Origin of the sequence: Inquilinus sp. YAF38, assembly GCF_052113205.1 — a bacterium.
Lineage (GTDB): Bacteria > Pseudomonadota > Alphaproteobacteria > DSM-16000 > Inquilinaceae > Inquilinus.
In genome coordinates, this window is the sequence record NZ_JBFRCU010000003.1 from 1 (window position 1) to 55,921 (window position 55,921).

Annotated in this window: 53 protein-coding genes (1 of these 53 cut by a window edge); 28 read left to right on the top strand and 25 right to left on the bottom strand. The window is 69.3% G+C overall.

The window, feature by feature from the left end:
* Window positions 1-289, bottom strand: a 289-nt coding sequence (locus AB4Z01_RS01745; protein ID WP_441689859.1) for a hypothetical protein, incomplete at its 3' end; no start/stop codon positions are given.
* Between the two features lie 195 nt (window positions 290-484).
* Between AB4Z01_RS01745 and AB4Z01_RS01750 the strand changes: the two genes are divergently transcribed.
* The gene (locus AB4Z01_RS01750) at window positions 485-1,123 is read left to right on the top strand and encodes a hypothetical protein (RefSeq protein WP_441689861.1); all 639 of its coding nucleotides are present in this window, start codon (window positions 485-487) and stop codon (window positions 1,121-1,123) included.
* A 348-nt stretch (window positions 1,124-1,471) separates the two neighbouring features.
* Here the strand turns inward: AB4Z01_RS01750 and gyrB are convergent, their stop codons facing one another.
* From gyrB to dnaA, 4 genes are all read right to left on the bottom strand, one after another.
* Window positions 1,472-3,931 carry a DNA topoisomerase (ATP-hydrolyzing) subunit B gene (gyrB, locus tag AB4Z01_RS01755; protein ID WP_441689862.1) on the bottom strand — a complete coding sequence of 820 codons (2,460 nt, stop codon included), beginning with the start codon at window positions 3,929-3,931 and terminating at the stop codon, window positions 1,472-1,474.
* A 5-nt stretch (window positions 3,932-3,936) separates the two neighbouring features.
* Entirely contained in the window at window positions 3,937-5,130 is a 1,194-nt protein-coding gene (gene recF / locus AB4Z01_RS01760) for a DNA replication/repair protein RecF (protein WP_441689864.1), read from the bottom strand.
* A 63-nt stretch (window positions 5,131-5,193) separates the two neighbouring features.
* The gene (gene dnaN, locus AB4Z01_RS01765) at window positions 5,194-6,327 is read right to left on the bottom strand and encodes a DNA polymerase III subunit beta (RefSeq protein WP_429227640.1); all 1,134 of its coding nucleotides are present in this window, start codon (window positions 6,325-6,327) and stop codon (window positions 5,194-5,196) included.
* A 186-nt stretch (window positions 6,328-6,513) separates the two neighbouring features.
* Window positions 6,514-7,908, bottom strand: a complete 1,395-nt coding sequence (gene dnaA / locus AB4Z01_RS01770; RefSeq protein ID WP_441689867.1) for a chromosomal replication initiator protein DnaA — start codon at window positions 7,906-7,908, stop codon at window positions 6,514-6,516.
* A gap of 157 nt (window positions 7,909-8,065) precedes the next feature.
* Here dnaA and AB4Z01_RS01775 point away from each other — a divergent pair, with 157 nt between their 5' ends.
* Entirely contained in the window at window positions 8,066-8,194 is a 129-nt protein-coding gene (locus AB4Z01_RS01775; RefSeq protein ID WP_441689869.1) for a hypothetical protein, read from the top strand.
* A gap of 224 nt (window positions 8,195-8,418) precedes the next feature.
* Here the strand turns inward: AB4Z01_RS01775 and rpsT are convergent, their stop codons facing one another.
* Complete coding sequence (gene rpsT / locus AB4Z01_RS01780; RefSeq protein WP_441689870.1) at window positions 8,419-8,679, bottom strand: 30S ribosomal protein S20; 261 nt, start codon at window positions 8,677-8,679, stop codon at window positions 8,419-8,421.
* 164 nt (window positions 8,680-8,843) lie between these two features.
* Here rpsT and AB4Z01_RS01785 point away from each other — a divergent pair, with 164 nt between their 5' ends.
* From AB4Z01_RS01785 to AB4Z01_RS01795, 3 genes are read left to right on the top strand one after another with little or no spacing between them, the layout of a single operon-like run.
* Window positions 8,844-9,953, top strand: a complete 1,110-nt coding sequence (locus AB4Z01_RS01785; RefSeq protein WP_441689873.1) for a PA0069 family radical SAM protein — start codon at window positions 8,844-8,846, stop codon at window positions 9,951-9,953.
* A gap of 50 nt (window positions 9,954-10,003) precedes the next feature.
* Window positions 10,004-10,624 (top strand): ribonuclease HII, encoded by a 621-nt coding sequence (locus AB4Z01_RS01790; RefSeq protein WP_441689876.1) that lies wholly within the window; start codon window positions 10,004-10,006, stop codon window positions 10,622-10,624.
* A 47-nt stretch (window positions 10,625-10,671) separates the two neighbouring features.
* Entirely contained in the window at window positions 10,672-11,790 is a 1,119-nt protein-coding gene (locus AB4Z01_RS01795) for a site-specific DNA-methyltransferase (protein WP_441689878.1), read from the top strand.
* 99 nt (window positions 11,791-11,889) lie between these two features.
* On the opposite strand, the gene AB4Z01_RS01800 is transcribed toward AB4Z01_RS01795, so the two are convergent.
* A complete protein-coding gene (locus AB4Z01_RS01800) occupies window positions 11,890-12,990 on the bottom strand; it encodes a DmpA family aminopeptidase (RefSeq protein ID WP_441689881.1) in 1,101 nt (366 codons plus the stop codon).
* 64 nt (window positions 12,991-13,054) lie between these two features.
* Entirely contained in the window at window positions 13,055-13,387 is a 333-nt protein-coding gene (locus tag AB4Z01_RS01805; RefSeq protein ID WP_441689884.1) for an MmcQ/YjbR family DNA-binding protein, read from the bottom strand.
* 168 nt (window positions 13,388-13,555) lie between these two features.
* On the opposite strand from AB4Z01_RS01805, the gene AB4Z01_RS01810 reads away from it, so the two are divergent.
* Complete coding sequence (locus AB4Z01_RS01810) at window positions 13,556-13,975, top strand: ATP-binding cassette domain-containing protein (RefSeq protein ID WP_441689886.1); 420 nt, start codon at window positions 13,556-13,558, stop codon at window positions 13,973-13,975.
* Window positions 13,894-15,147 carry an ATP-binding cassette domain-containing protein gene (locus AB4Z01_RS01815; RefSeq protein WP_441689889.1) on the top strand — a complete coding sequence of 418 codons (1,254 nt, stop codon included), beginning with the start codon at window positions 13,894-13,896 and terminating at the stop codon, window positions 15,145-15,147. Before AB4Z01_RS01810 ends, AB4Z01_RS01815 begins: the two co-directional genes overlap by 82 nt.
* Window positions 15,148-15,197: 50 nt before the next feature.
* Here AB4Z01_RS01815 and cysK read toward each other — a convergent pair whose 3' ends face one another.
* The 6 genes from cysK to AB4Z01_RS01845 all read right to left on the bottom strand — a co-directional run bounded on the left by cysK (window position 15,198) and on the right by AB4Z01_RS01845 (window position 19,518).
* Complete coding sequence (cysK, locus tag AB4Z01_RS01820; protein WP_441689891.1) at window positions 15,198-16,172, bottom strand: cysteine synthase A; 975 nt, start codon at window positions 16,170-16,172, stop codon at window positions 15,198-15,200.
* Between the two features lie 90 nt (window positions 16,173-16,262).
* Complete coding sequence (locus AB4Z01_RS01825) at window positions 16,263-16,721, bottom strand: RrF2 family transcriptional regulator (protein ID WP_429227651.1); 459 nt, start codon at window positions 16,719-16,721, stop codon at window positions 16,263-16,265.
* Between the two features lie 3 nt (window positions 16,722-16,724).
* On the bottom strand, window positions 16,725-17,183 hold the full coding sequence (gene dut / locus AB4Z01_RS01830) for a dUTP diphosphatase (protein ID WP_441689895.1): 459 nt from the start codon (window positions 17,181-17,183) through the stop codon (window positions 16,725-16,727).
* Between the two features lie 10 nt (window positions 17,184-17,193).
* The gene (coaBC, locus tag AB4Z01_RS01835; RefSeq protein ID WP_441689898.1) at window positions 17,194-18,423 is read right to left on the bottom strand and encodes a bifunctional phosphopantothenoylcysteine decarboxylase/phosphopantothenate--cysteine ligase CoaBC; all 1,230 of its coding nucleotides are present in this window, start codon (window positions 18,421-18,423) and stop codon (window positions 17,194-17,196) included.
* A 144-nt stretch (window positions 18,424-18,567) separates the two neighbouring features.
* Window positions 18,568-18,720, bottom strand: a complete 153-nt coding sequence (locus AB4Z01_RS01840) for a hypothetical protein (RefSeq protein ID WP_441689901.1) — start codon at window positions 18,718-18,720, stop codon at window positions 18,568-18,570.
* Window positions 18,721-18,741: 21 nt separating this feature from the next.
* Window positions 18,742-19,518, bottom strand: a complete 777-nt coding sequence (locus AB4Z01_RS01845; protein WP_441689904.1) for a class I SAM-dependent methyltransferase — start codon at window positions 19,516-19,518, stop codon at window positions 18,742-18,744.
* Between the two features lie 47 nt (window positions 19,519-19,565).
* On the opposite strand from AB4Z01_RS01845, the gene mutM reads away from it, so the two are divergent.
* Window positions 19,566-20,396: a bifunctional DNA-formamidopyrimidine glycosylase/DNA-(apurinic or apyrimidinic site) lyase gene (gene mutM, locus AB4Z01_RS01850; protein WP_441689907.1), complete on the top strand. Its 831-nt coding sequence runs from the start codon at window positions 19,566-19,568 to the stop codon at window positions 20,394-20,396.
* Window positions 20,397-20,435: 39 nt separating this feature from the next.
* On the top strand, window positions 20,436-21,215 hold the full coding sequence (locus AB4Z01_RS01855) for an enoyl-CoA hydratase (RefSeq protein ID WP_441689909.1): 780 nt from the start codon (window positions 20,436-20,438) through the stop codon (window positions 21,213-21,215).
* Window positions 21,216-21,275: 60 nt separating this feature from the next.
* On the opposite strand, the gene AB4Z01_RS01860 is transcribed toward AB4Z01_RS01855, so the two are convergent.
* The 5 genes from AB4Z01_RS01860 to AB4Z01_RS01880 all read right to left on the bottom strand — a co-directional run bounded on the left by AB4Z01_RS01860 (window position 21,276) and on the right by AB4Z01_RS01880 (window position 27,312).
* Entirely contained in the window at window positions 21,276-21,680 is a 405-nt protein-coding gene (locus AB4Z01_RS01860; RefSeq protein WP_441689910.1) for a DoxX family protein, read from the bottom strand.
* A 100-nt stretch (window positions 21,681-21,780) separates the two neighbouring features.
* Window positions 21,781-22,677 carry a myo-inosose-2 dehydratase gene (gene iolE / locus AB4Z01_RS01865; RefSeq protein ID WP_441689912.1) on the bottom strand — a complete coding sequence of 299 codons (897 nt, stop codon included), beginning with the start codon at window positions 22,675-22,677 and terminating at the stop codon, window positions 21,781-21,783.
* Between the two features lie 37 nt (window positions 22,678-22,714).
* Window positions 22,715-24,568 (bottom strand): 3D-(3,5/4)-trihydroxycyclohexane-1,2-dione acylhydrolase (decyclizing), encoded by a 1,854-nt coding sequence (gene iolD, locus AB4Z01_RS01870; protein ID WP_441689913.1) that lies wholly within the window; start codon window positions 24,566-24,568, stop codon window positions 22,715-22,717.
* A 13-nt stretch (window positions 24,569-24,581) separates the two neighbouring features.
* Window positions 24,582-26,501 carry a bifunctional 5-dehydro-2-deoxygluconokinase/5-dehydro-2-deoxyphosphogluconate aldolase gene (locus tag AB4Z01_RS01875; RefSeq protein ID WP_441689915.1) on the bottom strand — a complete coding sequence of 640 codons (1,920 nt, stop codon included), beginning with the start codon at window positions 26,499-26,501 and terminating at the stop codon, window positions 24,582-24,584.
* Window positions 26,494-27,312: a 5-deoxy-glucuronate isomerase gene (locus AB4Z01_RS01880; RefSeq protein WP_441689918.1), complete on the bottom strand. Its 819-nt coding sequence runs from the start codon at window positions 27,310-27,312 to the stop codon at window positions 26,494-26,496. The genes AB4Z01_RS01875 and AB4Z01_RS01880 overlap by 8 nt, the downstream gene beginning before the upstream one ends.
* A gap of 135 nt (window positions 27,313-27,447) precedes the next feature.
* Between AB4Z01_RS01880 and iolG the strand changes: the two genes are divergently transcribed.
* From iolG to betI, 3 genes are all read left to right on the top strand, one after another.
* Window positions 27,448-28,434, top strand: coding sequence for an inositol 2-dehydrogenase (gene iolG, locus AB4Z01_RS01885; RefSeq protein ID WP_441689921.1), 987 nt, complete (start codon window positions 27,448-27,450; stop codon window positions 28,432-28,434).
* Window positions 28,435-28,754: 320 nt separating this feature from the next.
* A complete protein-coding gene (locus AB4Z01_RS01890; protein WP_441689924.1) occupies window positions 28,755-29,405 on the top strand; it encodes a cold-shock protein in 651 nt (216 codons plus the stop codon).
* A 129-nt stretch (window positions 29,406-29,534) separates the two neighbouring features.
* The gene (gene betI, locus AB4Z01_RS01895; RefSeq protein WP_441689927.1) at window positions 29,535-30,131 is read left to right on the top strand and encodes a transcriptional regulator BetI; all 597 of its coding nucleotides are present in this window, start codon (window positions 29,535-29,537) and stop codon (window positions 30,129-30,131) included.
* On the opposite strand, the gene AB4Z01_RS01900 is transcribed toward betI, so the two are convergent.
* Window positions 30,128-30,982, bottom strand: coding sequence for a LysR family transcriptional regulator (locus AB4Z01_RS01900; RefSeq protein WP_441689929.1), 855 nt, complete (start codon window positions 30,980-30,982; stop codon window positions 30,128-30,130). The genes betI and AB4Z01_RS01900 overlap by 4 nt on opposite strands.
* Window positions 30,983-31,087: 105 nt before the next feature.
* Here AB4Z01_RS01900 and AB4Z01_RS01905 point away from each other — a divergent pair, with 105 nt between their 5' ends.
* From AB4Z01_RS01905 to AB4Z01_RS01960, 12 genes are all read left to right on the top strand, one after another.
* Window positions 31,088-32,122, top strand: coding sequence for an aldo/keto reductase (locus tag AB4Z01_RS01905; protein WP_441689932.1), 1,035 nt, complete (start codon window positions 31,088-31,090; stop codon window positions 32,120-32,122).
* Between the two features lie 99 nt (window positions 32,123-32,221).
* A complete protein-coding gene (locus tag AB4Z01_RS01910) occupies window positions 32,222-33,442 on the top strand; it encodes an aromatic ring-hydroxylating oxygenase subunit alpha (protein ID WP_441689934.1) in 1,221 nt (406 codons plus the stop codon).
* Window positions 33,443-33,473: 31 nt separating this feature from the next.
* Window positions 33,474-35,102 (top strand): phytoene desaturase family protein, encoded by a 1,629-nt coding sequence (locus AB4Z01_RS01915; RefSeq protein WP_441689937.1) that lies wholly within the window; start codon window positions 33,474-33,476, stop codon window positions 35,100-35,102.
* A gap of 34 nt (window positions 35,103-35,136) precedes the next feature.
* Window positions 35,137-36,177: a succinylglutamate desuccinylase/aspartoacylase family protein gene (locus tag AB4Z01_RS01920; protein ID WP_441689939.1), complete on the top strand. Its 1,041-nt coding sequence runs from the start codon at window positions 35,137-35,139 to the stop codon at window positions 36,175-36,177.
* A gap of 42 nt (window positions 36,178-36,219) precedes the next feature.
* A complete protein-coding gene (locus AB4Z01_RS01925; RefSeq protein ID WP_441689942.1) occupies window positions 36,220-36,996 on the top strand; it encodes a transporter substrate-binding domain-containing protein in 777 nt (258 codons plus the stop codon).
* 10 nt (window positions 36,997-37,006) lie between these two features.
* Window positions 37,007-37,720, top strand: coding sequence for an ABC transporter permease (locus AB4Z01_RS01930; RefSeq protein WP_441689945.1), 714 nt, complete (start codon window positions 37,007-37,009; stop codon window positions 37,718-37,720).
* A 3-nt stretch (window positions 37,721-37,723) separates the two neighbouring features.
* On the top strand, window positions 37,724-38,470 hold the full coding sequence (locus AB4Z01_RS01935) for an ABC transporter permease (RefSeq protein ID WP_441689948.1): 747 nt from the start codon (window positions 37,724-37,726) through the stop codon (window positions 38,468-38,470).
* Between the two features lie 100 nt (window positions 38,471-38,570).
* On the top strand, window positions 38,571-39,404 hold the full coding sequence (locus AB4Z01_RS01940) for a transporter substrate-binding domain-containing protein (RefSeq protein WP_441689951.1): 834 nt from the start codon (window positions 38,571-38,573) through the stop codon (window positions 39,402-39,404).
* 4 nt (window positions 39,405-39,408) lie between these two features.
* Complete coding sequence (locus AB4Z01_RS01945; RefSeq protein WP_441689953.1) at window positions 39,409-40,398, top strand: amino acid ABC transporter permease; 990 nt, start codon at window positions 39,409-39,411, stop codon at window positions 40,396-40,398.
* A gap of 175 nt (window positions 40,399-40,573) precedes the next feature.
* Window positions 40,574-41,869 (top strand): ABC transporter substrate-binding protein, encoded by a 1,296-nt coding sequence (locus AB4Z01_RS01950; RefSeq protein ID WP_441689956.1) that lies wholly within the window; start codon window positions 40,574-40,576, stop codon window positions 41,867-41,869.
* Window positions 41,870-41,934: 65 nt separating this feature from the next.
* Complete coding sequence (locus AB4Z01_RS01955) at window positions 41,935-42,576, top strand: ThuA domain-containing protein (protein WP_441689959.1); 642 nt, start codon at window positions 41,935-41,937, stop codon at window positions 42,574-42,576.
* Complete coding sequence (locus AB4Z01_RS01960; RefSeq protein ID WP_441689962.1) at window positions 42,573-44,471, top strand: DUF2264 domain-containing protein; 1,899 nt, start codon at window positions 42,573-42,575, stop codon at window positions 44,469-44,471. The genes AB4Z01_RS01955 and AB4Z01_RS01960 overlap by 4 nt, the downstream gene beginning before the upstream one ends.
* A 54-nt stretch (window positions 44,472-44,525) precedes the next feature.
* Here the strand turns inward: AB4Z01_RS01960 and mdoH are convergent, their stop codons facing one another.
* The 4 genes from mdoH to AB4Z01_RS01980 all read right to left on the bottom strand — a co-directional run bounded on the left by mdoH (window position 44,526) and on the right by AB4Z01_RS01980 (window position 50,666).
* Window positions 44,526-46,607, bottom strand: a complete 2,082-nt coding sequence (gene mdoH / locus AB4Z01_RS01965; RefSeq protein WP_441689965.1) for a glucans biosynthesis glucosyltransferase MdoH — start codon at window positions 46,605-46,607, stop codon at window positions 44,526-44,528.
* A gap of 22 nt (window positions 46,608-46,629) precedes the next feature.
* Window positions 46,630-47,118, bottom strand: a complete 489-nt coding sequence (locus tag AB4Z01_RS01970) for a hypothetical protein (RefSeq protein ID WP_429227687.1) — start codon at window positions 47,116-47,118, stop codon at window positions 46,630-46,632.
* A 20-nt stretch (window positions 47,119-47,138) separates the two neighbouring features.
* Window positions 47,139-48,671: a glucan biosynthesis protein gene (locus AB4Z01_RS01975; RefSeq protein ID WP_441689968.1), complete on the bottom strand. Its 1,533-nt coding sequence runs from the start codon at window positions 48,669-48,671 to the stop codon at window positions 47,139-47,141.
* Window positions 48,672-49,007: 336 nt separating this feature from the next.
* Window positions 49,008-50,666: a sulfatase-like hydrolase/transferase gene (locus tag AB4Z01_RS01980; RefSeq protein WP_441689971.1), complete on the bottom strand. Its 1,659-nt coding sequence runs from the start codon at window positions 50,664-50,666 to the stop codon at window positions 49,008-49,010.
* A gap of 117 nt (window positions 50,667-50,783) precedes the next feature.
* Between AB4Z01_RS01980 and AB4Z01_RS01985 the strand changes: the two genes are divergently transcribed.
* From AB4Z01_RS01985 to AB4Z01_RS01995, 3 genes are read left to right on the top strand one after another with little or no spacing between them, the layout of a single operon-like run.
* Window positions 50,784-51,935: a peptidase C39 family protein gene (locus tag AB4Z01_RS01985; RefSeq protein ID WP_441689974.1), complete on the top strand. Its 1,152-nt coding sequence runs from the start codon at window positions 50,784-50,786 to the stop codon at window positions 51,933-51,935.
* On the top strand, window positions 51,932-53,395 hold the full coding sequence (locus AB4Z01_RS01990; protein WP_441689977.1) for a RimK family protein: 1,464 nt from the start codon (window positions 51,932-51,934) through the stop codon (window positions 53,393-53,395). Before AB4Z01_RS01985 ends, AB4Z01_RS01990 begins: the two co-directional genes overlap by 4 nt.
* A 27-nt stretch (window positions 53,396-53,422) precedes the next feature.
* On the top strand, window positions 53,423-54,028 hold the full coding sequence (locus AB4Z01_RS01995) for a DUF4893 domain-containing protein (protein WP_441689978.1): 606 nt from the start codon (window positions 53,423-53,425) through the stop codon (window positions 54,026-54,028).
* Window positions 54,029-54,374: 346 nt separating this feature from the next.
* Here AB4Z01_RS01995 and AB4Z01_RS02000 read toward each other — a convergent pair whose 3' ends face one another.
* Window positions 54,375-55,253 carry a hypothetical protein gene (locus tag AB4Z01_RS02000; RefSeq protein WP_441689981.1) on the bottom strand — a complete coding sequence of 293 codons (879 nt, stop codon included), beginning with the start codon at window positions 55,251-55,253 and terminating at the stop codon, window positions 54,375-54,377.
* A 309-nt stretch (window positions 55,254-55,562) separates the two neighbouring features.
* On the opposite strand from AB4Z01_RS02000, the gene AB4Z01_RS02005 reads away from it, so the two are divergent.
* Window positions 55,563-55,921, top strand: partial view of a mechanosensitive ion channel domain-containing protein gene (locus tag AB4Z01_RS02005; RefSeq protein WP_441689984.1) — the start only. The gene runs 1,756 nt beyond the window's last position; the window shows 359 of its 2,115 coding nt (coding positions 1-359); its start codon is at window positions 55,563-55,565; its stop codon lies beyond the right edge, outside the window.

Genomic DNA, 55,921 nt, shown 5'->3' on the forward strand with positions numbered 1-55,921 from the left:
GCCTGGTCCAGGCCTGGTCCAGCCGCAGCCGGTCGGCCGCGGCGCGGCCGCCGGCCGGGGACAGCGGGGCCTTGGCCGCGTCGGTCAGCCGGCGCATCGGCCTCGCTCCGGGCTCGCGCCGCCGCCCGGCCGCCGCCTCCAGGCACAGGATCAGGGTGTCGGGCCGCTTCGGCATCGCACGGCGCCGCCCTCCGGCCTTGCCGCGATCGAAGCGGGCGAAGATCACTGCCCCGGCACCGCCGCGCAGCTTCCCGGCGAGGCCGATCCAGCCCCGTTTGCGTCGCCTCATCGTCTTCCGCATCTCGGCCTCGCATGAAAAAGCCCGCCGCGGCGGGGCCGGGCGGGCGCAACTCTTCGACTGTGCCTGAATGATGCGGTTCGGCGCGGCATCATGTCAAGAACAAAGAGCGAACATGGATCAGGCGAGCTCAGTAAACACATTGTGCAATTGTATTAATCGGCGACCTCGTTCATGCTATGTTCCATGGACAAGGCGCAGACCGATCGGATGTCGGAAGCCCCGGCCACTCCCCAGGAGGAGCGGGCGGCGCGGCATCTGCGCATGCTGGCCCGGGCGGCCGAGATCCAGATGGAGATCATGGAAGCCACCCGCACCGAGGCGGTCGAGGCACCGCAGCCCGGTGCCGATTATTGCAAGCGGATCGCCGTGGTCGCCAAGTCGCTGCGGCAGACCCTGCTGCTGGAGGACAAGTTCGCCAATCATCGCGACGAGCGGCGCAAGGCTGCGGCGAAGCGCGAATCGGCCCAGGAGGACTGGCACGACCTGCGGGTGAAGCTGGCGATGCTGGCGGCCGCCTACGAGGTGTCGGAGGACGACGAGGAGGTCGACCGCCGCGTCGCCGAGGTCTGCGAGCGGGTCGAGCGGCCGGAGGTGGCCGAGTTGATCGCAGCCAGCCGGCCGGAGGTCGCGGTGGCTGCGCTGTGCCGGCGCTGGGGCTTCCCGCCGCAGGTGGAGCGCTGGCTGGAGATGGCCGACGAGGCCATGGAGCATTACGGCTTCATCCCGCCGGAGGACGGCGACGACGATGATCCGGAAGATCCGCCCGAGCCTCGCCCCGCTGCTCCCGGACGCCGCAGGCCCAAGCCGCCGGATACGGGGTGACCGCCGGCGAACTCACCCGCTTCACCAACCTCCAGCACTCGCGCACGCAGCCTTCCACACTCCCCCTCCCCTCGCGGGAGGGGGTTAGGGGGAGGGGTCTGCGCGCGTCCGCGCGCCTGCTGCCTATAAAACCCTCGTCATCCCCGCGAAAGCGGGGATCTGGTCGCGCTTGGACCCGAGGGAGATTCCCGCTTTCGCGGGAATGACGGCCAGGAGAAACAGCGAGACACCCTCTCCCCCTGCTCCCTCCCGCGAGGGGAGGGGGAGAGTGGACGGGATGGATCGGTTCGAACGGCGGTATCCTGAAGAGGTGACCCGCGCATCCCACCGGATGGCCGGCCCGGACGCTCACACGTCCAGGTTCGTCACCTTCAGCGCGTTCTCCTGGATGAAGTCGCGGCGCGGCTCGACCACGTCGCCCATCAGGGTGGAGAACACCTCCTCGGCGTCGTCGGCGTGCTTGACCTCGACCCGCAGCAGCACCCGGGCGTTCGGGTCCAGCGTGGTCTCCCACAGCTGGTCCGGGTTCATCTCGCCCAGGCCCTTGTAGCGCTGCACCGCCAGGCCCTTGCGGCCCTGCTCCAGCACCCGGTCGATCAGGTCGATCGGGCCGGTGATGGGCCATTCCTGGGCGGCGCCCTTCGGGTTCATCCAGGTCAGCACGCCCGGCCGCTTGTACAGCGCCTGCAGCTCGCCGGCCAGGCGGTCGAGCTTGTGCGCCTCGACCGAGCGGATGATGTCGGAATCGATGATCCGGCCCTCGGTCACCCCGCGCAGGGTGCGGCGGAACACCAGCCCGCCGGGCTGATTGCCCTGCGGCGGCAGCTGCGACCCCTGCCAGCCGCGCTCGAACTCCGGCTCCAGCGCGTCGAGCCGGTTGGAGATGTAGGTCGCCGTCTCCGTGGCCAGCGTCGGGTCGTTGACGATGCGCGACGCCAGCGCGCCGGCGATCGCCACCTGCTCGACCACCATGCGGCTGCCGACCTTGCGGATCAGCGGGGTCAGCTGGTGCTTCACCTCCAGCGCCTGCACGATCCGGTCGCGCAGGTCGTTGCCGCCGACCTGGGCCCCGTCGAACGGGGTGAACACCAGGTCGCGCATGCCGCTGTCGATCAGATAGGCCTCGAGCGCGGAATCGTCCTTCAGATACACCGCCTCCTTGCCGCGGGCGGCGCGGTACAGCGGCGGCTGGGCGATGTAGAGGTAGCCGCGCTCGATCAGCTCCGGCATCTGCCGGTAGAAGAAGGTCAGCAGCAGGGTGCGGATATGGCTGCCGTCGACATCGGCGTCGGTCATGATGATGATGCGGTGGTAGCGCGCCTTGTCGGCGTTGAACTCGTCGCGGATGCTGGTGCCCAGCGCCGTGATCAGCGTGCCGATCTCGGCCGACCCCAGCATCTTGTCGATCCGCGCCCGCTCGACGTTCAGGATCTTGCCGCGCAGCGGCAGGATGGCCTGGAACTTGCGGTCGCGGCCCTGCTTGGCCGAGCCGCCGGCGCTGTCGCCCTCGACCAGGAAGATCTCTGATTCCGCCGGGTCGCGGTTCTGGCAGTCGGCCAGCTTGCCGGGCAGGGAGGCGAAGTCGAGCGCGCCCTTGCGCCGGGTCAGGTCGCGCGCCTTGCGCGCCGCCTCGCGGGCCGTGGCGGCCTCGACCGCCTTCTGGATCACCCGCTTGGCGTCGTTCGGATGCTCCTCGAACCAGGTCGCCAGCATCTCGCTGACCACCGACTCGACCACCGGCCGGACCTCGGAGGAGACCAGCTTGTCCTTGGTCTGGCTGGAGAATTTCGGGTCGGGCACCTTCACCGACAGGACGCAGCTCAAGCCCTCGCGGGCGTCGTCGCCGGTCAGCGCCACCTTCTCCTTCTTCAGGATGCCGCTTTCGGTGGCGTAGGCGTTGACCTGCCGCGTCAGCGCGCCGCGGAACCCGGCCAGATGCGAGCCGCCGTCACGCTGCGGGATGTTGTTGGTGAAGCACAGCATGGTCTCGTGGTAGCTGTCGTTCCACTGCATCGCCACTTCGACCGTGATGCCGTCGCGCTCCGTCGTCACCGTGATCGGCTCGCCATGCAGCGGCTGCTTGGCCTTGTCGAGATAGGCGACGAAGGCCTTCAGCCCGCCCTGGTAATGCATCTCGACGACCCGCGGCTCCGGCCCGCGCGCATCGGTCAGGGTCAGGGCGACGCCGGAGTTGAGGAAGGCCAGCTCGCGCAGCCGGTGCTCCAGCGTGCCGAAATCGAACTCGGTCTTGGTGAAGGTCTTGGTCGAGGGCAGGAAGGTGACGTGGGTGCCGCGGTTCTGGCCTTGCGGCCCGACGACGGCCAGCGGCGCCTCGCTCTCGCCGTCGTGGAAGCGCATGAACCATTCATGGCCGTCGCGGAAGATCCGCAGGTCCAGCGTCTCCGACAGCGCGTTGACCACCGAGACGCCGACGCCGTGCAGGCCGCCCGACACCTTGTAGGAGTTCTGGTTGAACTTGCCGCCGGCATGCAGCTGGGTCATCACCACCTCGGCGGCGCTGATGCCCTCCTCCTCATGGATCGCGACCGGGATGCCGCGGCCGTTGTCGGTCACCTGCACCGAGCCGTCCGCGTTCAGCGTCACCGTGACGGTGTCGCAATAGCCGGCCAGGGCCTCGTCGATGGCGTTGTCGACGACCTCGTACACCATGTGGTGCAGGCCCGACCCGTCATCGGTGTCGCCGATATACATGCCCGGCCGCTTGCGCACCGCTTCGAGGCCGCGCAGCACGGTGATGGAGCCGGCATCATAGGCGGCTTCGTTGTTCGGGATCGCAGAGTCCGACATACTTCTCATCCATTTCGTTCCGCCACCCGGGCGTCGTCGACGCCGAGGTGACGGGCCCGGTCCCCGAGCGGCGCGAACAGCGCCGGGTCGGTGCCGGTCATCCAGGCCTGGGCGCCGAGCGCCAGGATCTCCTCGTACAACGCTGCCCGACGGGCCTCGTCGAGATGCGCCGCCACCTCGTCGAGGAGGAGGAGGGGCGGGGCGCCGCGTTCCCCGGCGAGCAGGCGCGCATTGGCAAGGACGATGCCGATCAGGAGCGCCTTCTGCTCGCCGGTCGAGCACTGCGCCGCCGGCATCGCCTTGGTCCGGTGGTGGACGGACAGGTCGCTGCGGTGCGGACCTTCCGTCGCGGCCCCGGCCGCAGCGTCGATGCGGCGATTATCGCACAAAAGGTTACGAAAAGCCTCTTCCGCGTCGACCGCCGGCCGATCCTCAAGCCACGCCTCGATCCGGCCTTCGACGGCCAGATCGGCGCGGGGGAAGGGGCCTTCGATCATCAGCGACTCGGCGCCGCGCAGCCGCGCCACCAGCTCACGCCGGGCGGCGGCGACGGCGGTGCCGCTGGTCGCCATCGTGTCCTCCAGCGCCGACAGCCAGGCCGGGTCGGCGCGGGGCTCCTTCAGCAGCCGGTTGCGCTCGCGCATCGCCCGCTCATAGGCGCCGAGCTGCCCGGCATGGTCGGGGTGGAAGCCGAACACCAGCCGGTCCAGGAAGCGGCGGCGCTGGCTCGCGGCGTCGCCGAACAGCCGGTCCATCTGCGGCGTCAGCCAGACCATCGGCGCCCGGGCGCCGAACGCCGCCTGGCTCGGCGCCGGCCGGCCGTCGATCTGCACCGMGCGGCGGCCCTCGCCGGGCTCCAGCTGGGTGCCCAGCGCGATCTCGCCGGTCGGGGTCAGCAGTTTGGCCGCCACCGCCCAGCCGGCGCTGCCGGTGGCCTGGCGGCGCGTCACTTCCGGCAGCGGCGCGCGGCGCAGGCCGCGGCCCGGCGACAGGAAGGAGACGGCTTCCAGCAGGTTGGTCTTGCCAGCGCCGTTCGGTCCGGTCAGCACCACCGGGCGCGGGTCGAGGTCGATCCGCAGCTGGCCGTAGCAGCGGAACTCGGTCAGCGTCAGGCGCGTCACCGCGATCCGGGCCCCGGCTCCCGAGGGAGGGGTGCGCCCGGAGGCAGCCGCCTGCTCCGGCATGGGGTCCTGGGACATGTGGCTCAAGGCATCCGAAGCGGATGCTTCGCCCCACTCGCCCGCTGTCCTCGATTCAAGCCGTCACACCCGCATCGGCATCAGCACGTACAGCGCGCTGGAATCGGCGGTGTCGCGGACGATGGTCGGCGATCCGGCATCGGCCATGGCGAAGCGGGCGCCGTCGCCCTCGATCTGCTGGGTGATGTCCAGCAGGTAGCGGCTGTTGAAGCCGATCTCGATCTTCGCCGCCTCGTAGCTGACCTCGATCTCCTCGGTGGCGCTGCCCTGCTCGGCCGAATTGGCCGACAGCGTCAGCGAGCCGTTCTCGATCGTCAGCTTCACCGCCCGGCTCTTCTCGGTCGAGATGGTGGAGACGCGGTCGACCGCCTTGGCGAACTCCTTGGCGTCGACCTCGAGGATCTTGTCGTTGCCGCTCGGGATCACCCGCTCATATTCCGGGAAGGTGCCGTCGATCAGCTTCGAGGTCAGCACCACGCCGTCGCCCGCGCTGCCCGGCAGGGTGAAGCGGGTCTTGGTCTCGGACAGCTGCACCTCGACCGTCTCGCCGCTCTCGTCCAGCAGCTTGCGCAGCTCCATCACGGTCTTGCGCGGCACGATCACGCCGGGGATGCCGTCGGCGCCGTCCGGCAGCGGCATCTCGACCCGGGCCAGGCGGTGGCCGTCGGTGGCGACGGCGCGCAGCACCGGCACCGTGTCGGCCGTGGCGGCGTGCAGGTAGATGCCGTTCAGGTAGTACCGCGTCTCCTCGGTCGAGATCGCGAACTTGGTCCGGTCGATCATCACCCGCAGGTCGCCGGCGGCGATGGTGAAGCGGTGGCTCAGCTCGCCGCCCGCCATGCTCGGGAAATCCTCGACCGGCAGGCAGCCGAGCCGGAAGTTCGACCGGCCGGCGCGCAGCGTCAGCGTCCCGCCATCGGGGTTGGTCTCGATCTCGACCTGGCTGCCGTCCGGCAGCTTGCGGACGATGTCGTACAGGGTGTGGGCCGGGGCGGTGGTGCCGCCCGGGGCCTGGATCTCCGCCGGCACGGATTCGACGATCTCGAGATCCATGTCGGTGGCGGTCAGGCGCAGCGCGCCGCCCTCGGCCCGCAGCAGGATATTGGACAGGATCGGGATGGTGTTGCGCCGCTCGACGACGCTCTGCACATGGCTCAGGCCCTTGAGAAGGGCAGCGCGCTCGATGATCAGCTTCATCCCGATTCCACTTCGACGATGCCGGCCGCCGGACTGGGTCATCGGGGCGGGCCAGGGGCCCGGCCGACGCGGCGGGGGCGCACTATAGCCGAAAGCCTGCGGCGGTGGCGAGAGGCAGGCGCGGGGCCGGACACGGCTTCGGACAGATTTTCCGGCCGCCCGGTCCAGCCCCAGGTCGGGGCCGGCTCAGACCTGGAGCATGCGGCGCAGCAGCTCGACATCCTCGGCGAAGGAGCGGTCTTCGGTGCACAGCTCCTCGATCCGGCGCACGGCGTGCATCACCGTGGTGTGATCGCGGCCGCCGAACTTGCGGCCGATCTCCGGCAGCGAGCGGGGCGTGAGCTGCTTCGACAGGTACATCGCCACCTGGCGCGGCCGGGCCACGGTGCGGGCGCGGCGGGCCGAATGCATGTCGGCGACCTTGATGTTGTAGTGCTCGGCCACCCGCTTCTGGATCTCGTCGATGGTGACCCGGCGGTCGGAGGCGCGCAGCAGGTCGTGCAGCAGCTCCTGGGTCGATTCGAGCGTGATCGGCCGGTGCACCAGCTCGGCATGGGCGGTGATGCGGTTCAGCGCCCCCTCCAGCTCGCGCACGTTGGAGGTGATCTTGTGGGCCAGGAACTCCATGACCTTGGCCGGGATGTCGACCCGCGCCGTCTCCGCCTTGGCCTGCAGGATGCCCAGGCGCAGCTCATAGGTGGTGGGGTGGATGTCGGCGACCAGCCCCCAGCCGAGGCGGGAGCGCAGCCGCTCCTCCATCCCCTCGAGGTCGGAGGGCGACTTGTCGGCCGAGATCACCACTTGGCGGTTCTGGTCAACCAGGGCGTTGAAGGTGTGGAAGAACTCCTCCTGGGTGGAGTCCTTGCCGGAGATGAACTGCACGTCGTCGATCATCAGCACGTCGACCGACCGGAACATCTCCTTGAACGTCATCGTGTCCTTGAACCGCAGGGCACGGATGAACTGATACATGAACTTCTCGGCGGACATGTACAGCACCCGCCGCTCGGGGTGCTTCTGCCGGATGTGCCAGGCGATGGCATGCATCAGATGGGTCTTGCCCAGACCCACCCCGCCATAGAGGAACAGCGGGTTGAAGGTGACGCTGTTGGCCTCAGCCACCCGGCGGGCGGCGGCATGGGCCAACTCGTTCGGCTTGCCGACGACGAAATTGTCGAAGGTGAAGCGCTGGTCCAGCACGGCGCCGAACTCCGCCGCCGACTCGGGCGGGCGCTCCGATTTCGCCGCCGGCGACTCGGCGCGCGAGGCCGGCGCGGTCGCGGCGGGCGTGGCCGCGGCGACCGGCTTGGCGGCCAGACGGTCGGGCACCACGATCACGTCGACGCTGTGGATGTCCGGATTCTCTGAATGCCAGAGGTTGCGGATCCGGTCGGCGTAATGGGCGGCGACCCAGTCGCGCATGAAGCGGGTGGGGGCGGCGATGCGGACCTCACCGCCTTCGAGATCGACGACGACGACCGGGCGCAGCCAACTCTTGAAGGCGCCTTCGCCCACCTCGTCGCGCATGCGGCCGCAGACCCGGGCCCATTGCTGCTCGATCGATGCGATGACTCCCCCCATCGACGACATGCTGCCTTCCGACCCCTCTTTGACTCCGGCGGCCGCGACGCGCTGCCCATCCACGACCGGACTGTACCTGTTCCCACCACCAGTGGCACCCGATGCCCGATGCGCGGCTGCCATGCCCCAGAACTCGTGCTGTAATAATGACAGTACCATGACCGACGTGCAGGAACAATTCCTCGCAGCCACTTACGAAGCTAACGAAGATGCAAATAAAGGTCAGATAAATACCGCCGAGGTGCGCTCTTGGACTTCCGCCGGTCTTCGTGATGAAGGCTGGTAGTCGGGCAGGTTGTGTCCTGAGGCGATCTTCAACCTGTCGACAGCAGGCGAAAGGCGATCATATGCGGGGTGGGCGAGGGCTGGCAACGGAACAAATCCGGACCACCCCAAAACGCAAAAAACGGTCCCGGACCGCGGCAGGTTGTGCCGCATCCACCGTTCCCCCGGACATGAGAAAAGCCGTTCCGCGGCTGCCGCCGCGGAACGGCTCCTCCGTATTCTGGCTTAGAGGGCCTTGATGCGGCCGGACAGGCGCGACAGCTTGCGCGCGACCGTGTTCTTCTGCAGCACGCCCTTGGTGACGCCGCGATGCATCTCCGGCTGCGCCGCCTTCAGGGCCTCGGCCGCAGCGGCCTTGTCGCCGGACTCGATCGCCACCTCGACCTTCTTGACGAAGGTGCGGATGCGGCTGACGCGGTTGCGGTTGACGACCGTGCGACGCTCGGTCTGGCGGATGCGCTTCTCGGCGGACTTGTGGTTGGCCATTGTCGGTCCCAGTTCGGGCCAACGACGGCCCCAAGAAAATCGAGGGCGCTTGATAGTCCCTCCGCGCCCGGGCGTCAAGACGAGTCTCGGCGCATGATGCTTCTGAGGTGTGGGCCACCCGGTGGGGGTTGGCAAGCCGATCCAGATGTTCTATATTTGTTCTTATGCCGATAAAGCCCCCCGAACTCGACGAACTGCCGGACCAGCCGCGCAAGGGCCGCGGYGCGGTCAGCAACCATACCGGCCGCTTCGAGGCCGCGACCCGGCACCGGGTCGATGACGGCTGGGCGGGGCTGGCGCCGGAGGATGAGGAGGGGGAGCCGCCGCTGCGCACACAGCTGCATGTCGACACCGCGCGCACCATCATCACCCGCAACGACTCGCCGGACATCATGTTCGACCGCTCGATCAACCCCTATCGGGGCTGCGAGCATGGCTGCATCTACTGCTTCGCCCGGCCGACCCATGCCTGGCTGGGCCTGTCGCCCGGCCTCGATTTCGAGACCCAGCTGTTCTACAAGCCGGACGCGCCGGATCTGCTGGAGGCGGAGCTGCGGCGCCCCGGCTATGTCCCGGCGGTGATGGCGATGGGCACCAACACCGACCCGTACCAGCCGATCGAGCGCGAGCTGAAGCTGACCCGCCGGGTCATCGAGGTGCTGTCGCGCTTCAACCATCCGCTCGGCATCGTCACCAAATCGGCGTTGATCACCCGCGACATCGACCTGCTGGCGCCGATGGCGGCGAAGGGGCTGGCGGCGGTCTGCATCTCGCTGTCGACGCTGGACCGGGAGCTGGCGCGGACGCTGGAGCCGCGGGCGGCGACTCCGCCGCGGCGACTGGAGACGATGCGCCAGCTGACCCAGGCCGGCATCCCGGTGATCGTGCTGACCTCGCCGATGATCCCGGGCCTCAACGACCATTCTCTGGAGCAGGTGCTGGAGGCGGCGGTGAAGGCCGGCGCCACGGCCGCCGGCTGGACCCTGCTGCGGCTGCCGCTGGAGATTGCCGGCCTGTTCGAGGAATGGCTCAAGGCCCATGCGCCGGATCGCGCGGGCCGGGTGATGTCGCTGATCCGCCAGACCCGCGGCGGCCGGCTCTACAAATCCGGCTTCGGCGAGCGGCATCGCGGCGAGGGGCCGGTGGCCGACCTGATCCGCGCCCGCTTCAACCACGCCGTCCGCCGGCTCGGCCTCGACCGCAAGCGCTGGACCCTCGACACCACCCAGTTCTCCCCGCCGCCGCGTCCGGGGGATCAGATGAGTTTGTTCTGAGCTTGGCTCTTCGGTCCGCCGGCGCTATGCCCTCCGTGAGGAGGGTCGGCATGCCGGATTGGAGTCTCGAGATCGAGTGCGGCGCGCCGGTGCGGAGCGTCGCCGGGCTGGACGAGGTCGGCCGCGGCCCGCTGGCCGGCCCGGTGCTGGCCGCGGCCGTGGTGTTGACCCGGCCGCTCGACCCCGATCTCGCGGGTCTTATAGATGACAGCAAGGTGCTGACGGCGCAGCGGCGCGAGGCGCTGGTGCCGCGCATCCGGGCGGTGGCGCAGGTCGGCATCGGCTGGGCCTCGGTCGAGGAAATCGACCGAATCAACATCCTTCAAGCCAGCATGCTGGCGATGCGGCGGGCGCTGGACGCCCTGCCGGAGCGTCCCGATTTCGCCCTGATCGACGGCAACAAGGTGCCCGACGGGTTGCCCTGCGACGGCCGCGCGGTGGTCGGCGGCGATGCGCTGTCGCTGTCGATCGCGGCGGCCTCGATCCTTGCAAAAGTTGTGCGCGACCACGAGATGTTGCGTCTCTCCTCCCTCCATCATGGCTATGGGTGGGAACGCAACGCCGGTTACGGCACGCCCGAGCATATCGCCGCGCTCGACCGGATCGGGATCTGCGAGCATCACCGCCGATCGTTTGCCCCGGTGCTCCAGCGACTCGCCATAACCGGCTGATTCGAAGAGGTATTGACGCCGAGTCCTTCGCGACTCATCGTCGCCCTATGAGCGAATCACCCATCATCACCGAGCGCCTGCCGCCGGGCTGCCGGATCGTCCTCGGTGACTGCGTCTCGGCGATGCGGTCGCTGCCCGCCGGCTCGGTCGATTGCGTGTTCGCCGACCCACCCTACAATTTGCAGTTGGGTGGCGAGCTGCGCCGGCCGGATGAGAGCCGGGTCGACGGCGTCGATGCGGAGTGGGACAAGTTCAGCGACCTCGCCACCTACGACCGGTTCACCCGCGACTGGCTGACAGCGGCGCGCCACGCGCTGAAGGACGACGGCACGCTGTGGGTGATCGGCACCTACCACAACATCTTCCGGGTCGGCGCCATCCTGCAGGATCTCGGCTTCTGGATCCTGAACGACATCGTCTGGCGCAAGTCGAACCCGATGCCGAACTTCCGCGGCACCCGCTTCACCAACGCGCACGAGACGCTGATCTGGGCCGCCAAGTCCCCCGACAGCCGCTACACCTTCAACTACGACGCGATGAAGGCGCTGAACGAGGAACTGCAGATGCGCAGCGACTGGACGCTGCCGATCTGCAGCGGCGGCGAGCKGCTGAAGATCGACGGCCGCAAGGCGCATCCGACGCAGAAGCCCGAGGCGCTGCTGTGGCGCGTCCTCCTGTCTTCGACCCGGGCAGGGGAGACCATCCTCGACCCGTTCTTCGGCAGCGGCACCACCGGCGCGGTGGCCAAGCGCCTCGGCCGCAAATTCATCGGCGTCGAGCGCGAGGAGACCTATGCCCGCGTCGCCGCCCAGCGCATCGCCACGATCGAATCGCCGGCCGACCCAAGCATGCTCGACACCCTGTCGAAGCGACAGGCGCCGCGCGTGCCGTTCGGCTGGGTGCTGGAGCGCGGCATGCTGCGGCCGGGCGACCGGCTGTTCGACACCCAGCGCCGCTACGTCGCCAAGGTGCGGGCCGACGGCACGCTGATCGCCAGCAACAGCGAGGGCGACCATGCCGGATCGATCCATCGGGTCGGCGCGGCGCTGCAGGGCGCGCCCTCCTGCAACGGCTGGACCTTCTGGCACTACGAGGCGCAGCGCGACCGTCTGGCCCCGATCGACCTGCTGCGCCAGAAGATCCGGGCCGAGATGGCGGTTCACTGACGGCATCGTAGGTTGGGTTCGCATCGCGAACCCAACATCTTGCCACTCGAATCCATGTTGGGTTCGCAAGAGCGAACCCAACCTACATCTCACGTTAGTTCAGCTTGCCAACCGATTGTATTTCCTCAGGATCTCCCGCAGCCGTTCATGCGGGATCGCATGCAGCGTGTTGCCGTCGCGGCCGGTCATGGTCTCGGCCGCGACCAGGGCATTGACGATCGCCTCCTCGGTCGCCTGGGCCGCGGCCTCGATCAGCCCGTCCATCGCATCGTTCGGCAGCACCTGCACCAGCCGGCTGTCCCTGCGGCTGAAGGCGCCGGGATTGGCGGTTGAAAAGGCGAGGAAGATGTCGCCGCTGCCATTGGCGCCGTAACCGCCGGTGCGGGCGATGCCGATCGGCGCGCGCCGGGCCAGGCGCTTCAGCTGGTGCGGCAGCAGGGGCGCGTCGGTGGCGATGACGACGATGATCGAGCCGGTGTCGCGGTCCGAGGCCAGGTCGGGCAGTAGGTCCGGGATCTCGCGCCCGACCGGCACGCCGGCGATCATCAGGTTCTTGCGGCGGCCGAAATTGCCCTGCACCAGCACGCCGACGACGTGGCCGCCCTCTTCGGGTGAGAGCTTACGCGAGGCAGTGCCGGTACCGCCCTTGAATCCGAACAGCGACATGCCGGTGCCGCCGCCGACATTGCCCTCCGCCACCGGGCCCGGCCGGGCGCCGTCCAGAGCTTCGACCGCATGCTCCGCCGCGACGTGGAAGCCGTTGATGTCGTTCAGGGTCCCGTCATAGGTCTCGGCCACCACCGGCAGGCACCAGTAGATGTCGTGGGTCAGCGGCGCCACCAGCCCGTTTCGGCCCTGCCAGCCGATCACGGCGTCGCGCACCACGCCGACGCTATGGCTGTTGGTGATCATCAGCGGCCCTTCGAGGAAGCCGGATTCCTCGATCCAGATCGTCCCGGTCATCTCGCCATTGCCGTTCAGCACGGCGGTGCCGGCGAAGACCGGATCGAAGACGCGGCCACGCGGCAGGATGGCGGTGACGCCGGTGCGGGCCGGCCCGCGGCCGATCTCCAGCCTGCCGTCGCCGGAGATGATGGTGGCCGTGCCGACCTCGATCCCGGCGATGTCGGTGATGGCGTTGAGCCGCCCCGGCTCGCCGTCGAAGGGGATGCCCAGGTCCCGGGCTCGCGGCTTGGTCATCGTCGGCTCCTCGGCTGCGTCGTCCTTCCGAGCTAGCGTGGCGGCACGGGTCTGTCCATGCCGGTCAGCCCGGCCGCTGCCGCACCAGCCGCTTCGGCGCCACCTCGCGCCAGGCCTCCGTCACCAGCGCCGCTATCTGCTCGTCATCGACCGCGGGCAGCGTGACGAAGGTCCAGACCAGCCGGCCCCAGCGCGCCGGGGCGAAGGCCTCGGGACGAGCCGTGAACAGCATCTCCTGATGGTCGTGTGGCAGCTTCAGCACGGCCCGGCGCTCCGCCGGGCGCAGCACGGCGAAGATCCTGCCGCCGACCCGGAAGGACGGCCGCTCCCAATGCGCCTCCTCCGTCACCTCCGGCAGGGCCAGCGCGGCCCGCCGGACCGCCTCCTCATCCGCCATCTGAAGTCTCCCTCCCATCCCACGGCAAGGATGCGCGCCTGCGTCCTGGTTTGCCTGGAGAATTTTTGCGGTTATGCTGCCGGCCTCACACAGCAGGAGAGGCCCTGATGGATCGCAGCACGGAACGGCACTTCACCCGCCCCGTCACGCTGCCTCCGTCGAGCCGCCATGCCTCTCCTTGCCGCCGAGTCGCTGTCCCACCACACCCCTGACCACCGCCCGCTGTTCGAGGACCTGACGCTCGCCTTCGGGGCCGAGCGGACGGGCCTCGTCGGCCGCAACGGTGTCGGCAAGTCCACGCTGCTGCGCCTGCTGCTGGGCGAAATCCCGCCGCAATCCGGCCGGATCCTGCGCCAGGGCCGCATCGGCATGCTGCCCCAGACCGTCCGGGTCCTGCCCGGCATGACCGCCGCCGATGCGCTCGGCATCGCCCGGCCCTGGCCCGGCTCGACCGGCTGCTGCTGGGGGAGGGCGGTGAGGAGGATCTCGCCGCCGCCGACTGGACGGTGGAGGAGCGCGCGGCCGCGGCGCTGCCCAAGCTGGACCTGCCTGCCGATCTCGACCTGCGCCGGCCGCTCGGCACGTTGAGCGGCGGCGAGGCCACCCGCCTGGCCCTGGCCGGGCTGCTGGTCGACCCGCCGGACATGCTGGTGCTGGACGAGCCGACCAACAACCTCGATACCGATGGGCGCGACGCCATCTGCGCCCTGCTGGAAAGCTGGCGCGGCGGCGCCCTGGTGGTGAGCCACGACCGCGGGGTGCTGCGCCGGATGGACCGGATCGTCGAGCTCTCCGGCCTCGGCGTCCGCAGCTACGGCGGCAATTGGGACGACTACCGGGCCCGGCGCGAGGCCGATGCCGAGGCGGCGCAGCGCGGCCTGTCCCAGGCAGAGCAGGAGGTGACGCGGCTGGCGCGGGAGCGGCAGGCGGCCGTGGAGCGCAAGGCCAGGAGCGATTCCCGCGGCCGGAAATCCCGCGCAGGCGGCGGCCAGGCCAAGATCCTGCTCGACTTCAAGAAGGAGAAGGCCGGGCAGAGCCAGGGGCGTCAGATCGGCCTGCGCGACCGCCGGGAGGAGGGGGCCGAGGCGGCGCTGGCGGAGGCGCGTGCCACGGTCGAGCGGACCGAGACGCTGGCGGCGTCGCTGCCGTCGACCGGGCTGGCCGCCGGCACCTCAGTGCTCGCCTTCGAGCATGTCTCCTGGTCGCCGCCGAGCGCGGGCCGGCCGGTGCTGCGCGACCTGTCCTTCACCGTCACCGGGCCGGAGCGGCTGGCGGTGACCGGGCCGAACGGCGCCGGCAAGTCGACGCTGCTGCGCCTCGCGACCGGGGAACTGGAGCCGGCTGAGGGCCGGGTCCGCCGCTTCGGCGGCGGCATCGCCATGCTTGACCAGCGGGCCGGCGGGCTACGGCCGGAGCGCACCATCCTGGAGAATTTCCGGGCGATGCACCCGGATGCGACCGACAATGCCTGCCGGGCGGCGCTGGCGCGCTTCCTGTTCCGGGCCGATGCGGCGCTGCGCCTGGTCGGCGAACTCAGCGGCGGCGAGACGCTACGGGCGGCGCTGGCCTGCGTGCTGGGCGGGCCGCGGCCGCCGCGGCTGCTGGTCCTGGACGAGCCGACCAACCATCTCGACCTCGACTCGATCGCGGCGATCGAGCGGGCGGTGGCCGCCTATGACGGCGCCCTGCTGGTGGCCAGTCACGACCAGGACTTCCTCGCTGCGGTCGGCATCGGCCGGGTCATCGCCCTGAATAAATGAAAAGCGGGCCCGAAGGCCCGCTTCCCCCGCACGCACTGAGAAGGCGGAGCTTAATCCAGCCCTTCGAACAGCGCGGTCGACAGGTAGCGCTCGGCGATCGAGGGCACGATCACGACGATCTTCTTGCCCTCGTTCTCCGGCCGGGCGCCGACCTCGAGCGCCGCGGCCAGGGCGGCGCCGGAGGAGATGCCGGCCGGGATCCCCTCCAGCTTGGCGACCTGGCGGGCGATCTGGAAGGCGCGCTCGTTCGAGATCCGCACGACCTCGTCGATGACCTTGGTGTTCAGCACGCCGGGCACGAAGCCGGCGCCGATGCCTTGGATCTTATGCGGGCCGGGGTTGCCGCCGGACAGCACCGGGCTGTCCTCCGGCTCCACCGCGATCGCCTTGAAGCTCGGCTTGCGCGGCTTGATCACCTCGGCCACGCCGGTAATGGTGCCGCCGGTGCCGACGCCCGAGATCAGGATGTCGACGCCGCCCTGGGTGTCGTTCCAGATCTCTTCGGCTGTGGTGCGGCGGTGGATCTCCGGGTTGGCGGGGTTCTCGAACTGCTGCGGGATGATCGCGTTCGGGATGCTCTGGACCAGCTCCTCGGCCTTGGCGATGGCACCCTTCATGCCCTTCGGGCCCTCGGTCAGGTGCAACTCGGCGCCCAGCAGCTTCAGCATCTTGCGCCGTTCGACCGACATGGTCTCGGGCATGGTCAGGATCAGGCGGTAGCCCTTGGCCGCGGCGACGAAGGCCAGCGCGATGCCGGTGTTGCCCGAGGTCGGCTCGATCAGCGTGCTGACGCCCGGCTTGATCTTGCCCGCGGCTTCCAGCGTCTCGATCATCGCCAGGCCGATGCGGTCCTTCACGCTCGACAGCGGGTTGTAGAATTCCAGCTTGGCCAGGATGTCGGCCCTGGCGTCATGGGCCTCGGCCAGCTTCTTCACCCGCACCAGCGGGGTCGCGCCGATCGTGTCGAGGATCGAGTCGTAGATCTTGCCTCGGAACTCGGTCTTCCCGGCGGTGGAAGCGGACATATTACTCTCCAGGGGCGTAAATAGGTTGATCAACATTTATACGCGCCAGCCCTGGGGAAGGCCAGCCGCTCGGATCAACCCGGGCAGAGCTCAGATCGAGAAGTCGACGGGGGCAGCCCGCTCGCGCGGGATGCCCTTCTCGCGGGCCTGGTTGGCCAGATCCTCGATGCTCAGGGCGTCGAGCCTCTTGACCGCCTCCTCCTGGAGCTCGGCCCAGAGCGGACGGACGACCTCCTGGCCCAGGCGGGATCCCGGCGGCAGCGCCTCCTCGTCATCGGCCGCCGTCTCCAGCGACCTGATGGCGCGGACGATCTCGCCGACGGTGATCCGCCGGCGCTCCCGCGCCAGGCGATAGCCGCCGCGGGGCCCACGCACCCCGGTCAGGATGTCGACCCGGACCAGTTGCTGCAGCACCTGCTCCAGATATCGGCGCGGGATGCCCTGGCGCTTGGTGATCTCGGCGCTCTGCACCGGCGTGTCGACGGCGTTGTAAGCGATGTCGAGAACCGCTTCGATCGCGAACAGCATCTTCTTCGGCAGGCGGAACATCCGTCAGGCTCCCGTTCCGGTGGATCCATAGCCGCCCGTGCCGCGGGCAGTGGTGTCGAGGCTCGGCCGCTCGTCCCAGGCCACGGTCGCGTGGCGGGCCACGACCATCTGGGCGATGCGCATGCCCCGGGTGATGGCGACAGGCTCGTCGCCATGGTTGATCAGCACCACGCCGATCTCGCCCCGATAGTCGGAATCGATCGTGCCGGGCGCGTTGACGATGGTGATGCCGTGCTTGAGGGCGAGGCCGGAGCGCGGGCGCACCTGCGCCTCCCAGCCGGCCGGCAGGGCGATGGCGATGCCGGTCGGGATCAGCGCCCGGCGGCCGGGCGCCACCGTCACTGGTTCCGCCACCGCCGCGAGCAGGTCCAGCCCGGCCGACTGCGCGGTGGCGGCGGCGGGCAGGGGCAGGTCGGCGCCATGCGGCAGTCGGGTGACGGCGATGGAAACGGCTTCGGTCATCGGCTCGCGATCAGCCTTTCTCGAAATGGCGGGCGATCGCGCCGGCCAGGCGGGTGCCGATATCGGCCTTGCTCAGTCGCGGCCAGGTCTGGGCGCCGTCGGTGGTGATCAGGTGCAGGATGTTCGAATCACCACCGAAGGCCTGGGTGCCGGGCGACACGTCATTGGCCAGGATCCAGTCGCAGCCCTTGCGGGCGCGCTTGGCCTGGGCGTGGGCGATCACGTTCTCGGTCTCGGCGGCGAAGCCGACCACCAGGGCCGGCCGGTCGGGGCCGGGGGCGCTCAGCGTCGCCAGGATGTCGGGGTTTTCCGCCAGGGCCAGGGCCGGCGGCCCGCCGGCGCCCTTCTTGATCTTCTGGCTGGATGGCGTGGCGACGCGCCAGTCGGCTACGGCGGCGGCGCAGATTGCGGCGTCGGCGGGCAAGGCCGCGCGGCAGGCGGCCAGCATCTCGTCGGCCGTCTCGATCGGCACCAGGGTGACGCCGTGCGGCGCCGACTCATGGGTCGGGCCGCTCACCAGCGTCACCCGCGCCCCAGCTTGACACAGAGCGGTGGCGATGGCGTGGCCCTGCTTGCCGGAGGAACGGTTGGCGATATAGCGCACCGGGTCGATCGGCTCATGCGTCGGGCCGCTGGTGACGATGATATGGCGGTCCTGCAGCGGGCCGCCGGTGCCGAAGCGGTCGAATTCGGTGAAATAGACCTCGACGGCGGCGACGATCTCCAGCGGCTCGGCCATGCGGCCGAACCCGTATTCGCCGCAGGCCATCTCGCCCTGGTTCGGCCCGACCAAGCGCACACCGCGGCGCTGCAGCAGCGCCAGGTTGTCCCGGGTCGCCGGATGGTCCCACATCCGGACGTTCATCGCCGGCGCCGCCAGCACCGGCTTGTCGGTGGCCAGCAACGCGGTGGTGGCCAAGTCATCAGCCAAGCCGGCCGCCATCCGGGCCAGGATGTTGGCGGTGGCCGGCGCCACCACCAGCAGGTCGGCGTCGCGCGACAGCCGGATGTGGCCCATCTCCGATTCGTCGGTCAGCGAGAACAACTCGCCATAGACCTTGTCCTCGGTCAGGGCCGAGACGGCGAGGGGGGTGACGAATTCGGTCGCGGATTTGGTCAGGATGCAGCGCACCCGGGCACCGCGCTCGCGCAGGCGCCGGATCAGGTCCAGCGACTTGTAGGCGGCGATGCCGCCGGCGATGACCAGCAGGATGCGGCGGTCACGCAGCGTCAGCGTCACGGCAGGGTCCCAGGGCGGCGGAAGGCGAATTACATCGCATGAATGTTCTTTAGGGCGCCCAGCCGGATTCGGCAAGCCCTACAATCGCCGCTTGCGACGAAATGCGCGACAGGGGGCGTGAAATCCGGTGCGCTCCGGGCCTGATCAGATCTCGCAATATTCGTCAGCAGGCGTGCCAAACTGAGCCCTGTGCGCGTTCCAGAACGCCATCAGGGCCGCGGTTTCTTCTTCGATGCGCTGGCGCTCTGTTTTCGGAGGCTGATCGTCTGAAGCCTTCTTTCGCTCACGGTCGGGCATGGTGCCTCCTCTTCGAAAGCCTCAAATCCGCCAGCCCGAATGGATCGCGGCGATGCCGGCCGACAGGTTGGTCCAGCGCACTCGCTCCAGCCCGGCGGCCTCGATTCGCTCGGCCAGGCTCGGCTGGTCGGGGAAGCGGCGGATGCTCTCGACCAAGTAGCGGTAGCTGTCCTCGTCCTTGGCCACCACCTTGCCCATGCGTGGGATCACGGCGCGGGAATAGAGGTCGTAGGCGCGATCCAGGCCGGGCAGGACGACCTTGCTGAACTCCAGGCAGAAGAAGCGCCCGCCCGGCTTCAGCACCCGCCGCGCCTCGCGCAGCGCGTCGTCGATCCGGGTCACGTTCCGCAGGCCGAAGGAGATGGTGTAGACGTCGACCGACCGGTCGGCGACCGGCAGCGATTCGGCGTTGCCGACCATGTGCAGGATCGGGCCGACCCGGCCGCGGTCGATCGCCCGGTCGCGGCCGACCGCGACCATGCCTTCGGTCAGGTCGCAGATGATGGCGCGGGCGCCCTGGCCTGCGCCGTCCACGCCGGCGCGGTCGAGGAAGCGGAAGGCGATGTCGCCGGTGCCGCCGGCCACGTCCAGCAGGATCTCGCCCGGACGGGGGCGGATCGCGGCGATGAACTGCGCCTTCCACAGCCGGTGGACGCCGCCGCTCATCAGGTCGTTCATCAGGTCGTAGCGCTGGGCCACGCTGCTGAAGACGCCATGGACGCGGTGGGTCTTCTCCGTCGGGTCGACCTCGGTGTCGCCGAACCAGCGGGACTCGGGATTGTGGGGCGCGTCGCTCATGGCCGGGACCATAGCGTCCGCCGCCGGGTCGTGCCAGTGTGCCGGCCATGCCCGAGCTACCCGAAGTCGAGACCGTTCGCCGCGGCCTTGTGCCCGTCCTGGAAGGCCAGCGCCTGGCCCGCGTCGAGCAGCGCCGCCCCGACCTGCGTTTCCCGCTGCCCGAGCGGATGGTCGAGCGGCTGACCGGCCGCCGCGTCGTCCGCCTGGACCGCCGCGCCAAATACCTGCTGATCCATCTCGACGACGGCATGGTGCTGCTGATCCATCTCGGCATGTCGGGCCGGATGATGGTCACCCAGGGCCGACCGCAGAGCGTCAGCCCGCACGACCATGTGGTGTTCGAGACGGAAGCCGGGTCGGTCGTCACCTTCAACGACGCCCGCCGCTTCGGCATGATGGACCTGGTCAGCCAGAACGCGCTGCACACCCACAAGGCACTGGAGGCGCTGGGGCCGGAACCGTTGTCGGACGAGTTCGACGCCGCCTATCTGGACCAGGTGCTGGCCCGCAAGATCACGCCGATCAAGGCGGCGCTGCTGGACCAGCGCGTGGTCGCCGGTCTCGGCAACATCTATGTCTGCGAGGCGCTGTGGGCGGCGCACATCTCGCCCCGCCGGGTCGCGGCCTCGGTGGCCGGGGTGCGGGCGGCGCGGCTGGTGCCGGAGATCAAGGCGGTGCTGCAGCGCGCCATTGAGGCCGGCGGATCGTCTTTGCGCGACTATGTCCAGGTCGACGGCGAGCTTGGCTATTTCCAGCATTCCTGGTCGGTCTACGACCGCGAGGGCGAGCCGTGCCGGACGCCGGGATGCCGTGGCACCGTGCGGCGCCTGGTCCAGTCCGGCCGCAGCACCTTCTTCTGCCCGGTCTGCCAGCGCTGACCGGGCGTTCGATCAATCGAAGATGCGGAGGAGCGTTTCATGACCGCAAGCTACGAGACCATCCTGGTCGAGACCCGGGGGCGGGTCGGCCTGATCACGCTGAACCGGCCGCAGGCGTTGAACGCCCTGAACGACGCGATCTTCCGGGACCTCGCCCAGGCCCTGATGGCCTTCGACGCGGATGACGGCGTCGGCGCCGTCGTCCTGACCGGGTCGGAAAAGGCCTTCGCCGCCGGGGCCGATATCAAGGAGATGGCGTCGAAGGACTTCATCGCCGCCTATCGCGGCAACCTGATCGAGAACTGGACCTGCATCACCAAGCTGCGCAAGCCGATCATCGCCGCTGTCGCCGGCTACGCCCTCGGCGGCGGCTGCGAGATCGCGATGATGTGCGACTTCATCATCGCTGCCGACACGGCGAAGTTCGGCCAGCCGGAGATCAAGCTGGGCACCATCCCCGGCTCCGGCGGCACCCAGCGGCTGACCAAGCTGATCGGCCGGTCGAAGGCGATGGACCTGGTTCTGACCGGCCGGATGATGGATGCGGCGGAGGCCGAGCGGTCGGGGCTGGTCGCCCGCGTCGTGCCGGCGGCCGAGTTGCTGGACGTGGCGGTGAAGGCGGCGGAGACCATCGCCGGTTATTCCCTGCCGATCGCGATGATGGCGAAGGAGGCGGTGCACCGCGCCGACGAGACGCCGCTGGCCGAGGGCATCCTGTTCGAGCGGCGGCTGTTCCACGCCACCTTCGCCACCGACGATCGCCGCGAGGGCATGGCCGCCTTCGCCGAGAAGCGTCCGGCAGCGTTCAAACACCGCTGACCCGAACGAAAACAGCGGGCCCGAGCGCCCGCCGTTTCCAGTCATTCCAGTGCCTGCGCCTCAGTCGCGGCCGGGACCGACCGCCCAGGCGCCGGGGCCGAAGGCGGTGACCATGAGGAGGCCGCCGGCGATGGCGAGGTTCTTCATCGCGTGCAACTGGTTCATCGCCGCGTCGGCATCGGTCATCGTCCAGAAGTGATGGACCAGGACGATGGTCAGGAGAACGAACCCGGCCATGATGAAGGCGGCGATGCGCGAGAACAGACCGAGGATCAACAGGATGCCGCCGCCGAGCTCGACCAGGATGGTCAGCGCGGCGAACAGCTGCGGCACCGGCAGGCCGTTCGAGGCGACGTAGCCGACGGTGCCCTCGAAGCCGGTCAGCTTCATCCAGCCGGACACCACGAACAGGACGGCGAGGAAGATGCGGGCGAAAAAGGCGAAGAACGAGGAGAAGGCCGACATTTCACCATCCGAGCGAGTTGATTCGATGCGACACTATGACATCAACCGCTTCGCTCGGATGGAGAAATCTGCAGAAACAGTGTGTTGACGGGCAGCGGCCTCAGCTCTTCACCTCGAAGCCGGCGCCGGTGGCGAACTTCCACAGATTGCGGTAGCCCAGCCGGGCATAGGTCAGCGGGTGCGCCTTGGCCGGATCCTGCTCGGCCTCCACCACCATCCAGCCGCTATAGCTCTTCGGCAGGGCGTCGAAGATCCGCGGGAAATCGATCAGGCCGTCGCCGGGCACGGTGAACAGCCCGCCGATGACGCCGTCGAGGAAGCTCCAATCCTCGTCGTGCACGGTCTGCAGCACGTCGCGGCGCACATCCTTGGCGTGGACGTGGTTGATCCGGCTGGCATAGCGCTTGGCCAGCGCCGCCGGGTCGCCGCCGGCCACGGTCATGTGGCCCGAATCCAGCAGCAGCCCGACCGACAGGCCTGTGTGCTGCATCAGAAGGTCGACCTCGGCCTCGCTCTGCACCAGCGTGCCCATGTGGTGGTGATAGGCCAGCCGGACGCCGCGCTTCGCCATGTGGTCGCCGACGGCGGTCAGCTTGCGGCCGAACTCCGGCCAGGTATCCTCCGGCAGGGTCGGGCGCTGCGACAGCGGCGTGCCGCGGTCGCCGTGCACGGCGCCGGAGGTGTCGCAGAACACCATGACTTTGCAGCCGAGCGCGGCGAGCAGGGCGAGGTGCGGCTCCATCGCCTCGATTTCCTGATCGACCGACCGGCCAATCAGGTTGGCGCTGTACCAGCCGGAGATCAGGGCCAGGCGGTGCGCCCCCAGGATCGGCCGCAGCTTGTCGGCCTGGCGCGGGAATTTGTTGCCCAGCTCGATGCCAGTGAAGCCGGCCTCGCGCGCCTCGAACAGGCAAGTCTCGAGTGGCGTCTCGCCGCCCAGCTCCGGCAGGTCGTCGTTGCTCCAGGCGATCGGGTTGGTGCCGAGGGTGACGGTCATCGCGGCGGTCTCGTCGGGTTCGTGTGCAGGGAATGGATCAGGCGTCGTGCCCGGTGACGGGATGTCCGGCCAGTTGTTCCTCATAACCGGCGCGGGCCCGGCGCACCGGGTCGCGGTCGGAGACCTCGGGGACGGCCACGTCCCACCAGGCGCCGCCAGCCTCGGTCGTCACCACCGGGTCGGTGTCGACAACGATGACGGTGGTCTGGTCGGTAGCCTTGGCGCGCAGCAGCGCCCCTTCCAGCTCGGCGATGCCCGAGACCTTCTCCGACACAGCCCCCATGCTGGCGGCATGCAGGGCGAAGTCGATCGGCTGGGCGCCGTCGATGTCGCGGAACAGGTTGTTGAAGGAGGCGCCGCCGGTCGCGTTCTGCAGCCGGTTGATGCAGCCGAAGCCGCGGTTGTCGAGCACGACGATGGTCAGCTTGACGCCCTGCTGCACCGCGGTTGCGATCTCGGAGTTCATCATCATGTAGCTGCCGTCGCCGACCAGGACATAGACCTCGCGGTCCGGCCGGGCCAGCTTGACCCCGAGGCCGCCGGCGATCTCATAGCCCATGCAGGAATAGCCATATTCCAGGTGGTAGCCGCCCGGCGCATCGGTGCGCCACAGCTTGTGCAACTCGCCCGGCAGGCCGCCGGAGGCGCAGACCACGATGGCGCCGCGCCCGGCCGCCCGGTTGACGGCGCCCAGCACCTGGGCGTCGGAGGGCAGGGGGGCATTGCTGGCGGCGGTGGCGCGATCGACCGACGCGGTCCACTCCGCGATCAGCCCCTTCGTCCGGTCGGACTGGGCCTTCGGCGCGGTCCAGGAGCCCAAAGCCTCGGACAGCTCGTCGAGGCCACGGCGGGCGTCGGCGACCAGCGGCAGGGCACCGTGCTTGCCGGCGTCGAACACGGCGGCGTTCAGCTGGATCAGCGTCCGCCCCGGTGCCCGGAACAGGGCACGGGAGCCGGTGGTGAAGTCCTGCAGCCGGGTGCCGACCGCCAGCACGACATCGGCGTCGACTGCCAGCGCATTGGCGGCGCTGCTGCCGGTAACTCCGATCGAGCCGGCATTGGCCGGGTGGTTCCAGGCCAGGCTGCCCTTGCCGGCCTGGGTCTCGGCCACCGGCAGGCCGTGGCGCTCGGCGAATGCGGCAAGGGCTTTGGCGGCGCCGGAATACAGCACGCCGCCGCCGGCGATCACCAGCGGCCGCTCGGCCTTCCGCAGCGCCGCGACGACCTGGGCCAACTCGGCCTCGTCCGCACCGGGGCGGCGGATCCGGTGCACCTGGTCCTCGAAAAACCAGGCCGGGAAGTCGTAGGCCTCGGCCTGGACGTCCTGGCACAGCGCCAGCGTCACGGGCCCGCATTCGGCCGGATCGGTCAGCACCGCCAGGGCGCGGGGCAGGGCGGTCAGGATCTGCTCCGGCCGGGTGATCCGGTCAAAATAGCGCGACACCGGGCGGAAGCAGTCATTGGCGCTGACCGTGCCGTCGCCGAAATCCTCGACCTGCTGCAGCACCGGGTCGGGCCGGCGGCTGGCATAAATGTCGCCGGGCAGCAGCAGCACCGGCAGCCGGTCGACATGGGCCAAGGCGGCCGCCGTCACCAAGTTGGTGGCGCCCGGGCCGATCGAGGTGGTGACCGCCATCATCCGGCGCCGGAACTTCGCCTTGGCATAGGCGACCGCGGACAGGGCCATGGCCTGCTCGTTATGCGCCCGCAGCGTCGGCAGGTCCTCGCGATGAGCGTACAGCGCCTCGCCCATGCCGGCGACATTGCCGTGGCCGAAGATCGCCCAGCAGCCGGCGAACAGGCGCTCGCGCCGGCCCCCGTCATCCTCGGTCCATTGCGCGGCGAGGTGGCGCACCAGGGCCTGCGCCATGGTCAAACGCACGGTTCCCATCCCTATCGCTCCTTCAGGCCGCGGCTTGCGCTGCGGCGCGGGCATTCTCCCAGGCGGCGATCAGGCTGCCATAGCTGGCGGCCATCCGTCTCACCGCTTCGTCATCATCGATGCGCCCGGCGATCCAGTCCTCGGCGGCGCGGCCGAAGATGGTGCGGCCGACCGCGAAGCCGCGGCACCAGGGCTGGCGGGCGGCCAGGGTGAAGGCGGCCGTCAGCTCCTCCTCCGGCGCTTCCAGCCCGAGGAGCACCACGCCGCGGCAATGCGGGTCGCGCCGGGCGATTACCTCCTGGATGGCATGCCACGCCGCTTCGGAGGGCGGCGGCGGCAGCTTCCACCAGTCCGGGTGGATGCCGATGCCGTAGAGATGGTCCAGCGCCCGGGCCACGGTGCGGTCATCGGCCGGCATCGACTTCGGCGGGATCACCTCGATCAGCAGCTCGTGCCGGGTGGCCCGGCTGGCGTCGAACAGGGCCAATAGCTGGCGGTCCTGTTCGGCCTGGATCTGCGGCGGGTCGTCCGGGTGGTACTGCACCAGGCACTTCACCACATGCTCCAGCGGCCATTCCCGCAGGGTGACGCCGACATCCGGACCGCCCTCGAAGCGCAGCGGGCGCGATCCCGGCAGCTCGATCGGTCGGCCGATCCAGGCGCCGCTGCCGGCGGCGGCAAACAGCGCCTCGCTGCCCAGCCGCCCGTCGATCAGCACGCCGAAGCCGGGCCGGTCGCCATGCGCCTGCTTCGCCGCCTGCCAGGCCAGCAGCTTGAACTCGCCGATCCGCTCCGGGTCGACGCCGTGGCGCGCGACCATCTCCTCCAGCTGCGAGCGATGGTCGAAGGCCATGGCATGGACCTCGGGCCAGTCGCGGATCCGGGTCGTCGCCCAGTGCACCTGGTTGAGGGTGGGGTCTTCGCGCAGCCGGTGATGGGCGCTGCCCCCGGCCAGGAACTGCGACAGCTCGGTCCAGCTGGGGTAGGAGGGCGCGCAGCCGTGCCGCGACACGGCGAAGGCGCCGCAGGCATTGGCGTAACGGCAGGCGGCCTCGACCGGCTCGTCGCGCAGCCAGCCGCGCAGGAAGCCGGCCATGAAGCCGTCGCCGGCGCCCAGCACGTTGTAGACCTCGACCGGGAAGCCGGGGCCCTTCACCCCCTGCTCGATGTCGTCCGGGATCGCTCCCGGGAACACGACGCAGCCCATCGGCCCGCGCTTGACCACGATGGTGGCGGCGCTCAGCTCGCGGACCCGGCGCAGCGCCGCCAGCGTGTCGGTGGCGCCGCCGGCGATGTGGATCTCCTCCTCGGTGCCGACGATCAGGTCGCACTCCGGCAGGATCGCCTGCAGATGGGTGGTGACGGCCGAGCTCTCGACGAAGCGCTCCTCGCCCAGCCCGTGGCCGGTCAGGGCCCACAGCACCGGGCGGTAGTCGATGTCCAGCGCCACCTTGCGGCCATGGGCATGGGCCAGCCGCATCGCCTTCCGGCTCATCGCCGCGACCGAGGGGGTGGAGAAATGGGTGCCGGTGACGACCACGGCGCGGGCCGAGGCGATGAAGGCCTCGTCGATATCGTCCTCGGTCAGCGCCATGTCGGCGCAGTCCTCGCGGTAGAAGATCAGCGGGAAGGTGTGGCGGTCGCGGATGCCGAGGATGACCAGAGCGGTCAGCCGCTGCTTGTCGCTGATGACATGGCTGGTGTCGACGCCCTCGGCCGCCAGCTGCTCGCGGATGAAGCGGCCCATATGCTCGTCGCCGACCCGGGTCAGCAGGGCGGTGCGCAGGCCCAGCCGGGCGCCGCCGACCGAGATGTTGGTCGGGCAGCCGCCGACATATTTGGCGAAGGACGCCATGTCCTCCAGCCGGCCGCCGACCTGCTCGCCATAGAGGTCGACCGAGGACCGGCCGATGCAGATGACGTCGAGCACCGGATCAGCCATGACGCGAGCCCCCCTCCGGGCGCCAGAACTCGGCCTGGGCGTCCATGGTCCAGCGATGCTCCTCGGTGAACTCCGGCACGGTGTAGGGGTTGCCGGCCAGATGCCGGATCACCCAGGCGTAGTACATGCCGTAGCCGGGCGCGGCGCATTGCGCGTGGTCGAAGCCGTCGAAGATCTTGATGGTGTCGTTCGCCCGCACCTTCAGCACCGTCTCGCCCAGCTCGGCATGGCCATAGCCGCGCGGATCGGTGAAGCGGTAGTGGTAGATCTCCGGCTGCGGGTGGTGGTGCGGCGGATAGCTCGACCAGCGGCCGGGGAAGGTCACCACCTCGCCCAGCACCAGCTCGGCATTCGGGTCGCTGTTGCGCAGGTCGAAGATGGTGCGGACATAGCGGTAGCAGGCGTCGTCGACCTGATCCTTGCCGCGATGCTCGTTCGGCACGTCCGCCGGCTGGAACAGGCGCGACGGGAACGGCTTGGCGTTCTTCGCCTCGTAGACCGTGAACTCGGCCTCGGTCTCGGCCGAAAGCCGCACCCGGGCGCCRGCGGCGACATGGACGGCGCTGGCCGATTCATCGAACAGCGACGCTCGCGTGAAGCGCACGGACTGGTTGTCCACGTTCGCCTCGGCGGTGCCGGACATCAGCAGCCAAGCGGTCTCGTTCGCGGTCTCGATCTCGCGGCTCTCGCCTGGCGCCAGCTTCAGCACCGAGACGGCGATGCCGGTGTCGTCCTCGGGCTCGTCGAAACGGGTGATCTGCGTCAGCCCCGGGCCGAAGCCGCCGCGGTGGCCGGTCAGATGGCGGGTCATTGCTGGTCCTCCCCAGGGCGATTTCGGTCAAATAGAACAAATATTCCATTTGACTGCAACCTCAGAATTCTGATTTTTCTATCGCAGCAGGCTGCCGCCGGGCCGATGATCCGGCGCACCGCGAAAGGGAGAACCATGCTCAAGATCTGCCAGTTCGGTGCCGGACGGATCGGGAAGATCCATGCCGACAACATCGCCCGGAACCCGCGGACGCAACTGGTCACCGTGGTCGACGTTCATCGCGAGTCGGCCGAGGCGCTGGCGAAGCAGCATGGCGCCGCGGTCGGGGACGGCCTGGCGGCGCTGGACGGCGCCGACGCAGTGGTGAKCGCCAGCTCGACCGACACCCATGCCGACCTGATCGAGGCGGCCGCCAAGGCCGGCAAGGCAATCTTCTGCGAGAAGCCGATCGACCTCGACAGCGCCCGGGTCGAAGGCTGCCTCGACATCGTCGCCCAGGCCGGCGTGCCGCTGGCGCTCGGCTTCAACCGGCGTTTCGACCCCAGCTTCGAGGCGGTCCATGCCGGCATCGCCGAGGGCCGCATCGGCAAGGTCGAGCTGGTGGCGATCACCAGCCGCGATCCCGGCCCGCCGCCGGCCAGCTACATCCGCGTCTCCGGCGGGCTGTTCCGGGACATGATGATCCACGATTTCGACATCGCCCGCTGGCTGCTGGGCGAGGAGCCGGTGGAGATCTACGCGACGGCCAGCAACCTGGTCGACCCGGCGATCGGCGCCGAGGGCGACGTCGACACCGCGGTGGTCACGCTGAAGACCGCGGGCGGCGCCATCGCCCAGATCTCGAACAGCCGCCGCGCCGTCTACGGCTACGACCAGCGGGTCGAGGCCTTCGGCTCGCTCGGCATGCTGCGGGCCGAGAACCGGGCCGCGACTACGGTCGAATATGCCGGCGCCGATGGGGTGGTGCGGGACAAGCCGCTGCATTTCTTCCTGGAACGCTATGCCGAGGCCTATCGGCGCGAGCTCGACGACTTCATCGACGCGGTGCTGGAGGGACGGGCGCCCCGGGCCGGCGGCGAGGATGGCAGGCGCGCCCTCCTGCTCGCCGACGCGGCGTGGGAATCGGTGAAGACCGGCGCCCCGGTGCGGCTGTCACGCTGAGTCATCCTCGAATTGTCCTGCGAAAGATTCTCTCCGGCCTCGGCCGAACGCCTATGGTCAAGGCGCTCGGCCTGAGGTTATAGTTCGGCCGGGTGTCTTCTGTAGGCTCGGCTGAGGGGTAGAGAGACGTTACTTCGCCCGCGGGTGGTCGTCACGCGCGGGCTGGTTGTCTCTAGGTAACGAATGGTCGTCTCGACAAAAACGTTCAGACCGTCCAGCACCGGCGCAAATCCGGTTGCGAGCGGACAGATTCTGGTTTCCGCTCGCGGAAGCCGCACCCTTGGTCCTGGTGCAGCACTTTCTCTTGGAGTTTCAGTTCAATGATGAACCGACGTCATCCGCCGCGCGTCGGAGGCGGCGAATATCGCCGTGACGTGACGGCAGTGGTCAAGTGGTTCAATGCGACGAAGGGCTTCGGCTTCGTCCAGGTGACGGACGGTTCGCCGGATGCGTTCCTGCACGCCTCGGTCGTGGAACAGTCCGGCCATCGCGAGATGTATGAGGGCACGAAGATCGTCTGCGACATCGCAGAAGGTCAGAAGGGCCCGCAGGTCGCGGTGATCCATCGTGTCGAGGAACTCGGCGCTCCGCCCGCCGGTGGCGGCGGTGCCGGCGCCGGCGGCTTCCGGCCCAACCGCTTCGGCGACCGCGGTGATCGCGGCGGCTTCGGCGGTGGTGGTGGCGGCGGCTTCGGTGGCGGTGGCGGCTTCGGCGGTGATCGCGGCGGTTTCGGCGGCGATCGCGGCGGCTTCAGCGGGCCGGCGACCGAGGTCGAGGGCACGGTGAAGTTCTTCAATGCCGAGAAGGGCTTCGGGTTCGTGACGCCGGATGACGGCGGCAAGGACGTCTACGTCGCCTCGCGCGCTCTGCAGAAGGCCGGCCTGCCGAGCCTGAACAGCGAGCAGCGGGTTCGCCTGACGGTCCGCATGGGCCAGAAGGGCCCGATGGCGGAAGCCGTCCAGCTGCTGTGACGGCGGACACGGCCCGGGGGCGACCCCGGGCCGTTGCCTTTCGTGGCCGAGCCTCGCTCCGGCCCATCTGATCGCGTGCCCGACGATAAATCAGGGCCCCGCGCGAAATTCACGCGCGAACTGCCGGCGGTGCGACGCCGGGCGCTGATCGAAGCCACGGCCCGATGCCTGGCCGAACGCGGCCATGCCGCGACATCGGTGCGCGAGGTGTGCGCCCGTGCCGGCGTCTCGCCGGGCTTGGTACGCCATTATTTCGGCGGCATCGACACCCTGATCGCCGAAACTTACCGGTCCATCGGCAGCCATGTTGCCGAGACCCTGACCGTCGCGCTGGACGCGGCGGACGCCACGCCCGAAACGCGCCTGCGCGCATTCATCGACGCCAGCTTCCGGCCGCCGGTGCTGGACCCCGACCTGCTGTCGATCTGGCTGTCCTTCTGGGCCCTGGTGCGCCGCGACGAGTCGATCCGGCAGATCCATCGCGACGTCTATGCCGCCTATCGCCGCCGGCTCGAAGGGCTGATCGCCGAGGCGGTCGGCGGCCGGTCGCGCCGGGTCGACGCGGCGCTGGCGGCGCTGGCCTTCACCGCCATGCTCGACGGGCTGTGGCTTGAGCTCTGCCTCGATCCTTCTGTGTTCACGCCGGGGGATGCGGTGCGCATCGCCAATGGCTGGGTCGACGGCCTCCTGTCCGGCAACGCCATGGGGCTGACGACGGAGGCTTAGCCTTCGCCCCGCAGCAGCGCCCGGTTCTCCCGCATCAGCCGGACGATGCGATCGATCACGGCGCGGACCGCCGGGTGGCGACGCTCGTCCTGGTGCAGCACCAGCCATTGCTGGTGGCGCAACTCCTCGATCTCCCGCAGCCGCTCCAGCTCCGGATCGGCGTCGCCGACGAAGCAGGGCAGCACCGCTTGGCCGATGCCGCGGCGCAGCAGGTCCAGGATCAGCCGCGGATCGTTGCCGCGGACCACGGTGGCGGCAGCGTGCCGCTCTGCCACCCAGCGGGCTGAGGGGGTGACGGCGCCGTCGCCGGTGACGCCGATCCAGCGCCCCTCCAGCGCGTCACCGCGCCGGCCATAGACAGCGAAGGCGACGTCGCCGGTGCGCCGCCCGGCCAGCCAGGGCTCTTCCGGCCGACGGTTGCGCACGCCGATATCGGCTTGGCCACGGGCGATATCGAGCCGGGCATTGGCGGCGACGAAGTCGATCGTCCAGGGTTCGACGGGCGACCACAGCGCGTCGATGTGCCGGGCCAGGAACCACGAGGTCCAGGTCCCGGCCGAGATCCGCACGGTACGGCGCGGCGACAGCCCGTCGCGCCAGCGCTCGATGCCGGTGGCCGCCGCCTCCATCTCCTCGGCCTGGACCAGGAACTGGCGGCCCTGCTCGGTCAGCCGGTAGCCCAGCCGCTCGCGCACGAACAGGCGCTGGCCCAGGCTGCGCTCCAGCGCCGTCATCCGCCGCCCCAGCGTGGCCGGGCTGGAGCCCGCCTGGCGGGCTGCCGCGCTCAGCCCTTCGCCGCGGGCCACGGCCATGAACAGGCGGATGTCCTCCCAATCGACCGGGCTTTTCATTCCTGCAACGCTCATTTCAGTGCTGCCTGTTTCAGGGCTGGATCATAGCCGATAGCCTTCCTGTGGTTGATCCACATTCTTTTCGACGATGAAAAGGCAAGCGCCATGACCGATCGAACCGAGACGCACCAGATCCCGATAATCCGCCTGTGGGATGGGCGCGAGGTGCCGCGCCTCGGCCTCGGCTGCTGGGCGATCGGCGGGCCGTTCTTCGCCGGCGACACGCCGCTCGGCTACGGCACGGTCGACGACGCGGAATCGATCGCGGCCGTACATTGCGCCGTCGACTTCGGCATCCGGTTCTTCGACACCGCCGATGTCTACGGCGCCGGCCATTCCGAGGCGGTGCTGGGCCAGGCGCTCGAGGGCCGCGACGAGGTCGTGATCGCGACCAAGCTCGGCAACCGCTTCGACCCGGCGACGAAACAGATGGCCGGCGGCATCGCGGACGGCGATCTGCGGCAGGAGACGCGCAGCGCAGTCGAGGCGTCGCTGCGCCGGCTGCGCCGCGACCGGATCGACTTGGTACAGTTGCACCTGAACGACTTGGCGGTCGAGCCGGCCGGCGAGGTGTTCGACGAGCTGGATCGGCTCCGCGCCGCTGGTGTCATCGGCGCCTATGGTTGGAGCACCGATTTCCCGGATCGGGCCGCGGTCTACGCCGGGCGGCCGGGCTTTGTCGCCGTGCAGCACGGCATGAACCTGTTCTTCGACGCGCCCGGCCTGCTCGGAGTGGTCGAGGCGCACGGCCTGATCTCGATCAACCGCTCGCCGCTGGCGATGGGGCTGCTCACCGGCAAGTTCGCGGCCGGGCAGGCGCTGCCGGCGGACGACGTCCGGTCCAACACCTTCGGCTGGATGGACTATTTCAAGGACGGCCGCGTGGTGCCCGGCTTCGCCGAGCGGCTGGATCGGATCCGGCACCTGCTCACGACCGGCGGCCGCAGCCCGGCCCAGGGGGCACTCGCCTGGCTTTGGGCCAAGTCGCCGCGGACGCTGCCGATTCCCGGCTTCCGGTCAGTGACGCAGGTGCGGGAGAACGCGGGCGCATTGGAGAAAGGGCCGTTGCCGGACGACGTCATGGCCGAAGTCGAGCGGCTGGTCGACCGCCCGCCGGAGGGCGCGGCGCGGGCGCGGTGAGGGCAGGGCGCTCCGATCGAATCGATGGGTTGACCTCCCTCCTCCGGCTGTTATACGGTCGTATAACAAGGCGGCCAAAAGGCCGCGGGAGGCCAGCCTATGATCGAAGCGATGCACCGGCGCGCCGAGACGCCGCAATCCGATACGAGCCTGCCGGATGACGATGTCAGCCTGCCGGCCTGGATCTATCGCGATCCCGAATTCTTCGCGGTCGAGCAGGAGGCGCTGTTCCGTTCTTCCTGGCAGGTGGTCTGCCACATCAACGACATCCCCGAGGCGGGAGACTTCCACACCTTCGAGTTCCTGGGCGAGAACGTGGTGGTGCTGCGCGGCCGTGACGGGCAGGTGCGGGCCTTCCACAATGTCTGCCGGCACCGCGCCGCCCGGCTGCTCGACGGGCCGAAAGGGCAGTGCGGCAGCCGCATCGTCTGTCCCTACCATGCCTGGACCTACGAGCATGACGGCCGGCTGATCGGCATGCCGCAGCGCTCCAGCTACGGCGATTTCGACTTCGGCAGCCATGGGCTGGTGCCGGTCGAGCACGAGGTGTTCTGCGGCTTCATCTTCATCCGCCTGGCCCCCGGCACGCCGAGCGTGGCCGAGATGATGGGCGGCTATGGCGAGGAGATGGCGGCGTACCGGATCGAGGAGATGGTGCCGCTGGGCCGGGTGACGCTGCGGCCGCGCTCGGTCAACTGGAAGAACGTCGCCGACAATTATTCCGACGGGCTGCACATCACCGTCGCCCATCCCGGGCTGACCCGGTTGTTCGGCCGCGGCTACGGCGTCGAGGCCAGACCCTGGGTCGACAAGATGTGGGGCCAGCTGCAGGAGCGGCCGTCCGTCGTGCTGTCGGAACGGGCCTATCAGCATTTCCTGCCGGAGGTCCCGCATCTGCCGCCGGAGCGGCAGCGGCTGTGGACCTATTTCAAGCTCTGGCCCAACATCGCCTTCGACATCTATCCGGACCAGATCGACTTCATGCAGTTCATCCCGGTCTCGCCGACCGAGACGATGATCCGCGAGATCGCCTATGTCCATCCGGACCACCGGCCTGAGATGAAGGCCGCGCGCTACCTGAACTGGCGGATCAACCGCTCGGTCAGCCTCGAGGACAAGACGCTGATCGACCGGGTGCAGGCCGGCATGGGCTCCTCCAGCTACACCGTCGGGCCGCTGGGCACCACCGAGGTCTGCCTGCGCAGCTTCGCCCGGGCGATGCGCCGGCTGATCCCGGAAAGCCGGCTGCACCGGCCGCCGCCGTCCGGCTGGAGCCTGCGGCGCGAGGCCTCGCAGGCGCCCGCCTTCGCGGCGGAATAAGATTCAAAACGACAGGGCCGGGCGGATCTTCATGGCGAACACACAGGTCTTCGACGTTGCGATCATCGGCGGGGGCCACAATGGCTTGGTCTGCGCCGCCTATCTGGCGGCGGCCGGGCTGAAGGTGACGGTGCTGGAGCGCCGCAAGGTCGTCGGCGGTGCTGCGGTGACGGAGGAGTTCCACCCCGGCTTCCGCAACTCGGTCGCCTCCTACACGGTCAGCCTGCTGAACCCGAAGGTGATCCGCGATCTCGACCTGCCGGGCCACGGCCTGAAGGTGGTGGAGCGGCGGCTGGCCAACTTCCTGCCGGTGGATGAGAGCCGCTACCTCCTGTCCGGCCCTGGGCGGACCAAGGCGGAGATCGCCAGATTCTCGGCCCGCGATGCCGAGCGCTACGACGCCTATGGCGACCGGCTCGACGTCATCGCCGACGTGCTGCGCGACATCGTGCTGCGCACCCCGCCGAATGTCGCGTGCGGCGGCTGGTCCGGCGCGCTGCCGGAGCTGATCAAGGCGGGCTCGCTCGGCAACCGGCTGCGCAAGCTCGACATGGTGATGCGGCGCGACCTGCTCGACCTGTTCACCAAATCGGCGACGGACATCCTGGAGGGCTGGTTCGAGACGCCGGTGGTACAGGCCCTGTTCGGCTTCGACAGCATCGTCGGCAACTATGCCAGCCCCAGCCATGCCGGCACCGGCTATGTCCTGCTGCACCACGTGTTCGGCGAGGTGAACGGCAAGAAGGGCGTGTGGGGCCACGCCATCGGCGGCATGGGCGCGATCACCCAGGCGATGGCGAAGTCGGCGGCGTCGCGCGGCGCCGTGATCCGCACCGATGCCGGCGTGCGCGAGGTGATCGTCGAGGGCGGCCGTGCCGTCGGCGTGGTGACCGAGGCCGGCGACATCGTCCGCGCCGGCTGCATCGTCTCCAACCTCAACCCGAAGCTGCTCTACGGCAAGCTGGTCGACCCGGCGGCGCTGCCGCAGGATTTCCGCGAGCGCATGGACCGCTTCAAATGCGGCTCCGCCACCTTCCGCATGAACGTGGCGCTGTCGGAGCTGCCGGATTTCACCTGTCTGCCGGGCAAGACCCTGGCCGACCACCACACCAGTGGGATCATCTTCGGCCCCAGCCTCGACTACATGGACAAGGCCTATCTCGACGCCAAGGCCGCCGGCTGGTCGAAGACGCCGATCGTCGAGATGCTGATCCCGTCGACGCTGGACGACACGCTGGCACCGCCGGGCCAGCACGTCGCCAGCTTGTTCTGCCAGCATTTCGACCCGAAGCTGGCGGATGGGGCCAGCTGGGACGACCATCGCGAGGCGGCGGCCGACCTGATCATCGACACGGTCAATGCCTGGGCGCCGAACTTCAAGGCCTCGGTGCTGGGCCGCCAGATCAACAGTCCGCTCGATCTCGAGCGCACCTTCGGCCTGATTGGCGGCGACATCTTCCACGGTGCGCTGTCGCTGGACCAGATGTTCTCGGCCCGGCCGGTGCTGGGCCATGGCGACTATCGGGCGCCGGTGCCCGGCCTCTACATGTGCGGATCGGGGACCCATCCGGGCGGCGGCGTCACCGGGGCGCCGGGCCACAATGCGGCGCGCGAGATCCTGGCCGATTTCAAGCGACGCCGCCTGAAGCGCGCGGCATGATCGTGCTCCCATCCGAACACGGGGCAGGGCGGGTATGGATCGATCCTGGGATGTGATTCCCGGCGACATGCCGGGCCTCGAATGGCGGATCCCGGTGCTGCGCTTCCGCGGCCGCGGCGGCGGTCCCTCCGCCTATCTGCAGGCGGCGCTGCATGCCGAGGAGCTGCCCGGCGTCATCGCCATCGACGCGCTGTGCGCCAGGCTGCGCCGGGCCGAGGCCGTCGGCGACATCCGCGGCGACATCGCTATCGTGCCCTGGGCCAACCCGATCGGGCAGCAGCAATGGCTGCACGGCTCCGGCCAGGGGCGGTACGATTTCGACAGCCGGGTCAACTTCAACCGCGGCTTCCCCCGGCTGGACCGGCCCGACCCGTCGCTGCTGCCGGGCGACGATGCCGCGGTCACCGCGACCGAACGGCTGAAGGCCCGGCTGCTGCGCCTGGCGCTGCCCTGCGAGATCGTCCTCGACCTGCATTGCGACGATGAATCGCCGCTCTACCTCTACATCCCCTCGGCGCTGTGGCCGGCGATGACCGACCTCGCCGCCGCGATGCGGGCGGACACCGTGCTGCTGTGGGACGGAGACGGTGGCGGCGCCTTCGACGATGCCTGCCTCGGACCCTGGCTGCGCACCGGCGACTTGGCCGGCCGCGCGGTGTCGACAGTTGAGCTGCGCGGCATGGCCGATGTCGATGCCGGCCTGGCCGAGGGCGATGCCGATGGGCTGTTCCGCTTCCTGGCGGGCCGCGGCGTGATCGCCGGCGATGCCGGGCCGATGCCCGACTGGTCGGGCCCGGCCGTGCCGCTGGACTGGGTCGAGATGATCAAGGCGCCGGCGGGCGGGGCGATCTCCTTCGCCCGCAGGCCGGGAGACCGGGTCGAGGCCGGGGACCTGCTGGCGACGATCCTGGTCCGGCCGGGCGAGGAGGGCGGCGGTGTGCCGGTGCTGGCGCCGCAGCCGGGCGTGGTCCTGACCCGCCGCGGGCAGCGTCGCACTCGCCCGGGCGACGATCTGATGAAGCTGGCCTGCCGGTCACCCAGCGCGACCGCCAGGCCGGGGCCCCTCGAACCCTGAGGGGCGGAACACCGTCGAAGCAAGAAACAGGGAGCGCAGCAAATGAACCGTCCGATCCTTTCCGCCTGCCTGGCCATGGTGGCCATGGCCGGCCTCGCCGGCCCCGTCGCGGCACAGGAGGTGGTGCGCCTCGGCACCACGCCGGAATCCTACCCGCCCTTCACCTGGGTCGATGCCCAGGGCAAGCTGAACGGCTTCGAGATCGATCTCGCCGACGCGCTCTGCGCCCAGATGCAGGTGAAGTGCGAATGGGTGCTGCAGAGCTGGGACGGCATCATCCCGGCGCTGCAGGAGAAGAAGTTCGACGCCATCATCGCCTCGATGTCGATCACCGACGAGCGCAAGCAGGTGGTCGATTTCAGCGACAAATACTACAACTCCCCGGCGATCTTCATCGGCCCGAAGAGCGAGACCATCGACATCTCGCCGGCGGGGCTGCAGGGCAAGACGGTCGGCGTCCAGGTCTCGACCATCCACGCCAGCTATATCGAGGCGAAGTACAAGGGCATCGTCACGATCAAGACCTACGATACGCAGGAGAACGCCAATCTCGACCTGATCGCCGGCCGGGTCGACCTGCTGCTGGCGGATTCGGTGGCGCTGACCGACGGCTTCCTGAAATCGCCCGAAGGCGCGGATTTCGAGATCAAGGGCAAGCCCTTCACCGACCCGCTGATGGGCGACGGCGCCGGCGTCGCGGTGCGCAAGGGCGACCCGCTCGGCGCGAAGTTCTCCGCCGCGATCAAGGCGATCCGGGACAACGGCGTCTACAAGAAGATCAACGACAAGTACTTCGCCTTCGACATCTACGGCAGCTGAGCCCAGGGGGATGGAGGATCTCGCCGCCCTGCTGGGCTTCGGGGAGAAGGGCTGGGGCGGCCAGCTCCTGGCCGGGGCGCTGGTGACGGTCGAGATCGCCGTCGCCTCCTACCTGGTCGGGCTGCTGCTCGGGTTGCTCGGGGCCTGGGCCAAGCTGGCCGGGCCCCGGCCGCTCCGGGCCCTCGGCAACGCCTACACCACCATCGTCCGCGGCGTGCCGGACATCCTGATCATCCTGTTGATCTATTACGGCGGCACCAGCGCCCTGCGGTCGCTGATCGGCCTGGTGGTGCAGGGGGTGACGGTGGAGATCGACGCCTTCGCCGCCGCCGTCGCCTCGCTCGGCTTCGTCTCCGGCGCCTATGCCACCGAGGTGTTCCGCGGCGCCATCCTGGCGGTGCCCCCCGGGCAGATCGAGGCGGCGAAGTCGCTGGCCCTGCCGCCGCGGGTGATGTTCTTCCGCGTGGTGCTGCCCCAGGCGATGCGCTTCGCCCTACCGGCGCTGGGCAATCTGTGGGTCGTGGTGCTGAAGGACAGCGCGCTGATCAGCGTGGTCGGGATCCGCGACCTGCTCGGCAGCGCCGCCACCGCCGCCGCGACCACGCGCATGCCCTTCACCTTCTATGCCGTGGTGGCGCTGATCTTCCTGCTGCTGACCATCGCCTCAGTCGGGCTGTTCCAGCTCGCCGAACGCGCCTATGGCCGCGGCTACCGGCGGTCCTGAGACATGGATCTCGACTTCGTCCAGCGCATCGTCGGCAACCTCCTGAACGGCGTCGTCGTCACCATCATCCTGGTAGCGGCGTCGATGGCCTGCGGCAATGCCATGGCGGTGCCGGTGGCGCTGGCCCGGGTGTCGCCGCGTCGGTGGCTGAAGGCGCCGGCCTTCCTGTTCATCCTGTGCATTCGCGGCACGCCGCTGATCGTGCAGATGTTCATGATCTATTACGGCCTGGCGCAGTTCCCGGCGGTGCGGCACAGCGTGCTGTGGCCGATTTTGCGCGAGCCGATGTGGTGCGCCGTGATCTCGCTCAGCATCAGCACCGCCGCCTATTCCGGCGAGGTGCTGCGCGGCGCCATCCAGGCGGTGCCGAGCGGCGAGGTCGAGGCCGCGCGCTCGGTCGGGATGCGGCGCGGGCTGATGATGCGCCGGATCGTGCTGCCGATCGCCCTGCGCCAGAGCCTGCCGGTCTTCGCGAACGAGACGGTGCTGCTGCTGAAGGCCAGCGCCATCGTCTTCACCATCACCGTGCGCGACCTGATGGGCGAGGCGAACATCATCCGGGCCCAGACCTTCCGCACCTACGAGCCGCTGATCACCGCGGCGCTGATGTATCTGGTCCTGACCTGGATCATCGTCCGCGTCTTCGCCTGGCTCGAGGCACGGCTCAGCACCCACCGGCGGGCGGTCTCGGCCGCGGCGCCCGGGCGCGTTGCGCCCGCCACGGTAACCGTGCCGCTCGACGCCCGCTGATCCCGCTTAGCACCTGTACGGTGCAGCGGCGCGGGACTAGGCTTCCTCCGGGCGGACGTCCGGAAGAGGCGCCGTCCCCGCGCCACCTGGGAGATCGATCATGCGTTTGCGCAGCCTCGTCCTGGCCGCTGCCGCCACGGGCGTCCTGTTCTCCGGTCCTGCCTTTGCCGGCGCCGTGCTGGACCGGATCGTGCAGAACAAGAAGATGGTGATGTCGACGGATCCGGAATATCCGCCGCAATCCTCGCTCAATGCCAGCAACCAGTTCGAGGGGTTCGACATCGATGTCGGCACCGAGATCGCCAAGCGCCTCGGCGTCTCGATCGAATTCGTCACCCCCGGGTGGGAAACCATCGTCTCCGGCAAATGGGCCGGGCGCTGGGACGTCTCGGTCGGGTCGATGACCCCGACCAAGGCGCGGGCCGAGGTGCTCGATTTCCCGGCGATCTACTACTACACCCCGGCCTCCCTGGCGGTGCACTCGGCCAACACCACGATCAAGACCCCGGCCGACGCCTCGGGCAAGACCATCGGCGTCGGCGCGGCCACGACCTATGAGAACTACCTGCGCGGCGACCTGGTGATCGACGCCGGCGGCGCGCCGCCGTTCCAGTTCGTGGTCAAGGACGCCAAGATCCAATCCTACGACACCGACGTGCCGGCGCTGGACGACCTGAAGCTCGGCGACGGCACCCGGCTCGACGCGGTGGCGACGGCGCTGCCGACGATCCAGGGCGCGATCAAGAACGGCTATCCGATCAAGGTGGTGGGCTCGCCCCTGTTCTACGAGCCGCTGTCGGTGGCGATCGAGAAGGGCGATCCGGAACTGACCGCCAAGCTCGCCGAGATCGTCAAGACGATGCACGAGGACGGCACGCTGACCAAGCTGTCGATGAAGTGGTATGGGGCCGACCTGACCAAGCCCGCGGCCTGACGGGGTGATCCGTCTGTTCGAGGCCCTGGCGCAGCCGCTGCTGCTGCGCGGGCTTCTGTTCCTGCTGTCCGTCGCCGTGCTGGCCGGCTTCGACTATGGCGGGCTGGTCGCGCGGCTGGCGGAGATCGTGCCGGCGCTGGCTTGGCCGGCCGGCCAGGCGGCCGGACCCTGGCTCGTCATCGCCGTCCTGGCCGCCCTGGTGGTGCTGAACTTCTGGCTGCTGTCGCACCTGCCGTTCCGGGCCCAGGCGACGATCATCTGGGTCGAGCTGCTGGCCCTGTTCGCGGCCTTCTGCTGGAGCTTCGGGCTCAGCTATCCCTTCATGCTCGCCCGGGCGCCGATCCTGCTCGGGCTCGAGCTGCGCGACGGCTTCATCCAGGGCGCCGCGCTGACCCTGTTCATCTGCGTCGTCTCGATCGCGATCTCGACCGTGATCGCGCTGGCGGCGGCCCTGGCCCGGCTGTCGGCCAGCGGCCCGGCCTTCGGCGTCGCCACCTTCTACACCTCGTTCTTCCGCGGCACGCCGCTGCTGCTGCAGACCATGCTGATCTATCTCGGCCTGCCGCAGCTCGGCCTCGTTATCGACGCCATCCCGGCCGGCATCATCGCCCTGTCGCTGTGCTACGGCGCCTATATGGCCGAGATCTTCCGTGCCGGCATCCTGGCGGTCCCGCGCGGCCAGTCCGAGGCCGCCCTGTCGCTCGGGCTGAAGCCCGCCGAGGTCACCTGGCTGGTGGTGCTGCCGCAGGCGATGCGGCTGATCATCCCGCCGACCGGCAACCAGTTCATCGCCATGCTCAAGGATTCGTCGCTGGTCTCGGTGATGGGGGTCTGGGAGATCATGTTCCTGGCCCGCACCCATGGCCGGGCCGAGTTCAAATACATGGAGATGCTGATCGTCGCCGCGCTGATCTACTGGGCGATGTCGGGCGTGTTCGAGCTGGTCCAGGCCCGGATCGAGAAGCGCTTCGGCAAGGGCGTCTCGGCCCGCTGAGTCGGATCTGGCGGGCGCTTCCAGTTATATCCAATTGGTTACATCCGGCCGCGCCGCAAGGCGGCGCTTGGCTTGGTCATTCCTCATTTGACATCCTCTGGCAACGATCAATAATAAGTAACCAAACGGTTATAACGTGGTGGCCGAACGCCGCCGTGCCATGGGAGGCAAACCGATGAAGGCTTTCAACCGCCGTTCGTTCCTGCAGGGGTCGCTCGTTGCCGGGGCCGCCGCCGGCACGGCCCTGTCGTTCGGCTCCGCCCGGGCCGAGGCGGCGCGGCTGCGCATGACCTGGTGGGGGTCGCAGGACCGGGCCAAGCGCACCCTGGGCGTGGCCGACCTGTACAAGCAGAAGGCGCCCGACATCGCCATCGTCGGCGAGCCGCTGAGCGGCGATGCCTACTGGACCAAGCTGTCGACGCAGATGGCCGGGCGCAACGTCTCGGACATCTTCCAGCTCGAGCCCAGCACAATCTCCGACTATTCGCGGCGCGGCGCCTGCATGGCGCTCGACCCGTTCATCCCAAAGCCGCTCGACGTCGAGGCCTTCGGCGCCAAGATGCTCGACCTGTGCCGGGTCGACGGCAAGATCTACGGCGTCGGGCTCGGCCTGAACTCCTTCTCGATGTTCTACGACACCACGGTCTTCGCCAAGGCCGGCATCCCGGTGCCGACGCCGGAGACGACCTGGACCCAGTTCGCCGAGCTTGCGGCCGAGCTGACCAAGGCGGCCGGCAAGGACCAGCTCTGGGGCGCGCCCTACGGCGCCCGCTACCACTATGTGTTCGACATCTGGCTGCGCCAGCGCGGCAAGTCCCTGTACTCGCCGGAAGGGTCGATCGGCTTCGGCGTCGAGGACGCCAAGGAGTGGTACGCCTACTGGGAGGATCTGCGGACGAAGAACATCTGCGTCTCGGCCGACCTGCAGACCGCGGACCAGAACATCATCGATACCAATCCGCTGACGCGCGGCAACTCGGTGATGGGTTTCACCTATTCCAACCAGCTGATCGGCTACCAGGCGGTGATCCCGAACAAGCTCGGCATCACCATGGTGCCGGGGCTCGGCAAGGGATCCCCGTCCGGTCACTACTACCGGCCGGCGCTGATCTGGAGCATCGGCGCAACCTCGAAGAACGGTGAGGCGGCGGCCGCCTTCATCGACTTCTTCGTCAACGACATCGAGGCCGGCAAGGTTCTCGGTGTGGAGCGCGGCGTGCCGATGTCGCCGAAGGTGCGCGAAGCGATCCTGCCGCTCCTGAACGAGACCGAGCGGGCCACGGTCGACTACGTCAACCTGCTGGCGGACAAGGTCAGCGCCTATCCGCCGCCAGCGCCGGTCGGGTCGCAGGAATTCGACCGCGATGTGGCGCGCAAGACGGCGGACCAGTTGGCCTTCGGCCAGCTGACGATCGACGAAGCGGCGAAGCAGCTGGTGGAGCAGGGGACGGCGACGCTGCGCCCGAAGTGAGCGCATGAGGGCGGCATGACCCATCTGACGGTCCTGCCGCGTGGCCAGAAGCGGAGAGGATAGCGATGAAACGCGCCATGATCGTCTGGGGCGGCTGGGAGGGGCATGAGCCCGAACCGGGCGCTGCCTATGTCGCCGCAATGCTGCGGGACGAGGGCTTCGAGGTGCGGGTCGAGGGCGACATCGACGCCTTTGCCGACCCGGCGGTGCGCGATATGGACCTGATCGTGCCGTGCATCACCCGCGCCGCCATCGCCAAGGAACCGCTGGACAACCTCCTGGCCGCGGTCCAGGGCGGGACGGGGATCGCCGGCTATCACGGCGGCTTGGCCGGGTCGTTCCGCGAGGCGGTCGGCTTCCACTTCATGGCCGGCTGCCAATGGGTGGCGCATCCCGGCGGCATCATCCCGTTCCGGGTCGAGATCACCCGGCCGGACGACCCGATCATGGCCGGCATCGGCGACTTCGACTACCGGTCGGAACAGTACTATCTGCATGTCGACCCGGTCGTGGAGGTGCTGGCCACCACCACCTTCTCGGGCGAGCACGCCCCCTGGATCGACGGCGTGACCATGCCGGTCGTGTACAAGAAGCGCTACGGCGCCGGGAGGGTGTTCTACACCGCGCTCGGCCATGTGGTGCGCGAATTCGAACACCCGCAGATGCGCGAGATCCTGCGCCGCGGCCTGCTCTGGGCGTCCCGATGACCGATACCGCCGACCGCATCCGCACCAATCCGCTGGCCAGCCGCGCCGATGTCCAGCGCCTGCTGCGTGACCTGACCGCGCCGCTCGAATCCGGCTTCAGCCCGGGCCGGGCGCAGATCCGCCTCGGGCTCGATTCCGCCCATTTCAACCGCAAGGCGCAGTGGTTCGAGGGCTATGCCCGGCCGCTCTGGGGCTTGGCGCCGCTGCACGCGGGCGGCGGCGGCTTCGATTTCTGGGACAAGTTCCGCGAAGGCCTGGCCAACGGCTCCGACCCCGATCACCCGGAGTATTGGGAGGCGGTGACCGACACCGACCAGCGCGCGGTCGAGATGGCGGCGCTCGGCTTCGCCCTGGCCCTGGCGCCGGATAAGCTGTGGGACCCGCTGCCGGAAGCGGCGAAGCGCCGGACAGCCGAGTGGTTGGGCCGCATCCAGTCGGTGCAGATGGCCGACAACAACTGGCACTTCTTCCCGGTCATGGCCGGGCTGGGGCTGGAGCGGGCGGGCGTCGGCATCGACACCGCCTCGCGCGACCGGCACCTGGACCGGATCGACGCGTTCATCGGCGCCGAGGGCTGGTACGGCGACGGCGAGGGCGGCTGGATCGACCATTACAACGGCTTCGCGCTGCATTTCTACGGGCTGATCTACGCCGCCCATCGGGCGGAGCAGGATCCGGCGCGGGCCCAGGCCTATCGCGACCGCGCCACCGCCTTCGCGCAGGGCTTCCGCGACTGGTTCGGGGCCGACGGCGCGGCGCTGGCGATCGGCCGGTCGCTGACCTACCGCTTCGCCATGGCCGGGTTCTGGGGCGCCTTGGCCTATGCTGGGGTCGAGGCGCTGCCCTGGGGCCAGATCCGCGGCCTGTGGGCCCGGCAGATCCGCTGGTGGATGCAGCAGCCGATCCTCGACGCCGCCGGCCGCCTGCCGGTCGGCTACCGCTGGCCGAACTATCTCATGAGCGAGGAGTACAACTCCCCCGGCTCGCCCTACTGGGCGTTCAAGGCCTTTCTGCCGCTGGCCCTGCCGGACAGCCATCCGTTCTGGACGGCGAAGGAGGAGGATCTCGATGCGCCGGACGGCACGGCCATGCTGCGCGGCGCCTCGATGGTGGTGCGGCGCAGCGGCGGCGACGTGGTGGCGTTGCCGGCCGGCCCGGTGCGCCTGGAAATGCGCGGCTCGGTCGATAAATACGGCAAGCTGGCCTATTCCTCGCGCTGGGGCCTGGCGGTGGAGGGCGATCGCTGGCTGGGGCATGGCTTCTGCGGCGACAACCTCCTGGCGGTCAGCCGCGACGGGCAGGAGTTCCGCAGCCGCGGCGCTCTCACCTCCTCCCGGGTCGGCGAGGGCTGGGTAGAGACCGTCTGGCAGCCCATGGCCGGGGTCAAGGTGACGACGTTGCAGGCCTTCGTCGGCGACTGGGAGTTGCGGCTGCACCGCATTGCCGCCGACGCGCCCTTGGCGGTGATCGAGAGCGGCCACGCCGTGCCGGCGCACAGCCGCACGCGCGGCAAGCTGAAGCAGGCCTTCGACAGCCGCGAGCCGGGGCCGCAGGGCCTGACCATCGCGGTCGCCGACGGCCACGCCTCCAGCCTCGCCGACCTCGGCGGGCTGCGCCGGGCGGTGGAGGCGGATGTGGCGCCGAACACCCATCTGGTGTTCCCGCAGGCCTCGGTGCCGGCCCTGGTCGGCCGGATCGGCGCCGGCGAGACGCTGCTGGTCACCCTGGTGCGGCCGAGCTACGGCCTCGACCCGGCGGCGCTGGCGGCATCGCTGCCCTCGGCCGACGATCTGAGCGCGATCGCCGAATCCGCCGGCTGGAACGCCGCCATCCTGGACTGGGCGACCGTCCCTCGCTTGGAGGTTCGCAGCAAGCCGGTCGCCGAATGGGAGTGAGCGCGACGCGTTGGTTGGGTTTGCCCTGGCGAACCCAACCAACGGCCTTTTGCCTCAGACCCTCGGCGCGGCCTGCAGGCGGCCGCCGGCCAGGGCGGTCAGGTGCAGCTCGCTCAGCGACCGCGGATCGAACAGCAGCGCGGTCTTCTCCTCGCGGCTGAGGCCGCCGGTGGCGAGCGTGCCGGGGCCGCCGGCGGTCAGCTTGCGCCGCGCCGCCTCGACCAGCTTCGGGTCCTCGCGCCCCGCCTCTGGCGACCCGGTCAGCAGCGTCATGTGGATGGCGTTGGCCAGCGGGTCGCGGATCACCATCGCCAGCCCGTCCTCGACCGGCCGGGTGGTGGCAGAGAGCTGCTCGAACAGGGCCGTGGCCTCGACCACGATCTGCGGCTTCTGCCGCTCCTCCGGCGTCACCAGCAGGCCGAGCTTGCGGGCCCAGACGCCGGTGGAATGGCGCGAGGTGATCACCGACAGCGGGATCGACAGCAGCAGCCCGATCACCAGCGGCGACAGCCAGGCCAGCATCGAGGGCGAGATCCACAGCGCCACCACGCCCAACACAGCGCCGAAGATGGTGTGGCCGCGATGCATCTGCACCGCGTCGGCCCAGGTGGTGCCGCGATCGTCGCGCGACTGCGTGCCCCAGCCGGAATCGCGGCCGAGAAAGGCCTGCAGCACGAAGCTGGAGTGGAACAGCATCATCACCGGCGCCTGGAAGATCGAGAAGAAGGTCTCGAACAGCAGGCTCATCAACGCCCGGAAGGCGCCGCCGTAGCCGGCGGCCAGGCGGCGGTCGAACAGCAGCAGCGTCCAGCCGAAGATCTTGGGCGCCATCAGCATCAGGAAGGAGATCACCAGAAGGCGCACCGCCAGCGTCTGGTCCTGCACCGGCCAGACCGGGAACAGCGCCTCGCCTTGCGGAAAATAGACCGGGATCTCCAGCTTGTGCTCGAGCGCCGTCAGCATGCCGATGCAGATGAAGATCAGCCACAGCGGCGACGAGACGTAGCTCATCACCCCCATCGCCATGTGCTGGCGGGAAAGGGGGTGCAGGCCGCGCGCCACCAGGACGCGCAGATGCTGCATGTTGCCCTGGCACCAGCGCCGGTCGCGCTTGGCGTGGTCGATCATCGTCGGCGGGCATTCCTCATAGCTGCCGCCGAGCTCCGGCACCAGCCAGGCGGTCCAGCCGTTACGCCGGATCAGCGCCGCCTCGACAAAATCATGCGACAGGATGTGGCCGCCGAAAGGCGGCCGCCCGGACAGGATCGGCAGGCCGCAGCTCTCGATGAAGGCGCGGGTGCGGATGATCGCGTTGTGGCCCCAGTAATTGCCGTCGCCGAGCTGCCAGAAGGCCAGGCCGGCGCCGACGATCGGCCCGTACAGGCTGCCGGCGAATTGCTGCATCCGGGCCCACAGCGTGTTGCGGTTCACCACCAGCGGCGGCGCCTGGATGATGCCGGCGCGCGGGTTGGCCTGCATCAGCCGGGCCATGGTGACCAGCGTGTCGCCGGCCATCAGGCTGTCCGCGTCCAGCACCACCATGAAGTCGTAGCGGGCGCCCCAGCGGGTGCAGAAATCGGCGATGTTGCCGGCCTTCTTGGCGACGTTGTGCCGGCGCTTGCGATAAAAGATGCGGCCGCTGCCCTCGGTGCGGCGGCACAGCGAACTCCAGCCGATCTCCTCCGCCACCCACACATCCGGGTTGGTGGTATCGCTCAGGATGAAGATGTCGAAGGCGTCGAGATGGCCGGTCCGCGCCAGGCTGTCATGGATTGCCTGCAGGTTGGCGTAGATGCCGGTCGTGTCCTCGTTGTAGATCGGCATCAGCACGGCGGTACGGCTGCGCAGCGGCGCCACTGCCTCGGCTCCCTGCGGCCAGACCAGCCCGGGCTGGCCCCAGCGCAGCAACAGCGTCAGGAAGCCGGGCAGGGCGGTCCAGAAGGATAGCGCGATCCAGGAGAAGTTGATGGCGAACATCACCACCAGGGCGAGCTCAAGCCCGGTGACGCCGCCGACCGACAGGAAACGATAGAGGGCGAAAGCGGCAGCCAGGGTCGACAGCGCGGTGGCGCCGAAAACAGCGAGGCGGCGCCAGCGAGCCGCGGAGGCGTAGGACGCCGCTTCGAGTCCGGTCATCGGCTAGGAGATCGCCTTTCCGTCAGGCCGGGCGCCGTTCGGCGGCCTCGGGCGACCACCAGCCGAAGATCCGCTTCAGCGGCTCGCCGGCCCAGACCGGGTCGAGCGGCTGGTCCAGCATCGGCGTCGGCTTGGCGCGCGGCACCGGCACCGGCGAGACGCGGCGCAGAGCCTGCTCCATCACCTGCGGCAGCGGGTCCTCGGACAGGAAGTGCTCCGGCCAGCGACGGGCGGCGTCGGTCAGCAGATAGGCGGCGCGGCCGATGGTCAGGATCGCGTCGTCCTCGCGCTCGCTGCGATTCAGCACCACGGCGAACCAGTCGGCGGTGCGCCGCCGGGCGTGGTCCAGCAAAGCGGGGGCCGGCATCGCCGACGGATCGACGTCGCAGAACGCCGTCTCGATCGCGCCGGACAGTGCGGCGGGATCAGTGAATCCCAGGCCCTGGAAGAAGGCGATGACGTCGTCTGGCATATTGATGTTGACCGGGGTGTGCAACCCGACCTGGGACATGGGACGATTCCGATGTGTCGTCAAGGCGTCCATTGGAAACTCCATGTTTCGGTCAAGGCATCGCTGCCCTGCCGTAAGAAGCACCGAAGCTCGGCCGGATCATCGCCGGCAGGTTTCAAATCGAAGAACGCCCGCCAGCCGCCGAGTTCCGGATTCCGCTGCGCCACGGGGAACTGGATCTCCCCGGCAGAAGCCGTGACCACGGCCTCCAATGTCGCGTCTGGCGGCAGAGAGTCAAGCGCGCCGCCCCGGAAGTCGATCACGAACTTGCGGGTATCGCTGGACTTGCTGTCGCCGCCAGACACGCCACCGGCGCCGGTGCGGGTCGATACCACGGTGCCGCGGTCGCTGGCGACCGGGGGATTCATGCCCCAGTGCAGCCGGTAAGACAGCTTCCATTCCTGGCCGGCATCGACCGGCTGCTTCGGCACCCAGAAGGCGACGATGTTGTCGTGGATCTCGGCGTCGGTCGGGATCTCGACCAGCTGCACCACGCCCGGGCCCCAGCCGCTCAGCGGCTCAACCCACAGGCTGGGGCGGCGCTCATACAGCGCCTCCAGATCCTGATAGCTGCTGTAGGAGCGCTGGCGCTGCATCAGCCCGAAGCCGCGCGGATTTTCGTCCATGAACGAGCTGATCAGCAGCCGCGACGGGTTGCGCAGCGGCCGCCAGATCCATTCGCCGGCCCCGCTCCACATCGACAGGCCGTCGCTGTCATGCACCTCCGGCCGGAAGTCGTCGAAGGTCCGGTGCTCCTGCGGGCCGTACAGGAACATGCTGGTCAGCGGCGCGATGCCGAACTTCTCGATGGCGTGGCGCGGATACAGCGTCGCCTCGACATCGACCGTGGTGATCTCGCCCGGCTTGATCAGGAAGCTGTAGGCGCCGGTGACGCCGGGGCTGTCGAGCAGGGCGTAGAGCCGGATCTGCTTGGCGTCCGGCGCCGGGGTCTCGACCCAGAACTGGCGGAAGACCGGGAACTCCTCGCCGCGGGTCGATCCGGTGTCGATCGCCAGGCCGCGGGCGGACAGGCCATAGATGTTCTTGCGGCCCAGGCAGCGGAAATAGCTGGCGGCCAGGAAGACGGCGATCTCGTCCAGGAACTCCGGCCGGTTGATCGCGTAATGCAGCCGGAATCCGGCGAAGCCGAGATGATCGGACGGGGTGTCGGGGAACTTGTTGCCGCCCAGGTCGAACAGGTCCTGACGGTACAGCACCTCGCGCGCCTGATAGCCGTCGACCTGGAAGATGTGGACCGGCTTGTCCAGCAACGCGCCGAGATGGAAGAACTGCATCTGGAACGGCAGGTTCTCCGGCCGCCACAGCGCCTGCTCGGGCAGGAAGCGGATCGCCCGATGCTGGTCATAGCTCAGCTGGGTGATCTCGGCCGGCAGGTTTTCGTCCGGCGGCACGAACGGGGCCTGGGACACGGTCTTGGCCCGGTCGATCAGCCAGGTCATGCTGAACGGCGTGGTCTCGCCCAGGCTGGGGGCGGCAAGGGAAGACCGGACGGGCGCGAATAGCGACGATGCCGCCAGCGCGGTCGTGCCCATCAAGATCTGGCGTCTGGTCAGCCCCACTTCACCACCGGATTTTTGCACTGCAACATGATGGCACAATCGATCGCGATTGTGGCGGTTCCTGGACAAACATCATCACACGCGACAGCCGCTGCGCCGCGCGCGGCCCAAACCCCCACAACCCAATCCCCGGCCACAACGCTTCTTCCGGCGCCGCCTGAGGGGATCGTCCGATCAACGCGATCTTCGTGATTTTGTTCCGATGTTACCCTAGCCGCTTCGTTTGCAGCGCAAAAGCCGGCCAACCCAGGCGAGGCGACAGATACAGCTCTGCATTTTCACGGATTGACACGTGCAATTGGCCCGCTTTCACGGGGAGAAGGATCTGGCGAATGCATCCCGGAACGTCGCCATCAACGCCACCGGCCCGGTCTGCGGAGGATTGAGCCCGTCGACGAAGCCCCAGTCGCGGAACCGGGCCACCAGGTCCGGGTCGCGGCTGAAGACATGCACCGGCACGTCGCGCGGCGTGCCCGGGCCGGTCACGATCGGCGCCGGTTGGTGGTCGCCCAGCACGATCATCAGAGTGTGGTCGCCCATGATTCGGGCGGCATAGTCCAGCACCGAGCGCAGCGAATAGGCCATGGACTGGCCGTACTGGTCGCGGATCCGGTCCGGATCGCTCCAGACCTCTTCCGGCGTGCCACCGGTGGCCGGCAGGCCCCGGTACACACTGCCGTCGCCGATCTTGCCCCAGTCGTCGACCAGGGTCGGCACCGGGGTCCAGGGCGCGTGGCTGGACACCAGCACGACCTCGCTGAACAGCGGCTTCGGCTGCTGCTGCCGCCAGCGGTCATAGGCGGCCAGCGTGTACTGGTCCGGCATCGTCACCCAGCCGAAGGGCGGGCCGGCATAGCCGAGATCGTCGGCGAACAGCGTCTGGTCGAAGCCGAAGAAGCGCTTCGCCTCGGGCTCGCTGGCGGTGATCGCCGGGGCGACCAGCCCGGTGTGGTAGCCGGCCTTGGCGAACAGGCGGGGCAGGGTCATGCGCTTGCCGGTGACCAGCAGGTCGTAGCGCATCTGGTCGTCGATCTGCATGCCGCTGGCCAGTGTCGCATGGGCCAGCCAGGACTGGCCGCCGCGGGTCGGCGAGGCCAGCCAGCCGGAGGCGGTATAGACGCCGGCGGCGGCCAGCTTTGGTGCCATCTCGGCCAGCGCCGCCTTGGGCAGGGCGTCGAAGCGGGGATCCTCCAGCGCGCTGCGGCCGTAGGATTCGAGGAAGACGACGGTGACGTCGGCGCCGCCCAGCCCGCCCAGCGGCGTCCGTGACACCCCGCCGACCAGCGGGTCCACCGCCTCCTCGGCCCGGAATTGGCCCGCCATGAACAGGGCCGGGATCAGGCGGTTGACCTGGTCGGCGACCATGAAGCTGGCGGTGTCGTTCATCGGGCGGGCGTCGCCATAGGCGCCCGGCACGGCTTGGCCGATGGCGAAGACCAGGATGGCCAACGCCGCCAGGAGGCCTGCGACGCCGCGGCGGGCGGCGGAGGCGGACAGGGCCTGCTGCAGCAGCCGCACTGACCGGGCCGTCGCCCGCCAGATGCACCAGCCGGCGACGATCACGCCCAGGGTGATGCCGATCAGGCCGACGGCGCCGAGCACCCCGTTCGCCAGATGCATGCCGTTGACCAGCAGCAGCCGGTCGACATAGAGGCTGACCGGCCGGCCGAAGGCGACCTGGGTGACGAGGTCGGCTAGCTTGATCGCGGCGACCAGCAGGCCGAGCCCGCCGAGCACGGTGGCAAGGGCGCGCGACCGTCGCAGCGGCGGCACCAGGACAAGGGCGGCGACCACGACCGCCAGCTCGACCGGGACCGAGACGAGGCCATAGACCTGCCAGCCATCCGGAGCCGACGGCACGCCGAGCAGCAGCACCAGCCAAAGCAGTGCCGTGGTCATGCGCAGCCCGTCGAGCAGGGGCGTGAATCGGCTGCGGGGACGGGGCAGGGCGGTGTCGCTGGCGGTCATGGCGGCGACGATGGCACAGCTTCCCGTGGCGATCGGATGAATTCTCCGCAATCTCCGAATACACCCTGGTGCCGGACCGGTATCGGCGCGATAACCGGATCGAGATTTGACCGCGCGATGCCCGACGACAGACCCGCCGCCCCGACCGCAGAGACCATCCGGCTCGCCACGTCAGACGACGTGCCGCGGCTGCTGGAGATCGAGTCCCGTGCCTTCGACCATGACCGGCTGAGCCGGCGCAGCTTCCTGCATTTCCTGACCCGCGGCCACGCCGTCTGCCTGGCGGCGGAGGCGGGGGGCCAGCTGCTCGGCTACGCCCTGGTGCTGCTGCGCCGGACCACGGCCCTGGCGCGGCTGTACTCGCTGGCGGTCGACCCGGCGGTACGCGGCCGCGGACTCGGCGCCCGGCTGCTGGAGGCGGCGGAGCGGGCGGCGCATGGCGAGGGCGCGCTGTTCCTGCGGCTCGAGGTGCGGCCGGACAACGTGAAGGCGATCGCGCTGTATGAATCGCGCGGCTACCGCCATTTCGGGCGCTATCTCGACTTCTACGAGGACCATGCCGACGCGCTGCGCTTCGAGAAGCGTCTGGGCACCTCAAGCCAATCGCCGGGCGACCAGCCGCAGATCGACCTGCATGTGCCCTATTATGCCCAGACCACCAACTTCACCTGCGGCGCGGCGACGCTGCTGATGGCGCTGAAGGCGCTGGACCCGGAGACGGAACTGAGCCGAGCGCGCGAGCTGCGACTGTGGCGCGAGGCGACGACGATCTACATGACCTCGGGCCATGGCGGCTGCGACCCCTACGGCATGGCGCTGGCGGCGCATGACCGCGGCCTGCGGGCCCGGATCTTCGTCAGCGACGATTCGATCCTGTTCCTCGACGGCGTCCGCAGCCCCGACAAGAAGGCGGTGATGACCGTGGTGCAGGAGGATTTCCGCATGCGCTGCGCCCGCCGCCGCATCGAGGTCGAGCACCGTGCCCTCGGTTTGCCCGAAATGTGCGGCCTGATCGGCGAAGGCGCGATCCCGATCGTGCTGATCAGCTTGTTCCGGGGCTATGGCGAAAAAAATCCGCACTGGGTGGTCGCAAACGGCTTCGACGAGCGTTTCATCTATGTGCACGACCCCTGGGTCGCCGTGACGGAGATGGAGAGCGCGTCGACCAAGGCGAACCTCCCGATCCCGCGCCGGGAATTCGAGCGTATGGCCCGCTACGGCCGCACCCAACTGAGGGCCGCGGTCGTGCTCAGCAGGAAGGCCCAATGAGCGGTTGGATCATCGTCGTCGACCGCATCGGCGACTTCAAGGGCGACCCGGACGGCCGCCAGCTCATCACCACCCGGGACTACATCGGCCGGCCGCAGACGATCAAGGGAGGGGACGCGAAGGTCATCAACCTGTCGCGCTCCACTGCCTATATGACGCGGGGCTACTACGTCTCGCTGCTGGCCGAGGCCCGCGCCCACCGGGTCATCCCGATGGTCGAGACCATTCTCGATCTGGGCCAGAAGACGCTCTACAAGATCGCCCTGCCGGACCTGGAGGACGACCTCAACCGCCGGATCAAGCGGGTGTCGCCGCCGCCGGGCGGCCCATTCAAGCTGATCATCAGCTTCGGCCGGGCCGATGACGACCGGTTCCAGGATTTCGGCCGCCGGGTGTTCGACTGGTTCCGCGCCCCGATCCTCGAGGTCAAGGTCCGCTTCACCGACCGCTTCCGCATCGCTTCGATCGGCGAGTTGTCGATCTCCGACATCGAGGGCGAGACCGAGGCGTTCTTCTACGAGACGCTCGACCTGTACACGCGCCAGAGCTGGCGCAACCCGAAGGAGAACAAGCCGGCGAAATACACCCTCGCCGTGCTGTTCAACTCGAAGGAGGAGTTCGCGCCGTCGACCCAGCGCTCCCTCATGAAGCTCGCCCGCGTGGCCGAGACCATGGACATGGAGGTCGAGCTGATCGAGAAGAAGGACCTGCTGCGCCTGGCCGAATACGACGCCTTGTTCATCCGCGAGACCACGGCGATCGACAACCACACCTTCCGCTTCGCCCGCCGGGCGGAGCAGGAAGGCATGCCGGTGATCGACGACAGCACCTCGATCCTGCGCTGCGGCAACAAGGTCTATCTCTACGAGCTCCTGACCGCGAACAAGATCCCGACGCCGAAGACCGTGGTGGTCGACAGCCTGAAGAACATCGAGCGGGTGGAGGAGGAGTTCGCCTACCCGATCGTGCTGAAGATCCCCGACGGGTCCTTCAGCCGCGGCGTGTTCAAGGCCAATGACCGGCGCGAGCTGGAGCAGATGGCCGAGCAGCTGCTGGATGATTCCGACGTCATCCTGGCGCAGGAGTTCATGCCGACCGACCATGACTGGCGCGTCGGCGTGCTGGATGGCGAGCCGCTGTTCGTCTGCCAGTACATGATGGCGAAGAAGCACTGGCAGATCGTCCGCCACTCCGCCGACGGCAAGGTCGGCTGGGGCAACTTCAAGACCTTCGGCCTCGACGAGGTGCCGCCCGAGGTGCTGGACGTCGCCGTGCGCGCGGCCAAGCTGATCGGCGACGGACTCTACGGCGTCGACCTGAAGCAGACCGAGAAGGGCGTGTTCGTGATCGAGATCAACGACAACCCCAATCTCGACCATGGCTGCGAGGATCTGGTCGCCAAGGACGAGCTGTGGCGGCGGCTCTGCCGCTGGTTCATCGACCGCATCGACGCCGGCTGATCCGGCCGCGCGGAAGGGGGAGGGGGAATGGCACGTCGCGCATGGCTTCCGCTGGTCCTGGTCCTGGTCCTGGCCGGCACCTGTCCCGCCTGGGCCGACGGCACGCTGCCGGGCAAGCTGTCGGCCGACGACCGGCAGCGGCTCGAAAGCTTCGACTCCGTGCGCGGCGAGGCGATCGGTGCCGCCCGCGAGAGCGACGACAAGGCGGCGCTGGCGACGCTCGACCAGATCCTGTCCGGCAAGCCGGAGCCCATCCGCGGCGCCACCGACCTCGCCGGCGACTGGCGCTGCCGGGTGGCGAAGCTGGGCGGCAGCGAGACTCTGCCCTTGGTGGTCTATGACTGGTTCCGCTGCCGGATCACCGACGACGGGGCCGGGCTGCGGCTGGACAAGGTCTCCGGCTCGCAGCGCACCGCCGGCACCTTCTACGACGATGCCGATGCCGAGCGGCTGACCTATGTCGGGGCGTCTTATTACGGCTACGAGGGCAAGCCGAAGCCCTATGGCAGCGACGCGGAACGCGACCAGGTCGGCTATCTGGTCCGGGTCGGGCGCGACCGGCTGCGGCTGGAATTCCCGTCGCCGCGCCTCGAATCCCAGTTCGACATCATGGAGCTGGAACGCACCCGCTGATGCGCACCCGTACTATGGGCTCGATAAATTCATCGTTACGGACGGAGAAATGCCTCTCCCGCCTGCGGGACCTTTTCAGAACAGCAACCCTTCCCTTCGTCGTCATTCCCGCGAAAAGCGGGAATCTCTTTCCGGTCAAAGCGCTATGAAATCCCACTTTCGCGGGGATGACGGGTTGGGGAATTCCGAACGTTCTGGCACGCGGGGAACACCACGCGCATGGCTCCGGCCACGGCGACCGGTCTTCCGGTCAGCCGTGCCGGTGGATGTGGGCGGGTGTCTGCAGATGGTCTGCCGGGCGTTGCGCTCGTTGTCCTGGTGGCGGCGTTCGGCGGGCGTCGGCCGATCAGGGTGGGCCGCGAGGGCGGAGCAGGATCGGGTGCGGCCGTGGCGGGCGGGCCGGTGCCGGCGGCCGGCCGGTCGTCCCCGGGCGGCGCCGGGACGAGTTCCCGGTTCCGGTTGAAGACTCGCCAGTGGCGAGGTTGTGCATGCGGCGTTCGCCCTTCGGCCCGGCGCCTGGATCACCGGTCCCGGATTTCCCCGCGGCGGGGCTGCCGGCCGGCGGGATCCCGCCGGGCGGGAGGCCGAGGGCCCGGCACAGGCTGGCGATCAGGGCTTCGATCGGCAAGGCGGTGTCGGCGAGGTCGACGTCGATGCGCTCGTCCTCGGTCAGCTTTTCCCGGAGCTCGGCGGTCAGCCGCTCCTGGGCCTCGGCGTCGGGAACCGCGGCGATGGCGGCGGCGACGCCCTGGGCCACGGCCTGGCGCCGGCCGTCCTTCTCGTTCTGCCGGGTCTGCCGCCGGAGTTCGGCCTCGCGCTGCGCCTGCTCCCGCTGCTGGCGCAGCCTGGCCTTGAGCGCGATGGCACGGCGGATGCCGAGGAACAGGCTGCTGAAGCGGGTCTCGGCGTCCCCGGCGCGGTCGAGATCGCCGGCCTTGAGGGCGGCGAGGGCCAGGGCGTGAAAGCCGCGGGCCAGCGCCTCCGCGAGCGCCATCAGCTCGGACAGCATCGCGGCCTCGTCCGCGGCCGGCGACGCGGCGGCCTGCTCTTCCCGTCGCCGGCGCAACTGGAGCGCAATGGCGCGGCGGATGGCGAGGAAGAGGGTGCTGAAGCGGGTCTCGGTCTTGCCGGCACGGTCGAGATCGCCGGCCGCGAGGGCGGCGACCGCCTCGGCCTGGAAGGTCCGGGCCAGCTCGAGGGCGAGCCTGGTCAGCCCGGACAGCACCTCGGTCTCCCGCTCGTCCGTGGACGGCGAGGCAGCGGAGGACGTCCCGACTGTGCTGGCATTGACCATTCCATATTGGAACAAAAAGGGAACATATGGTCAAGCGAAATCGCGCTCCGATTGAATCATCATCGCAACGTCCGGGGCCGGTCCCGCTGGATGGCCACGCCCCCTGCGGGGAGGTGCTGTCGCCCTTGCTACTCTCCGCCGCGGTGGCAATGGTGCTGATTACCGTCGAGGCGTTGAAGCGGCTGTCGCTTCGTTGCGTGCGGGTCCTATCATCGCCGGAGATCGGCTGAAGGGCTCGCCATGCATCGCCTCCTCGTCCTGCTCGCCCTCCTGCTCGGGCTGGGTGCTCCTGCCCTGGCCCAGGCGCCGGCCCAGCCCGGCCCGGACAAGCTGCGCAGCCTGGCCGAGCTGCTGCAGGACCCGGAGATCCGCGGCTGGCTGCAGGCCCAGGTCGCCGCGCCCGCCGCAGTCCCGGCGGAGGCCGGGCCGACCGCCGCGCCGGCGATGGCGGCGGGGATGCAGCAGAGCATGGCCGGCGGCATCGACGCGACCCGCGGCTTCCTGCGGTCGCTGATTGCGGCCGCTCCGACCCTGCCGGCGGAGCTCGCCGCCGCCTGGCGCGTCCTGACCGGACAGCTGATGGAACAGGGGCTGCTCTG

Bases quoted from the DNA above. Each gene is read 5' to 3' on its own strand.
- mutM (WP_441689907.1), top strand. From the start codon at position 19,566: ATGCCCGAGCTACCCGAAGTCGAGACCGTTCGCCGCGGCCTTGTGCCC.
- AB4Z01_RS01900 (WP_441689929.1), bottom strand. From the start codon at position 30,982: ATGAAAAGCCCGGTCGATTGGGAGGACATCCGCCTGTTCATGGCCGTG.
- AB4Z01_RS01970 (WP_429227687.1), bottom strand. From the start codon at position 47,118: ATGTCCCAGGTCGGGTTGCACACCCCGGTCAACATCAATATGCCAGAC.
- AB4Z01_RS01840 (WP_441689901.1), bottom strand. From the start codon at position 18,720: ATGCCCGACCGTGAGCGAAAGAAGGCTTCAGACGATCAGCCTCCGAAA.
- AB4Z01_RS01935 (WP_441689948.1), top strand. From the start codon at position 37,724: ATGGATCTCGACTTCGTCCAGCGCATCGTCGGCAACCTCCTGAACGGC.
- AB4Z01_RS01890 (WP_441689924.1), top strand. From the start codon at position 28,755: ATGATGAACCGACGTCATCCGCCGCGCGTCGGAGGCGGCGAATATCGC.
- dut (WP_441689895.1), bottom strand. From the start codon at position 17,183: ATGACCGAAGCCGTTTCCATCGCCGTCACCCGACTGCCGCATGGCGCC.
- AB4Z01_RS01775 (WP_441689869.1), top strand. From the start codon at position 8,066: ATGACCGACGTGCAGGAACAATTCCTCGCAGCCACTTACGAAGCTAAC.
- cysK (WP_441689891.1), bottom strand. From the start codon at position 16,172: ATGTCCGCTTCCACCGCCGGGAAGACCGAGTTCCGAGGCAAGATCTAC.
- AB4Z01_RS01790 (WP_441689876.1), top strand. From the start codon at position 10,004: ATGCCGGATTGGAGTCTCGAGATCGAGTGCGGCGCGCCGGTGCGGAGC.
- AB4Z01_RS01995 (WP_441689978.1), top strand. From the start codon at position 53,423: ATGGCACGTCGCGCATGGCTTCCGCTGGTCCTGGTCCTGGTCCTGGCC.
- AB4Z01_RS01925 (WP_441689942.1), top strand. From the start codon at position 36,220: ATGAACCGTCCGATCCTTTCCGCCTGCCTGGCCATGGTGGCCATGGCC.
- iolE (WP_441689912.1), bottom strand. From the start codon at position 22,677: ATGACCGTCACCCTCGGCACCAACCCGATCGCCTGGAGCAACGACGAC.
- AB4Z01_RS01990 (WP_441689977.1), top strand. From the start codon at position 51,932: ATGAGCGGTTGGATCATCGTCGTCGACCGCATCGGCGACTTCAAGGGC.
- dnaN (WP_429227640.1), bottom strand. From the start codon at position 6,327: ATGAAGCTGATCATCGAGCGCGCTGCCCTTCTCAAGGGCCTGAGCCAT.
- AB4Z01_RS01805 (WP_441689884.1), bottom strand. From the start codon at position 13,387: ATGGCGGATGAGGAGGCGGTCCGGCGGGCCGCGCTGGCCCTGCCGGAG.
- AB4Z01_RS01955 (WP_441689959.1), top strand. From the start codon at position 41,935: ATGAAACGCGCCATGATCGTCTGGGGCGGCTGGGAGGGGCATGAGCCC.
- AB4Z01_RS01915 (WP_441689937.1), top strand. From the start codon at position 33,474: ATGGCGAACACACAGGTCTTCGACGTTGCGATCATCGGCGGGGGCCAC.
- dnaA (WP_441689867.1), bottom strand. From the start codon at position 7,908: ATGGGGGGAGTCATCGCATCGATCGAGCAGCAATGGGCCCGGGTCTGC.
- AB4Z01_RS01905 (WP_441689932.1), top strand. From the start codon at position 31,088: ATGACCGATCGAACCGAGACGCACCAGATCCCGATAATCCGCCTGTGG.
- AB4Z01_RS01920 (WP_441689939.1), top strand. From the start codon at position 35,137: ATGGATCGATCCTGGGATGTGATTCCCGGCGACATGCCGGGCCTCGAA.
- AB4Z01_RS01845 (WP_441689904.1), bottom strand. From the start codon at position 19,518: ATGAGCGACGCGCCCCACAATCCCGAGTCCCGCTGGTTCGGCGACACC.
- iolD (WP_441689913.1), bottom strand. From the start codon at position 24,568: ATGGGAACCGTGCGTTTGACCATGGCGCAGGCCCTGGTGCGCCACCTC.
- gyrB (WP_441689862.1), bottom strand. From the start codon at position 3,931: ATGTCGGACTCTGCGATCCCGAACAACGAAGCCGCCTATGATGCCGGC.
- AB4Z01_RS01980 (WP_441689971.1), bottom strand. From the start codon at position 50,666: ATGACCGCCAGCGACACCGCCCTGCCCCGTCCCCGCAGCCGATTCACG.
- AB4Z01_RS01855 (WP_441689909.1), top strand. From the start codon at position 20,436: ATGACCGCAAGCTACGAGACCATCCTGGTCGAGACCCGGGGGCGGGTC.
- AB4Z01_RS01810 (WP_441689886.1), top strand. From the start codon at position 13,556: ATGCCTCTCCTTGCCGCCGAGTCGCTGTCCCACCACACCCCTGACCAC.
- AB4Z01_RS01960 (WP_441689962.1), top strand. From the start codon at position 42,573: ATGACCGATACCGCCGACCGCATCCGCACCAATCCGCTGGCCAGCCGC.
- AB4Z01_RS01985 (WP_441689974.1), top strand. From the start codon at position 50,784: ATGCCCGACGACAGACCCGCCGCCCCGACCGCAGAGACCATCCGGCTC.
- mdoH (WP_441689965.1), bottom strand. From the start codon at position 46,607: ATGACCGGACTCGAAGCGGCGTCCTACGCCTCCGCGGCTCGCTGGCGC.
- AB4Z01_RS01930 (WP_441689945.1), top strand. From the start codon at position 37,007: ATGGAGGATCTCGCCGCCCTGCTGGGCTTCGGGGAGAAGGGCTGGGGC.
- AB4Z01_RS01975 (WP_441689968.1), bottom strand. From the start codon at position 48,671: ATGGGCACGACCGCGCTGGCGGCATCGTCGCTATTCGCGCCCGTCCGG.
- AB4Z01_RS01860 (WP_441689910.1), bottom strand. From the start codon at position 21,680: ATGTCGGCCTTCTCCTCGTTCTTCGCCTTTTTCGCCCGCATCTTCCTC.
- AB4Z01_RS01875 (WP_441689915.1), bottom strand. From the start codon at position 26,501: ATGGCTGATCCGGTGCTCGACGTCATCTGCATCGGCCGGTCCTCGGTC.
- AB4Z01_RS01800 (WP_441689881.1), bottom strand. From the start codon at position 12,990: ATGACCAAGCCGCGAGCCCGGGACCTGGGCATCCCCTTCGACGGCGAG.
- AB4Z01_RS01940 (WP_441689951.1), top strand. From the start codon at position 38,571: ATGCGTTTGCGCAGCCTCGTCCTGGCCGCTGCCGCCACGGGCGTCCTG.
- AB4Z01_RS01910 (WP_441689934.1), top strand. From the start codon at position 32,222: ATGATCGAAGCGATGCACCGGCGCGCCGAGACGCCGCAATCCGATACG.
- rpsT (WP_441689870.1), bottom strand. From the start codon at position 8,679: ATGGCCAACCACAAGTCCGCCGAGAAGCGCATCCGCCAGACCGAGCGT.
- AB4Z01_RS01825 (WP_429227651.1), bottom strand. From the start codon at position 16,721: ATGTTCCGCCTGCCGAAGAAGATGCTGTTCGCGATCGAAGCGGTTCTC.
- AB4Z01_RS01750 (WP_441689861.1), top strand. From the start codon at position 485: ATGGACAAGGCGCAGACCGATCGGATGTCGGAAGCCCCGGCCACTCCC.
- AB4Z01_RS01950 (WP_441689956.1), top strand. From the start codon at position 40,574: ATGAAGGCTTTCAACCGCCGTTCGTTCCTGCAGGGGTCGCTCGTTGCC.